Origin of the sequence: Candidatus Methylospira mobilis, from assembly GCF_009498235.1 — a bacterium.
GTDB lineage: Bacteria > Pseudomonadota > Gammaproteobacteria > Methylococcales > Methylococcaceae > Methylospira > Methylospira mobilis.
In genome coordinates, this window is record NZ_CP044205.1 from 3,796,053 (window position 1) to 3,853,360 (window position 57,308).

At 53.7% G+C, this 57,308-nt stretch carries 58 protein-coding genes, 2 tRNA genes and 2 pseudogenes (2 of these 62 cut by a window edge); 32 read left to right on the plus strand and 30 right to left on the minus strand.

Features of this window, described 5'->3' with window-relative positions:
- Both F6R98_RS17265 and murI read left to right on the plus strand, forming a co-directional pair.
- Positions 1–848 carry the 3' portion of an FAD:protein FMN transferase gene (locus F6R98_RS17265; protein ID WP_153250126.1) on the plus strand. 190 nt of this gene lie to the left of the window's left edge, so 848 of the gene's 1,038 nt are visible here — the last part of the coding sequence; the start codon falls outside the window, past its left edge; it ends in the stop codon at positions 846–848.
- Between the two features lie 33 nt (positions 849–881).
- A complete protein-coding gene (gene murI / locus F6R98_RS17270) occupies positions 882–1,715 on the plus strand; it encodes a glutamate racemase (RefSeq protein WP_153250127.1) in 834 nt (277 codons plus the stop codon).
- Between the two features lie 333 nt (positions 1,716–2,048).
- Here murI and F6R98_RS17275 read toward each other — a convergent pair whose 3' ends face one another.
- From F6R98_RS17275 to F6R98_RS17350, 16 genes are all read right to left on the minus strand, one after another.
- Positions 2,049–2,384 carry a hypothetical protein gene (locus F6R98_RS17275; RefSeq protein ID WP_153250128.1) on the minus strand — a complete coding sequence of 112 codons (336 nt, stop codon included), beginning with the start codon at positions 2,382–2,384 and terminating at the stop codon, positions 2,049–2,051.
- A 456-nt stretch (positions 2,385–2,840) separates the two neighbouring features.
- Complete coding sequence (locus F6R98_RS17280) at positions 2,841–3,056, minus strand: hypothetical protein (RefSeq protein WP_153250129.1); 216 nt, start codon at positions 3,054–3,056, stop codon at positions 2,841–2,843.
- Positions 3,057–3,070: 14 nt separating this feature from the next.
- The gene (locus F6R98_RS17285; protein WP_153250130.1) at positions 3,071–3,844 is read right to left on the minus strand and encodes a tetratricopeptide repeat protein; all 774 of its coding nucleotides are present in this window, start codon (positions 3,842–3,844) and stop codon (positions 3,071–3,073) included.
- 59 nt (positions 3,845–3,903) lie between these two features.
- On the minus strand, positions 3,904–4,089 hold the full coding sequence (locus F6R98_RS17290; RefSeq protein WP_153250131.1) for a hypothetical protein: 186 nt from the start codon (positions 4,087–4,089) through the stop codon (positions 3,904–3,906).
- Positions 4,090–4,295: 206 nt separating this feature from the next.
- Entirely contained in the window at positions 4,296–5,357 is a 1,062-nt protein-coding gene (gene mtnA / locus F6R98_RS17295) for an S-methyl-5-thioribose-1-phosphate isomerase (RefSeq protein WP_153250132.1), read from the minus strand.
- A 5-nt stretch (positions 5,358–5,362) separates the two neighbouring features.
- Complete coding sequence (locus tag F6R98_RS17300) at positions 5,363–5,890, minus strand: adenine phosphoribosyltransferase (protein WP_153250133.1); 528 nt, start codon at positions 5,888–5,890, stop codon at positions 5,363–5,365.
- 49 nt (positions 5,891–5,939) lie between these two features.
- Positions 5,940–6,557 (minus strand): class II aldolase/adducin family protein, encoded by a 618-nt coding sequence (locus F6R98_RS17305; protein ID WP_265588109.1) that lies wholly within the window; start codon positions 6,555–6,557, stop codon positions 5,940–5,942.
- Positions 6,558–6,619: 62 nt separating this feature from the next.
- On the minus strand, positions 6,620–7,507 hold the full coding sequence (locus F6R98_RS17310) for an S-methyl-5'-thioadenosine phosphorylase (protein ID WP_153250135.1): 888 nt from the start codon (positions 7,505–7,507) through the stop codon (positions 6,620–6,622).
- Between the two features lie 228 nt (positions 7,508–7,735).
- On the minus strand, positions 7,736–8,650 hold the full coding sequence (locus F6R98_RS17315) for a glycosyltransferase family 2 protein (RefSeq protein WP_153250136.1): 915 nt from the start codon (positions 8,648–8,650) through the stop codon (positions 7,736–7,738).
- 54 nt (positions 8,651–8,704) lie between these two features.
- Positions 8,705–10,027, minus strand: a complete 1,323-nt coding sequence (locus tag F6R98_RS17320) for a hypothetical protein (RefSeq protein WP_153250137.1) — start codon at positions 10,025–10,027, stop codon at positions 8,705–8,707.
- A gap of 181 nt (positions 10,028–10,208) precedes the next feature.
- Positions 10,209–12,029 (minus strand): polysaccharide biosynthesis protein, encoded by a 1,821-nt coding sequence (locus F6R98_RS17325; RefSeq protein ID WP_228124932.1) that lies wholly within the window; start codon positions 12,027–12,029, stop codon positions 10,209–10,211.
- On the minus strand, positions 12,022–13,002 hold the full coding sequence (locus F6R98_RS17330) for an MraY family glycosyltransferase (protein WP_228124933.1): 981 nt from the start codon (positions 13,000–13,002) through the stop codon (positions 12,022–12,024). Before F6R98_RS17330 ends, F6R98_RS17325 begins: the two co-directional genes overlap by 8 nt.
- A 134-nt stretch (positions 13,003–13,136) precedes the next feature.
- Positions 13,137–14,126: a UDP-glucose 4-epimerase family protein gene (locus tag F6R98_RS17335; RefSeq protein ID WP_153250138.1), complete on the minus strand. Its 990-nt coding sequence runs from the start codon at positions 14,124–14,126 to the stop codon at positions 13,137–13,139.
- Positions 14,107–15,246: a glycosyltransferase family 4 protein gene (locus tag F6R98_RS17340; RefSeq protein ID WP_153250139.1), complete on the minus strand. Its 1,140-nt coding sequence runs from the start codon at positions 15,244–15,246 to the stop codon at positions 14,107–14,109. The genes F6R98_RS17335 and F6R98_RS17340 overlap by 20 nt, the downstream gene beginning before the upstream one ends.
- 348 nt (positions 15,247–15,594) lie before the next feature.
- Positions 15,595–17,634: a thioredoxin domain-containing protein gene (locus tag F6R98_RS17345; RefSeq protein ID WP_153250140.1), complete on the minus strand. Its 2,040-nt coding sequence runs from the start codon at positions 17,632–17,634 to the stop codon at positions 15,595–15,597.
- A gap of 254 nt (positions 17,635–17,888) precedes the next feature.
- Positions 17,889–17,964 (minus strand) — tRNA-Phe (locus F6R98_RS17350).
- A 337-nt stretch (positions 17,965–18,301) separates the two neighbouring features.
- On the opposite strand from F6R98_RS17350, the gene F6R98_RS17355 reads away from it, so the two are divergent.
- The gene (locus F6R98_RS17355) at positions 18,302–18,994 is read left to right on the plus strand and encodes a tetratricopeptide repeat protein (protein WP_153250141.1); all 693 of its coding nucleotides are present in this window, start codon (positions 18,302–18,304) and stop codon (positions 18,992–18,994) included.
- A 27-nt stretch (positions 18,995–19,021) separates the two neighbouring features.
- Positions 19,022–19,843 carry an undecaprenyl-diphosphate phosphatase gene (locus F6R98_RS17360; protein ID WP_153250142.1) on the plus strand — a complete coding sequence of 274 codons (822 nt, stop codon included), beginning with the start codon at positions 19,022–19,024 and terminating at the stop codon, positions 19,841–19,843.
- A gap of 8 nt (positions 19,844–19,851) precedes the next feature.
- On the opposite strand, the gene F6R98_RS17365 is transcribed toward F6R98_RS17360, so the two are convergent.
- The 3 genes from F6R98_RS17365 to rluD are packed head-to-tail and all read right to left on the minus strand — an operon-like array spanning position 19,852 to position 22,335.
- Positions 19,852–20,658: a ZIP family metal transporter gene (locus F6R98_RS17365; RefSeq protein WP_153250143.1), complete on the minus strand. Its 807-nt coding sequence runs from the start codon at positions 20,656–20,658 to the stop codon at positions 19,852–19,854.
- A 2-nt stretch (positions 20,659–20,660) separates the two neighbouring features.
- Positions 20,661–21,389: a peptidoglycan editing factor PgeF gene (gene pgeF, locus F6R98_RS17370; protein WP_153250144.1), complete on the minus strand. Its 729-nt coding sequence runs from the start codon at positions 21,387–21,389 to the stop codon at positions 20,661–20,663.
- The gene (gene rluD, locus F6R98_RS17375) at positions 21,382–22,335 is read right to left on the minus strand and encodes a 23S rRNA pseudouridine(1911/1915/1917) synthase RluD (RefSeq protein WP_153250145.1); all 954 of its coding nucleotides are present in this window, start codon (positions 22,333–22,335) and stop codon (positions 21,382–21,384) included. Before rluD ends, pgeF begins: the two co-directional genes overlap by 8 nt.
- A gap of 111 nt (positions 22,336–22,446) precedes the next feature.
- Between rluD and F6R98_RS17380 the strand changes: the two genes are divergently transcribed.
- Positions 22,447–23,331, plus strand: a complete 885-nt coding sequence (locus tag F6R98_RS17380; protein WP_153250146.1) for an outer membrane protein assembly factor BamD — start codon at positions 22,447–22,449, stop codon at positions 23,329–23,331.
- 45 nt (positions 23,332–23,376) lie between these two features.
- Here F6R98_RS17380 and F6R98_RS21715 read toward each other — a convergent pair whose 3' ends face one another.
- The gene (locus F6R98_RS21715) at positions 23,377–23,568 is read right to left on the minus strand and encodes a hypothetical protein (protein ID WP_194270002.1); all 192 of its coding nucleotides are present in this window, start codon (positions 23,566–23,568) and stop codon (positions 23,377–23,379) included.
- A 643-nt stretch (positions 23,569–24,211) separates the two neighbouring features.
- Between F6R98_RS21715 and F6R98_RS17385 the strand changes: the two genes are divergently transcribed.
- The 6 genes from F6R98_RS17385 (at position 24,212) to F6R98_RS17410 (ending at position 30,027) form a co-directional block, all read left to right on the plus strand.
- Entirely contained in the window at positions 24,212–25,153 is a 942-nt protein-coding gene (locus F6R98_RS17385) for an AraC family transcriptional regulator (protein WP_153250147.1), read from the plus strand.
- Positions 25,154–25,383: 230 nt separating this feature from the next.
- Positions 25,384–25,944 carry a carboxymuconolactone decarboxylase family protein gene (locus F6R98_RS17390; protein WP_153250148.1) on the plus strand — a complete coding sequence of 187 codons (561 nt, stop codon included), beginning with the start codon at positions 25,384–25,386 and terminating at the stop codon, positions 25,942–25,944.
- Positions 25,941–27,026: an acyl-CoA dehydrogenase family protein gene (locus F6R98_RS17395; protein ID WP_153250149.1), complete on the plus strand. Its 1,086-nt coding sequence runs from the start codon at positions 25,941–25,943 to the stop codon at positions 27,024–27,026. Before F6R98_RS17390 ends, F6R98_RS17395 begins: the two co-directional genes overlap by 4 nt.
- Entirely contained in the window at positions 27,023–27,826 is an 804-nt protein-coding gene (locus F6R98_RS17400) for an ABC transporter ATP-binding protein (protein WP_153250150.1), read from the plus strand. The genes F6R98_RS17395 and F6R98_RS17400 overlap by 4 nt, the downstream gene beginning before the upstream one ends.
- Positions 27,827–28,033: 207 nt before the next feature.
- Entirely contained in the window at positions 28,034–29,272 is a 1,239-nt protein-coding gene (locus F6R98_RS17405; protein WP_153250151.1) for an ABC transporter substrate-binding protein, read from the plus strand.
- The gene (locus F6R98_RS17410) at positions 29,269–30,027 is read left to right on the plus strand and encodes an ABC transporter permease (RefSeq protein ID WP_153250152.1); all 759 of its coding nucleotides are present in this window, start codon (positions 29,269–29,271) and stop codon (positions 30,025–30,027) included. The genes F6R98_RS17405 and F6R98_RS17410 overlap by 4 nt, the downstream gene beginning before the upstream one ends.
- Positions 30,028–30,046: 19 nt before the next feature.
- Here F6R98_RS17410 and parE read toward each other — a convergent pair whose 3' ends face one another.
- Positions 30,047–31,933 carry a DNA topoisomerase IV subunit B gene (parE, locus tag F6R98_RS17415; protein WP_153250153.1) on the minus strand — a complete coding sequence of 629 codons (1,887 nt, stop codon included), beginning with the start codon at positions 31,931–31,933 and terminating at the stop codon, positions 30,047–30,049.
- A gap of 352 nt (positions 31,934–32,285) precedes the next feature.
- Here parE and F6R98_RS17425 point away from each other — a divergent pair.
- The 7 genes and pseudogenes from F6R98_RS17425 (at position 32,286) to F6R98_RS17455 (ending at position 38,428) form a co-directional block, all read left to right on the plus strand.
- A pseudogene (locus F6R98_RS17425) lies at positions 32,286–33,230 on the plus strand (ABC transporter substrate-binding protein).
- Between the two features lie 4 nt (positions 33,231–33,234).
- Positions 33,235–33,411: a hypothetical protein gene (locus tag F6R98_RS17430; protein WP_153250156.1), complete on the plus strand. Its 177-nt coding sequence runs from the start codon at positions 33,235–33,237 to the stop codon at positions 33,409–33,411.
- Positions 33,412–33,414: 3 nt separating this feature from the next.
- Entirely contained in the window at positions 33,415–34,809 is a 1,395-nt protein-coding gene (locus F6R98_RS17435) for an ATP-binding protein (protein ID WP_153250157.1), read from the plus strand.
- A gap of 61 nt (positions 34,810–34,870) precedes the next feature.
- Positions 34,871–36,027 (plus strand): annotated as a pseudogene (locus F6R98_RS17440) (IS3 family transposase).
- 669 nt (positions 36,028–36,696) lie between these two features.
- Positions 36,697–37,089 (plus strand): hypothetical protein, encoded by a 393-nt coding sequence (locus F6R98_RS17445; protein ID WP_153250158.1) that lies wholly within the window; start codon positions 36,697–36,699, stop codon positions 37,087–37,089.
- A gap of 102 nt (positions 37,090–37,191) precedes the next feature.
- The gene (locus F6R98_RS17450; protein WP_153250159.1) at positions 37,192–37,635 is read left to right on the plus strand and encodes a DUF29 domain-containing protein; all 444 of its coding nucleotides are present in this window, start codon (positions 37,192–37,194) and stop codon (positions 37,633–37,635) included.
- A gap of 223 nt (positions 37,636–37,858) precedes the next feature.
- Complete coding sequence (locus F6R98_RS17455) at positions 37,859–38,428, plus strand: hypothetical protein (protein ID WP_153250160.1); 570 nt, start codon at positions 37,859–37,861, stop codon at positions 38,426–38,428.
- 149 nt (positions 38,429–38,577) lie between these two features.
- Here F6R98_RS17455 and F6R98_RS17460 read toward each other — a convergent pair whose 3' ends face one another.
- The 3 genes from F6R98_RS17460 to F6R98_RS17470 form a co-directional block, all read right to left on the minus strand.
- On the minus strand, positions 38,578–38,901 hold the full coding sequence (locus F6R98_RS17460; protein WP_153250161.1) for a hypothetical protein: 324 nt from the start codon (positions 38,899–38,901) through the stop codon (positions 38,578–38,580).
- Between the two features lie 19 nt (positions 38,902–38,920).
- On the minus strand, positions 38,921–39,454 hold the full coding sequence (locus F6R98_RS17465; protein WP_153250162.1) for a hypothetical protein: 534 nt from the start codon (positions 39,452–39,454) through the stop codon (positions 38,921–38,923).
- 159 nt (positions 39,455–39,613) lie between these two features.
- A complete protein-coding gene (locus tag F6R98_RS17470; protein WP_153250163.1) occupies positions 39,614–39,970 on the minus strand; it encodes a hypothetical protein in 357 nt (118 codons plus the stop codon).
- Positions 39,971–40,160: 190 nt separating this feature from the next.
- On the opposite strand from F6R98_RS17470, the gene F6R98_RS17475 reads away from it, so the two are divergent.
- Both F6R98_RS17475 and F6R98_RS17480 read left to right on the plus strand, forming a co-directional pair.
- Positions 40,161–40,583, plus strand: a complete 423-nt coding sequence (locus F6R98_RS17475) for a tyrosine-type recombinase/integrase (RefSeq protein WP_153250164.1) — start codon at positions 40,161–40,163, stop codon at positions 40,581–40,583.
- 100 nt (positions 40,584–40,683) lie between these two features.
- Entirely contained in the window at positions 40,684–41,007 is a 324-nt protein-coding gene (locus F6R98_RS17480) for a hypothetical protein (RefSeq protein ID WP_153250165.1), read from the plus strand.
- 336 nt (positions 41,008–41,343) lie between these two features.
- Here F6R98_RS17480 and F6R98_RS17485 read toward each other — a convergent pair.
- A tRNA-Ser gene (locus F6R98_RS17485) sits at positions 41,344–41,433 on the minus strand.
- Positions 41,434–41,632: 199 nt separating this feature from the next.
- Here F6R98_RS17485 and F6R98_RS17490 point away from each other — a divergent pair.
- From F6R98_RS17490 to F6R98_RS22555, 11 genes are all read left to right on the plus strand, one after another.
- Positions 41,633–42,396 (plus strand): IS5 family transposase gene (locus F6R98_RS17490; RefSeq protein ID WP_407079321.1). Its coding sequence is split into 2 segments (ribosomal slippage): positions 41,633–41,845 and positions 41,848–42,396, totalling 762 coding nucleotides; the frame shifts between segments, so codons are not numbered across the junction.
- A gap of 160 nt (positions 42,397–42,556) precedes the next feature.
- Positions 42,557–42,745 carry a hypothetical protein gene (locus tag F6R98_RS21720; protein ID WP_194270004.1) on the plus strand — a complete coding sequence of 63 codons (189 nt, stop codon included), beginning with the start codon at positions 42,557–42,559 and terminating at the stop codon, positions 42,743–42,745.
- 469 nt (positions 42,746–43,214) lie between these two features.
- Complete coding sequence (locus F6R98_RS17495) at positions 43,215–44,798, plus strand: glucan biosynthesis protein (protein ID WP_153250166.1); 1,584 nt, start codon at positions 43,215–43,217, stop codon at positions 44,796–44,798.
- Between the two features lie 31 nt (positions 44,799–44,829).
- Entirely contained in the window at positions 44,830–46,032 is a 1,203-nt protein-coding gene (locus F6R98_RS17500) for a beta-ketoacyl-[acyl-carrier-protein] synthase family protein (protein WP_153250167.1), read from the plus strand.
- A complete protein-coding gene (locus F6R98_RS17505; RefSeq protein WP_153250168.1) occupies positions 46,025–46,831 on the plus strand; it encodes a beta-ketoacyl synthase chain length factor in 807 nt (268 codons plus the stop codon). The genes F6R98_RS17500 and F6R98_RS17505 overlap by 8 nt, the downstream gene beginning before the upstream one ends.
- On the plus strand, positions 46,825–47,283 hold the full coding sequence (locus tag F6R98_RS17510; protein ID WP_153250169.1) for a 3-hydroxylacyl-ACP dehydratase: 459 nt from the start codon (positions 46,825–46,827) through the stop codon (positions 47,281–47,283). The genes F6R98_RS17505 and F6R98_RS17510 overlap by 7 nt, the downstream gene beginning before the upstream one ends.
- Before the next feature lies 1 nt (position 47,284).
- Positions 47,285–48,004 (plus strand): 3-oxoacyl-ACP reductase FabG, encoded by a 720-nt coding sequence (fabG, locus tag F6R98_RS17515; protein WP_153250170.1) that lies wholly within the window; start codon positions 47,285–47,287, stop codon positions 48,002–48,004.
- Between the two features lie 128 nt (positions 48,005–48,132).
- Positions 48,133–49,413 carry a cation:proton antiporter gene (locus F6R98_RS17520; RefSeq protein WP_153250171.1) on the plus strand — a complete coding sequence of 427 codons (1,281 nt, stop codon included), beginning with the start codon at positions 48,133–48,135 and terminating at the stop codon, positions 49,411–49,413.
- 174 nt (positions 49,414–49,587) lie between these two features.
- Complete coding sequence (locus tag F6R98_RS17525; RefSeq protein WP_153250172.1) at positions 49,588–49,971, plus strand: hypothetical protein; 384 nt, start codon at positions 49,588–49,590, stop codon at positions 49,969–49,971.
- A 318-nt stretch (positions 49,972–50,289) separates the two neighbouring features.
- Complete coding sequence (locus tag F6R98_RS17535) at positions 50,290–50,937, plus strand: ParB/RepB/Spo0J family partition protein (protein WP_228124934.1); 648 nt, start codon at positions 50,290–50,292, stop codon at positions 50,935–50,937.
- Positions 50,918–51,049, plus strand: coding sequence for a hypothetical protein (locus F6R98_RS22555; protein WP_265588111.1), 132 nt, complete (start codon positions 50,918–50,920; stop codon positions 51,047–51,049). The genes F6R98_RS17535 and F6R98_RS22555 overlap by 20 nt, the downstream gene beginning before the upstream one ends.
- A 279-nt stretch (positions 51,050–51,328) precedes the next feature.
- On the opposite strand, the gene F6R98_RS17540 is transcribed toward F6R98_RS22555, so the two are convergent.
- The 4 genes from F6R98_RS17540 to F6R98_RS17555 form a co-directional block, all read right to left on the minus strand.
- Positions 51,329–53,305: a PP2C family protein-serine/threonine phosphatase gene (locus F6R98_RS17540; protein WP_153250173.1), complete on the minus strand. Its 1,977-nt coding sequence runs from the start codon at positions 53,303–53,305 to the stop codon at positions 51,329–51,331.
- Positions 53,306–53,350: 45 nt separating this feature from the next.
- Positions 53,351–53,683, minus strand: coding sequence for an STAS domain-containing protein (locus F6R98_RS17545; RefSeq protein WP_153250174.1), 333 nt, complete (start codon positions 53,681–53,683; stop codon positions 53,351–53,353).
- A gap of 205 nt (positions 53,684–53,888) precedes the next feature.
- Positions 53,889–55,631: a solute carrier family 23 protein gene (locus F6R98_RS17550; RefSeq protein ID WP_153250175.1), complete on the minus strand. Its 1,743-nt coding sequence runs from the start codon at positions 55,629–55,631 to the stop codon at positions 53,889–53,891.
- 21 nt (positions 55,632–55,652) lie between these two features.
- Entirely contained in the window at positions 55,653–56,363 is a 711-nt protein-coding gene (locus F6R98_RS17555; protein ID WP_153250176.1) for a carbonic anhydrase, read from the minus strand.
- A gap of 134 nt (positions 56,364–56,497) precedes the next feature.
- Here F6R98_RS17555 and F6R98_RS17560 point away from each other — a divergent pair, with 134 nt between their 5' ends.
- Entirely contained in the window at positions 56,498–56,929 is a 432-nt protein-coding gene (locus tag F6R98_RS17560; RefSeq protein WP_153250177.1) for an ATP-binding protein, read from the plus strand.
- 39 nt (positions 56,930–56,968) lie between these two features.
- On the opposite strand, the gene F6R98_RS17565 is transcribed toward F6R98_RS17560, so the two are convergent.
- On the minus strand, positions 56,969–57,308 hold the final stretch of the coding sequence (locus tag F6R98_RS17565) for an Rne/Rng family ribonuclease (RefSeq protein WP_153250178.1). The gene runs 2,276 nt beyond the window's last position; 340 of the gene's 2,616 nt are visible here — the last part of the coding sequence; the start codon falls outside the window, past its right edge; it ends in the stop codon at positions 56,969–56,971.

A 57,308-nucleotide genomic window follows, 5' to 3' on the forward strand; every position in this document is an offset into this window, starting at 1 on the left:
TATTCAGCGATATCGATATCAAACTGTCGAATTACCGCGACGACTCCGAGATTTCGCGCGTGAACCAGCAGAACACCACGCAATGGATAACGGTATCCCCTGAAATTGTCGAGCTGGTAAACATCGCGCAGCAAGTTTACGAACGCTCGGACGGCTGTTACGATCTGACCATCAAACCGCTGTTCGACCTGTGGGGCTTTTCCAAACATCAAAACCGCATCCCCGACGATAATGAAATCAAACAGACGCTGCTGCATGTCGGCATGAACCGTATCGAGATCGATACCGCCAACTTGCGTCTGCGCAAAAAAGATCCTTTGCTGCGCATCGATCTGTCCTCCATAGCACAAGGCTATACGGTGGACGCTTTGTCGCGGTTGCTGGAAGGACAGGGAATACAGAACTATCTGGTCGAAGTCGGCGGCGAAATGAAAGTCAAGGGACGCAAGGCAAACGGCAACGATTGGCGCGTCGCCATCGAGAAGCCGACCCCCTACACCCAGGAAGTCCAGCGCGTGCTCGATATCCATCAGCAGGCCGGAACCGCCATCATGACGGCAGGTACTTATCGGAATTTTTTCGAGGACAAGGGACAAAGCTATTCGCACATCCTTAACCCGAAAACAGGCCGCCCGGTCACGCATCAATTGTTGTCCGTTACCGTACTGCACGACGATCCGACCTGGGCCGACGCATGGGATACGGCGCTGCTGTGCGTAGGCGGCGAACAAGCGCGGAAAATTGCGGAATCCGAGCATTTGAAAGCGCTAATGATCAGCCGCGACGGCGATGCGCTGCAGGAGCATATGAGCAGCGAATTTGCCCATGCCGAGGCCCAGAATCGATAACTATCGTGGATACATGATAACCGAATTAAATCAATGACGAATCATTCTGCCGCTGTTCCAAAAATCGGGGTCTTTGATTCCGGCGTGGGCGGGTTGTCCGTTCTCAAAGCGATTCGTCGCGAGCACCCCATAGTCGATTTTATCTATATCGCAGATTCCGGAAATGCGCCTTACGGAAGCAGACCCGCAGCTTTCATCGAAAGCCGCGCGCACCAGATAGCCGAGCGCCTCGTTGACGCCGGGGCTCAGGTCATTGTAGTTGCATGCAATACAGCGACAGCCGTAGCCGTCGCAAGGCTGCGCTCGCACTTGCCCGTTCCAATTATTGCGATGGAACCGGCCATAAAGCCGGCGGTTGCTCAAACCAAAACCGGCGTCGTCGGCGTGCTGGCCACGGAACGAACGATCGAAAGCGCTAATGTCGCAAGGCTTTGCCGAAAATTTGGACAGGGCGTGAATGTGCTCCTACAGCCTTGTCCTGGTTTAGTGGAATTTGTCGAACGAGGAGAACTCTCATCCGCCCGCACTCGCGAATACCTTCGAATGCTGGTTATTCCCCTCATGGACAAGGGAACCGACACCCTTGTTCTCGGATGCACCCACTATGTCTTTCTGGAATCCGAAATCCGGGACATCGCCGGACCAGCGGTCCAAATAATCGAATCGTCTGCGGCCGTAGCTCGCCAGACCTTGCGGCATATAGGCAGTAAGGACATCGCGTCGGCGCCATATCCGGGCCGGGGGACATTCCTGACCACCGGCTCACCCGACAGCGCCCGGGTAATCTTTTCACAGCTTTGGGGCGCACAGGTTGAAGTCGGAGCATTGGAGAATAGTAATGTCTGGGCGGAGAACCGGCTAAACTGAAGGCAGGGAAAACAAGGGGGCGGTTTTTCTTTTGCTTAGCCGAATCACTTGGTTAATATTGCAAAGGTACGTGCCAGCTTGTCATTTGCCGTTAAAGTAAGCCTACCGCGATAGAATGCGAGTCGGCGCGGATTAATGCAGGCTCATTTGCAGTTAATCCTGACCAAAACGGCGAGAATACAACCTCGACCGTTTTCAATCACGGACCGTTCAGGCTACCTATTGTAGTAGACGTTACTTTAGGGCACACAAGAATTAGCTACGTTAATTTTAGTCAACTATGCTTCGATTTGGACAGTTACACTTGAAAGTACGTGAGTAACAACATGCCATTTATCGGCGTCGGCGAATACGCTCTGTACCGGGCGCTCCCGCCCCCGCACCTGGCGCGACCCCGGCCCCTTGAGCTCCGGCTCCAGCCCCAGCTCTTGGAGTTGCGCCGACGCCCGCAGCTCCGGCTCCGGCCCCTGGCGTTACGCCGGCGCCCGCCGCTCCGGCCCCTGGCGTTGCGCCGACGCCCGGCGCTCCGGCCCCTGGCGCTGCGCCGACGCCCGGCGCCCCGGCTCCTGGCGCTGCGCCGACGCCCGGCGCACCATAATCTTCCGCCCATGATGCTCCCCAGGAGGAGATACATAACACAACGACCGCACAATAATTAAATTTACTCATCTCTACCTCGACTTACAAATTTTAAGGAGCCATAACTGTCCAGCGTGGCCGCTGGAGAGGAAGTGAGGTGAGCAGCCTCAGACGGTCCCCCAGGGACTGACATGAGCGTTGTCAAAGGAAAAGAGATTCAGGGCGGATTAATTTCCAACCCGCTTCAGCGTCCCTCGACAGGCTTACCTCACTTCCGACCGCTTCGGCCATGGCGCGAAAACGGGCGCGGAATAATTATAAGGTATCCAACGCATAGTGTTTATCCGTCGAGAGAAGTAAGCAACCGTCAGGCGACTTACTTCGCCAAACAGCGTATCCGACACTTAATCTAACGAATTTCCGGATAATTATTTATCCACCTTCGCTGATAGCAAACCTGAAAAGAAACATCTCTCTCGTTACATTCGTTTGGCGTCCATGGAAGCCAGGTTCCGTTGACCTTATATGGAAAAATAGAACATCCAATCAACGACGCCCCCAGCCGCCGTAATGCCCCCAATGTCCGCCGCCGCCATAATACCCTCCGTAGCGCCCGTAGTTACTCCCATAGCCGTATCTGCCATAATGAGGATAACCGTAGCCATAACCACCATAATAACCTGGGTACGAAGAACCTCCGGCGCACCCGAGCATTGCCGATGCCGCACCCAGGATAAATGTAATAAGCAACAAACGCTTCATGATGATACCTGTCTTCAGGAACGTGTTTTCGGCTTGCTGGTTTTGACGGGGCGCCATTCTGCCGCGCGCTGCTGTACGGCGGCAATTTGTTCCTTCGTCAACTCGCTTTCCACTTGATCCATTAAACTCAACGAGGCCTCGTTACCCTGTTGCGCCGCAAGCACGAACCATAAATAGGCGGCCTGATGGTCTTCAGGCACGCCGTGTCCACCAAGGTATAGCAGCCCCAAATGATATTGCGCGGCGGGATCGCCGAGCAAGGCTGCCTTGCGAAACCACTCCTCGGCATCGGTGTAGCTCTGCTCAGCGCCTTCGCCATTGAGCGACATCACCCCCAAATGAAACTGTGCGGCTGCATCGCCCTGTCCTGCCGCCAGTCGAAACCAGTACGCCGCCTCGCGATAGTTTCTCGGCACCCCTTCTCCTTTGGTATACATCAGGGCCAGATTCAAACGCGCCTGCATATCGCCCCTGACAGCCGCTTTCTTGTACCATTTGGCAGCTTCGCCGTAATTGACCGGCCCGCCTTCGCCGTTTGCATTCATTAATCCCAGGTTGAACTCGGCAAGGACATTTCCCTGCTCGGCCGCCCGGCGCAACCATTTCGAGGCATTAACGTAGTTCTTCGGAATGCCGTCTCCGTACATATAACGCACGCCTAAATCGGTCTGCGCTCCGGCATCCCCCTGCACCGCGAGCTTCATCACTTCCGCGACCTGATCGGCCCAGGACGGCATGGCGCCAAGCGCCAATGCCATCAGTATCGGCAAGCATAGGGTTTTACGCATAAAAGCTCTCCCGCAATCGCTGTATCCTGTTGTTCATTATAGAATAACACGCTACCTTGCTAATATACGTCACTGCGCCGATACTCCCCATAATAGCCGTGACCGCGATTATAATTGCCGGGGATATTCTGATATTTATCGGCGTTGAGGCGGAAACCTCTATCCAGCTGGTTCATGTTCTGCCCTGCGCATCCCGCCAGCAACAGCATGGCAAAAAAAGACAAGCACGGATAACGTCTGTTCATGGCTGTATCGGCACTCCCAAGTCAGTGATCTTTCGCGTTAAAAGGAAGAATACCCGAATCAGGAAACCGGTACCAGTTTCTTTGATTCATTCAAAGCACCGGCCCTGCACTCCCAGGAAAACGGACGCTCTCTGCCCCCCATGCCTGTCTTCGGTTGAGCGCGGCTTAGGCGGGGCAAATCGCCTGGCGCTTGCAAGCTGTAACCGCTACGGCTCAGACCTGAACAAGGCACTCAGACTCTCGCTGGAAGGATTGTAAATAATGCCGCGCTCGGTAATCAGCGCAGTGACCAGTTCAGCCGGCGTCACATCAAACGCAGGATTACGCACCGAGACTCCCTGGGCTGCCCACTGGTTTTCTCGAAAGCCGAGCACTTCCTCCGGAGCGCGCTCTTCGATGGGTATAGCGCTGCCGTCCGGCACGGTGAGATCTATCGTCGACAACGGACACGCCACATAAAACGGAATGCTATGGCGTTTTGCCAAAACGGCAACCATGTAAGTGCCGATTTTGTTGGCTACGTCGCCATTTGCAGCAACCCGGTCGGTTCCCACCATCACGGCGTCAATTTCGCCCCGGCTCATCATGAATCCCGCCATGTTATCGGTTATCAGCGTGACCGGAATATTCTCCTGCACCATTTCCCAGGCCGTCAAACGCGCGCCTTGCAGGAAAGGCCTCGTTTCATCGGCAATCACCGAAATTTTCTTACCCGCCTCAACCGCTGATCGAAATACGCCCAGCGCCGTACCCCACCCCGCCGTCGCCAAAGCGCCCGCATTGCAATGTGTCAGCACGCGCGCACCATCAGGCAATAATGACGCGCCGAAGGCTCCCATCGCACGGTTAATACGGATGTCTTCCGCCAGCATCTCATGCGCTTCATCCAGCAGGCGAACAGCTACAGCCGCATTGCCCAAACCGGACAGACCCGACCAGACGCGCCGCACACGGTTTAGCGCCCAGAATAAATTGACTGCCGTGGGACGGCTTGCCGCCAACAATTCAATTCCGGTTTCCAGGCCTTGACGAAATTCGTTTTCCGAACTGCCTTGCAGACGTGAGGCTTCAAGCGCCAAGCCATAGGCGGCTGCAACCCCGATTGCGGGCGCGCCGCGCACAACCATGCTGCGTATGCCTTCGGCGACACCCGCTGCCGAGTCGTAGCTCAAGTATTCGAATACTGCCGGAAGGACGCGCTGGTCGATCATGTCCAGCTTACCGTCTCGCCAGCGTAGCGTTTCAACTTTTCTCGCAGTTACCGACATAGCGCCTACTCTCCTTCAAATTCGCACAGTGAAAACACTTTATAGCCTTTTTTCTCCAACCGCTTGCGCCCGCCCAAATCAGGCAAATCGACCACGAATACGCATTCGATAATTTCTCCGCCGATATTAGTGATTAAAGTCGCCGCCGCTTCCGCCGTACCTCCGGTGGCGATAAGATCGTCGACCAGCAGCACGCGTTCTCCCTGCTCAATTGCGTCCGTATGAATTTCGACGCGATCCGTACCGTACTCCAATTCGTAGTCGTGGCCTATGGTTTCCGCCGGCAATTTGCCTCGTTTTCGTATAGGCACAAACCCTACGCCCAGCACATAAGCCAGCGGCGCGCCGAGAATAAAGCCTCGCGATTCGATCCCGGCCACTTTGTCAATCTTCACACCGGTATAGCGATGTACCATTTCGTGTATCGTTACACGCAAACCAACCGGGTCCTTAAGCAGTGTGGTGATGTCGCGAAACATAATCCCTTGTTTAGGATAATGCGGAACGGTACGAATACGTGATTTGATCGGCATGTCAAAATCCTTGTTCAATAGCTCAATATTAAAAAATGGCTTTTATTATTCAGTACTTTGCCCAAAGTCCATAGCCTTTGAACCGTTCCATTACTTCAGACATTTCGTCGTCGGTAAGAAGGTAAGGCTCGCCGGCTTGCAAGGCTCTCAAATACTGCTCGCACAATGTTTCCACTTCCACCGCCACGGCAAGCGCAACGTCCAGATCTCGTCCGAGCACGATCATGCCGTGATTGGCCAGCAAGCATGCCCGGCGGCCATCAAGCGCCTTAAGGGCGACGTCGGAAAGCGCCTGGGTGCCGAATAATGCATAGCGGGCGCAACGGATATTTGCTCCCCCCGCCACGCTGACCATGTAATGAAACGGCGGAAGGTCCTTGCGCAAACAGGAAAGCGTGGTTGCAAACACGGAGTGAGTATGGATTACCGCGCCGACTTCCGGACGATGCTGCAGAATATCGCGATGAAAAAACCATTCACTGGAAGGCGCGCCGCCTCCGATTATGCTGCCGGAAAAGTCCATACTCACCATGCTTTCAGAAGACATCTCATCTATCGTCATGCCTGAGGGCGTAATCAAAAAACCCGATGCATTTCTGACCGAACAATTACCTGAGGTACCCCGGTTCAGTCCCAGATCGCCAAGACGCTTCGTGATGTGCAGCAACTTGCGACGCAGGGACTGATCCGGACTTCCTGGGTCAACCGGGCATCGCTGATGCTTAACCATCAGCCGCCCAATATCCTGCCGGCTACGGCATCAAGACGTTTCAGCAGTTGCGGATCACGCATTTCGTGCGCGGTAATCAATGCGTGTTGCAGCACTGAACGGCAGGTACATTCTTCGGCCCCGTTGTCCGAGCCTAGCTTCGGTGCAATATGCTTGACGAGCGAACAAGCTTTACCGGCATTGTCTATCAGCACTTTCACGATTTGCTCTACCGTCACATCATCGTGATTGGGATGCCAGCAATCGTAGTCCGTCACCATTGCCACGGTCGCATAACATAGCTCCGCCTCGCGCGCCAGCTTTGCTTCCGGCATATTGGTCATGCCGATTACATCGCAATTCCAGGAACGATAGAGCTCGGATTCCGCCAAACTGGAAAACTGCGGCCCTTCCATCACCAGGTAGGTGCCGCCGCGCGCCACATCAATCCCGGCCTCTGTTGCCGCCGCTTCGATATGATCACCCAAGCGCGAGCACACCGGACGCGCCATCGAAACATGCGCCACGCAACCGGTGGTAAAAAAAGTTTTGTCACGGGCAAATGTACGGTCGATGAATTGATCGACTATGACAAACATGCCCGGCTTTAGGTGCTCGCGCAATGAACCCACCGCGCTCACGGATATAACGTCCGTCACGCCGGCGCGCTTCAGTACGTCGATGTTTGCCCGGTAATTGATTTCTGACGGCGGAATTTTGTGACCGCGGCCATGGCGCGGCAGAAATATCATCTGCTGCCCATTCAGCTCCCCAAACAGCAACTCGTCGGAAGGCTCGCCAAAAGGCGAATCCACTTTTACCCAGCGGGTGTAGGTTAAACCGTCTATGTTGTATACACCGCTGCCGCCAATAATGCCGATAATTGATTTTTTACTGCTTTCAGCCATGGTTCACCCCTACATTGTATTTTTCCTGAATTAACAATAACTTCGTGTAAGTGTCTGCACGTTGCCACTATGGAAAAGCTTTCTTTTGTCCCCATGAAGCTCCGCATAATAGCAGTTGAAGACGCATGAACTGTTTTCCACGTCAGTTGCCGGGGCGCACCTGGCCACTCTTGAATCACCAACAAGCAAGAAAACGCCGAAGTCTATTGACTCCGCTCTTTTAGACCCTTATGTTTTTCCGTCAAATCTTCCTGTTTTGCCCAGTAAACCATGCCATACCCCCAAAGTCATCTTATGCCAGTGCGCCATGCGCGGCCTTGCAAACAGCGAATAAAAGATATACTTGAGACACAAGCGCCAGCCATCCACCAGTTTCCAGTTCCACCGTACCCACGGCTCCTTGTATAAAAGCACCGCGTTTCGAAAGTGGTAGTAGTGCCTGAGCGGACTGTGCAGCGGTATTTTGCGGCCCAAAAACTCCAGCGGCTGACTGCCCAGATTATGCCGCATTCCGGCCGCGCATACACCGTAACTCTGCAAACCCTGAGAACTCGCTCGCATGCCCCACTCAATATCAACATAGTCGATAAAAAAGTCGCTACGCATTCCTCCCGTCTTGTCCAATGCCGACATCGGAATCAGGCTGCCGGACGAAATCAAATAATCCACAGCCACGATGTCATCTCCGTGCGCGCAGGCGCAACGCTGCAGATGCAAACCGCTAACCCGTATGAAGGGAGGAGGGTTGTCTTGCCGCTCATCAAGATAGCGCGGTCCCACACAGGCCACGGAATGCCCCATGCCTTCCAGTCGCTCCAGCGCAGCCAACAAGCATGACACCATGTCGTCCGCCGGCTCGCTATCCTGATCGAACAGGGCGATGTGCGACGCACCCAGGCGTCTGGCTTCGGCAATCCCGGTATTATGGGCTGCGGCTATGCCGCAGTTTTCCTGCAGAAAAACCCAATGGAGCGCTTTAGCCGTGGAGGTCTCGGTATCACGCAGCAATGCTGCATTGGCGGAAGCGTTGTCAACGATAATCACCTCACTAACCTGCCTGATCAACTGTGCAAGCAAACGTTCGAGTTCCCGAATTTCAGGATTATAGGTAACGGCAACGGCAACGACATTCAGTTTTTTCATGAATTGCGCCCGAAAGTTATAGCTGGGATGTTCACCGGAATACTTCGCCTGGATCTAAATGGTCCCGGCAACTGCGGGGCGCAACCACTTAACCCACGCCCACAACAGCACCGGCGCCAGAATTAACAAATACGCCACAGCCAGGCCGCTGAGGAAACCCAACGCGCCGAAGGACGCAGCGAGTGCAGAGGCGATAGCTAAAGCCAGTAGGCTGGCGCTGATATTGGCTAACGCAAAAACTTCGCGGCCATACGCCCGAAAATACCCACCAATCGCACTCATGCTCTGCGTCAACAGATAGGTCAGCATCAGCACAGACAACTCCGGAAACGGCAACACTCTCGCAATAAAATAGATCTCGGGCAAGCCATAGACGATTGCCAGCAACGAACCGTAGAGCACCGACATTATCAGCATAAATCGTCCGTACTCGCGAATAAAAAGCTGCCTGGACGCTTCCTGTTTTCCTTCGGAAACCAATCGAGTCATTCGAGGTATGGAGGCGGTAAACCACGACATGCTTATTGCGGAAATAATATTCAATATCAGCATGGACAACCCCAGACGCCCGGCGTCTTTGGGGCCACTCAAATAAAACAGGACCGGAACAGGGCACTGGAGAAAGATATAATTCCCTACTGAAACCAGGGCAACCTGCCGGTGCAGAGGCCAAAGCCGGGTTTTCCATTGAAAACCGTCCTGGCTATTATTGTCGCGGCAAAGCGTCATTAATTTATTAAATCTGGTACGCGACCATAACAGCGTAATAACGGCTACCGATAATGGCATCATGGCCAATGCGTATAAACCATGCCCGCTCACCAGCATGCCCCAGGACAATAACGCCGCAAACGTATAATGAAGTATTCTAATCAGATAGATTTCGGTAACTTTGCCGGCGCCCTCAATGACCGACAGCAGCGGATAAGCCGGCATGCTCAGCGATACGGCTAATACAATCACCAACCATGGCTGTTGCCAGGACACATCAAACTGCCGGTTCGCCAGATGGAAGTACAACCAACCGATAGGCAGCAGCACTAATGCAATCAGCGCCGTGGAGGCGTACCATCGGCGCGCCCATCTCATCATGGCGATAAACTCAGCGCGCTCTGTTACCGGTCGAACCTCTCCGTCCGTGGCAAATCTCAAACCGGCAAACAGGCGAGCTGAAACCTGAACCAGTAATCCGGATAAACCCAGGTCCAGCAAGCTGTAAGCGCTTAACAGACTCCCCATGGTGTAGTAGAAGCCCTGCTCTATCGGGGTTAAATAGACTGCAACCAGCACTGCCGTAATAACGCCCGAGGCGGCCTGACAAATTCGCTGTAAAAACACCACATGACTGGAAAGCATGGCAATAACGTATATACTCAACGTATGCTAAAGGCGAGGGTGCATGGCGGGTATGGAGAAACAGTTTGCGGCAGTCGAAACCCGGAATGGATTTTCGGTTTGGCTTGTGTCTCTCGACAGCCTTGCCTCGCTTCCGGACGCTTCAGTCACAATTCAAAACAGAGCATCGCGAAAGCGAGACATCGTCCCGGAGCGCCCGTTCCTATTGCGGCGACGAATAATTGGGTACCCAGTGCGTCAGGTCGCGCTTAACCCTATCGTCCTCCGGCATGATCGTTTGATTCAGCCACTGAAGCAGTTCATCAAGCCATGCCTGGTCTGCACCTTGTGCGGCAACAATACGCAATTTGGGATGCGGCGTGCGCTCAGTATGTTCGTCATCGGCCAGCAGCTCTTCGAACAGTTTTTCGCCGGAACGCAGGCCGGTAAACTCGATCTTTATATCATTTTCACTGAAACCGGACAGGCAGATCAAATTGCGCGCCAAATCGACGATTTTGATCGGACTGCCCATGTCCAGTACAAATATCTCGCCGCCGTTGCCCATCGCGCCAGCCTGCAATACCAATTGCGCGGCTTCAGGAATCGACATGAAATAACGAATGACTTCAGGGTGAGTCACCGTGATCGGACCGCCGCGGGCAATCTGCTCGCGGAATTTGGGGATAACGCTTCCGGTGCTGCCCAACACATTGCCGAAGCGGACTATTTCGAAACGCGTAACCGTATTTTTCTGTAATACCTGGCAAACCATTTCTGCAAGGCGTTTGCTTGCTCCCATTACACTGGTGGGATTCACCGCCTTGTCCGTCGAAATCAGTACAAATTTCCTGACACCGTAATCGATAGAAGCTCTGGCGACGGCATAGGTGCCGATCACATTATTACGTAATGCCTCCCAGACATTGACCTGCTCCAGCAAAGGCACGTGTTTATATGCCGCTGCATGGAAAACGACCTTGGGCGAAAAGCGCCGCATGATTTGCTCCACCCGCGGGGCACATTTCACATCCCCGACCGCGCAAACGGTTTGTATGCCGGGAAAACCGCTAAGAAACTCCTGTTCCAGTTTATAAATGGCATACTCGTTCGCCTCAAAAAATATCAGCAGGCTGGGTTCGAAGGCGGCGATTTGCCGGCAAAGCTCGGAACCGATGGAGCCGCCTGCCCCGGTTACCATTACAACCGAACCTCCCAGCAATTCGTGCAGCCCCTGGATATCCAGGCACACTGCCTCCCGGCCCAGCAGATCGTCCAATTCGATTCTGCATATCTGCGAAATGGAAACCTTCCCGGATAATAATTGATCGAATCCCGGCACGGTCAGTACCGACAGGCCGGCATCCGTCGCGAGCTCGACGGCGCGGCGTCTCTCGCTTGCAGTTGCGGAGGGCATCGCGATGATCGCCTGCCTGACATCGAATCGCCGTGCATAATTCGCTACTTCATTAAGCGATCCCACTACGGTAACGCCGGAAAGGTTGCGACCCTTTTTTTGTGTATCGTCATCCAGCAAACCGACCACCTGCCATGCGGGATTTACCACCAGATCCCGCAACAGCAGAGATGCGCCTGCGCCGGCGCCCATCACGATAACTCGGCTGCGTTCCGGTGCGGCAACGGTTATCAAATGACCGTCCTTGAACGAACGATAGAGGAAGCGGCTGCCTCCCATCATGCAAACCAATAAAATCGGCGACAATACCAGGACGGCGCGGGGCGTATCCGCCATCCGGTGAGTCATATTGAGAACGGCGATCACGCATAATGAGGCCAGACCGACTGCCAGAAGTATGCGTTTCAAATCGGGAAGACTGGCAAACCGCCACATTCCCCTATAAAGTCCGTACAGGCAGAAAGCGGTCGTATCCAACAGCAGTACGATCCAGAGCTCTCTCAACATACCCTGCATGTAAAATGCAGGGATATCGAAGTTAAAGCGCAGCAGATAAGCCAAAAACCATGCCACTGCAGCGGCAGCGACATCGTGCAACAGCACGATAAGTGAGCGGGAGTTAATCACTGGCGACTCCAAGACCAAGCTTGCTCCATGCCCTGTCTATTTTTATCGCAATCAACGCATAAAAAAACAGCCACGCCACAGTCACGGCTAACTGCAAACCGGAGGAAGACTTCAACAACAGCATTGCGGACAGACCGCAGGCCAGCATCAAGGCGTACTCCGCCAACGCAATAACGCGATGCCCGAACCCCAGAAGTATCAAGCGCTGAAAATAATGCTCACGATGCGCCTGCCAGAGTTTTTGACCTCGCAACAGCCGTTTGATCAGGGTTATGCTTGCATCGACGATAAAAGGGGAAAACACCAGCACCGGAAAAGCCAGAGGCCATAAACTGTTTTCCCATCCGATCAGACCCAGGCCCGCAGCGAGAAAACCGAGAGGAATCGATCCGGTATCGCCCATAAAAATCCGCGCCGGATCAAAGTTGAACAACAGGAATCCACCTGCCGCGGCCGCCACGCTTCCGGTAGCCGTAACAAACGCATAAGCTCCCGCCTGCCATGCCGCCAAGGCATAAAAGCTGAAACCAAACAGCGCCATGCCGCCTGCAAGGCCATCGGCGCCATCCATGAAGTTAAACAGATTCGTCATCCACACCAGCGCCAGCACCGCGAATACCGCCCCTTCGATACCGCCCGGCAAGTTAGGCTGTGATCCTGTTATCAGCAAGGACGCCGCTACGATTTGCAGGCTGAAACGCAGCCAAACAGGAAGTCCTCGCGCATCATCAAGCAGGGACAAAGCGCTTAACATCAGCGCCAGTCCCAACGTCGACATAAGCGCCGCGGGCCACGATAGCGCCCAGCCGCAGGCTACGCCCAGCATAATGCCAACGCCGCCGGTGCGTGGCGTGGGTCGATGGTGCAGCGAGCGATGGTTCGGATGATCCAGAGGCAAACAACGCACCATGCGCAGCATGGAGGCGATAACCAGTACGGAAACTAAAATTGACGCAGAAAAAGAAATAAGCATGATACCCTTGGGAAGCGCTGATTGTATGCTTTTGCTGAAAAACTGGAACGCGAGATATTGATACTATTAAAATCGCATTGAATGACCGCGAATAAACCGGTGTTTCCCTGGTTATTATGTATATCGATTATTCTCTATACCCGCTGATACCAGTCGGCTGTTTCAGCCAGACCTTGATCCAGGGTATTTGGCGGACTCCACTGTAATAATCGCCGAATTTTCGAACTGTCAACGTAAAGAGAACCCAGCAATCGTTCCACCTCTGCGCTATGGCGGGTCATGCGTCCCGCCAGTCGCAGCGCATACATGGGTAAAGGCCATAACCGTTCGCGACGACCGAAGGCTTTGGCCATGCGTCGGACAAGATCAGTTGTCGAAATATCCTCACCGTCGCTGAGCAGAAAAGTCTGCCCAGCAGCGCCCGGATGCTCCATACAAGCCCGAATGGCGCTGGTTAAATTGCCGACAAATAAAAAGCTGCGCCGGTTTTTTACCGACCCCAGCGGCAGCGGCAACCCTCGCCGGGCAACACCCAACAAACTCAGGAAATTTGCCCGCACTCCCGGACCGTAAATCAGCGGAGGACGCAATATGACAATATCCATATCGGTTCTATCGCCAATGTCGCGCAACCCTTGCTCGGCCTCCCACTTTGAAATCGCGTAAGGGTCCTGGGGCTGCGGCTTATCGTCTTCGCTAAACGGCCTGTCCGAAACTTCGCCGTTTACCTTGACGCTGCTCAAAAACACGAAGCGAGCAATCCCCGCCTCCGCAGCCAGATTCGCCAGATTGAGCGTACCGGCGGTGTTGGTCGAACGGAAAACAGCCAGCGGATCGTGCGCCGTTTCCCGCATGATATGCGCCCGCCCGGCCAGGTGAACCACATACTTGCACCCCTCCATGGCTTTTTTCCAACTGGAACATTCATTAATATCGCCGACCTGAACCGCATCCGGTCCCAACCCGGCGACACGTTCCGGTTTGCGCAACGCCGGCCTTACGCTATAGCCCGCCTCTTTAAGCTGACGGCACAAAGCCGTGCCAACGAAACCGTTCGCGCCGGTAATCAAAACATGTCCGTCGCTACCACCAGCGACAAAAGCATCATCGCCCTTCGCGTTCATGCAGCACCTCCCGGTAAAGGTCGACATAGCCGGCAGCCATTTTAGCCGCGGTAAACAGTTCACGATATCGCGCTTCGGCCTGACGCCCCATTTCAGCGGCGGTTTCCGGATGATCCAAAAGAAACTGCATGGCGTTTCGAAAAACAGCCGGATCGTTCGGGGGGACAACCAGCCCCGTTTTGTTGTGAACGTTAATATAGCTGGTTCCGGTACCGATATCAGTGGAGATCATCGGTTTTCCGAACATGGCGCCTTCCAGCAGCGACACGCCAAAAGCCTCCGAGCGCAGATGCGACGGGAACACAAAAGCGTAACTAAGCATCAGCAAGGCTATTTTGTCGTCATCCGACAAAGCGCCAACGAAATGAACGTTGTGCAGTCCAAACTGCGCCGCCTGCGCCTTCAATTCTGTTTCGACCGGCCCTGAACCCACAATAACGACCGGTAGATTCGTACCCCGAACGGCCTCCAGTAGAATGTGCAAGCCCTTGTAATAGCGTATCATCCCGACAAAAAGAAAAAAACGGTGACCAACACGGCTCCGCGTCCAAGCCCGCCATTTCTCCAGCGTATCAGCCAAGGGTTCCTGATAGGACGCCTTATCCAGGCCTATCGGAATTACGGTAGTCTTGTCATGGTATTGCTGCAGCGTGTCGCTACTGGCACAGTAATTGGCGGAAGTGGCAACAATGCGATCCACGCTGCCCAAGAAAAGCTCTTTGAGCGGCCGGTAAATTTTGAGCAGCCGTTTTTGGCGAATAATATCGGAGTGATAGGTAACTACCGTCGGCTTTTTAACCCTAGTCACAAAATGAACGATATCCATGAACGGCCACGGGTAGTGAAGGTGGACGACATCCGCCTCCCGCGCCAATTGCGCGAAACGAAAAAAAGCGGAAGCCGAAAACCCTGTCGAGGCGATTTGGAAATCAAGCGGCGTACGATAAACAAGGTGGTTATCGATTTTCAGCGTCGCGGTATCGTCTTTTTTGGCGGTCAAGGTGAGAACAGCGGTTTCAACGCCAAACACAGCAGAACCCCGGGCAATTTGGTAAATTACCTGCTCTACTCCTCCCACCGTATCAGGAAAGTAGGTTCTGTAAAAATGCAAAATCTTCACTAAGTGATACCCAAGACAAAAGTTTCGTGTTTATTTCAGTACCTTATTCCTTATCGAGATACAAGAAAAAACACCCTCCCCGCGACATGAATCTTCTCGAAGGCGCTCAAGGGTTACATGTACCCGGCGAACGCCACTCCAGCCATTGGCATCCGAGTACGAAACCGGCTTCCGTCTCCGCTTAATTCAGATAAAAACCGCGAGCAGCAAAGTATGGGGACAGATCCGTTTCATATTCCTCTATTTTGCCTTGTCTGACCGTTTTCAGCAAATCGGGTAAACGGCTGCCTTACAAAGGCGATTGACATTGAATTTTATTCGCAGTGCTCAGCGCAATGTGTGCGGGTTTTATTTTCGCAGCAAATCGGCTAACTCCTGCAAGTCGGTAAGCGGGGCAAGACATTCCGTACCCCGGCAGACATAAGCGACAGTTCTGCCGACTCCGTTGCGGTTTTTCAGTTGCTCAGGAAGAGCTGTTTCATCGTCAGGTATCGCAATACATATCCGGTTGGCTCGGTATTCCTTATCTATTCGAGCCATCCATCCATCAATATCCTCTCGATACGGGCTTCGAATAATAATTGTTTCGGGCGGATATAACCACAATCCCAACGCCGTCATCATCCCCGCATAGCGGTCCGGCGCGTTGGCCGCATCTTCCGGCAAGGCTTTCAGCGTACGCTCCGCCGCCGCCAGATAACGCGGCTCGCCCAGCACATGGCCCAACTTAAGCAATGTGCTTGCCGCTGCCGCATTTCCTGAAATCATGGCTTCGTCGATCAACGATTTCGAGCGGACAATCACACGCTCATGGTTATGAGAGGTAAAATAAAAACCTCCCGCCTCTTTGTCTTCGAATGCTTCCAGCAGCTTGTCGGCAAGCGCGATCAGCCACTCGAAACGTACGCTTGACCAATGCGCTTGAACCAGCTCAAGCCCCGCCTCAATCAAAAACGCGTAATCGTCCAAATAAGCTTCGAACCGTGAAACACCTGCGGTCGAGGAAGCATATAAAAGCCCGTCCCGAACCAAAGCGGTATGTATAAAATCGAACGCGCGCTCGGCCGATTCGATGTAGTCCCGGCGTCGGCATACTCGACCGGCGACCGCCATTCCGCCGATCATCAGCGCATTCCATGCCGTCAGGATTTTGTTATCCAGACCCGGACGCGTTCGCTGCTCCCTGTAGTGCTGCAAAATCTGCCGGGCCTGAACCAGCGTTTCTTCGGCAGTCTGCAAACTCATGGCGCATGATGCGGCCGCCTTTTCCAGGGGCATGCTTACCCTGAGATGCCAGTGTTCTTCGAAGTTAGGCGTCTGATCCAGTCCGTAATAAGCGGCGCACAAACGATAAGCTTCGTCACTCAACAATTTGCGAGGTTCGGCGCGGTTCCACCGGTAAAACAAACCCTCAATGCCCTCCGAATCCGCATCCAGACTGGAGTAGTACCCGCCGTCCGGAGACTGCATTTCAGTCATCACCCAGGCAGCCGTTTCATGTACAACTCGGTAATATTTTTCGCCGATCTGCCCCTGGGCCGCGCGCGTGTATAGCGATAACAGCGCGCCGTTGTCGTAAAGCATTTTCTCGAAATGCGGTATATTCCACTCGGCATCCACCGTGTAACGATAGAACCCTCCGCCAAGATGGTCGTATATGCCGCCATCCGCCATGCCGTCCAAGGTTTTTCGAATGGCCGTTGCGAGCGCCCTATCCTGCGCTCCTCCCGCCAACCACTGCCCCAGCAAAAAGTCTATCAGAGAAACATGAGGAAACTTCGGCGCACCGCCAAAACCTCCGTTTATGGCGTCGAAATATTCGAGCGCTGCGCTTCTGGTTCGAACCAGAAGCGCAGCCTGCAACATTCCCGTTGTTATCGGTTGCTCTTCCCGGTTCAAGGCATGCATCAATGCATCGTCATTACGCACCAGATCATCACGGTGAGCCCGAAAATGGTCGGCCACCTGCGGCAGCAAATCATAAAATCCAGGCAAGCCATAGCGCGCTTGCGGTGGAAAATAAGTCCCGCAGAAAAAAGGCAGCAGAGTCCCGGGATTTAGAAACAGTGTTAATGGCCACCCTCCCGGCCTTCGCGACAGCAATTGGTGAGCCTTCTGATAAACCTTATCCAGATCGGGCCGCTCTTCTCTGTCTACCTTGATATTGACGAACAGCTCGTTCATTCGTTGAGCAACTGTTACATCTTCAAACGATTCATGCGCCATCACATGGCACCAGTGGCAAGCGGCGTAGCCTATCGAGAGAAGAATCGGCCTGTCCTGGTCTTTGGCCAGATGCAAAGCCTCGCTGCCCCACGGGAACCAGTCGACCGGGTTGTCAGCGTGTTGTCGCAGGTAAGGGCTTGTTTCTCTGGAAAGTCTGTTCATATTTTTCAGGGGCGGCAGATGGTGAATTGTAGCCTATAAAAAGCATCTCACAATATTTATAAGCCAAATATGCGCACATTTCTGCCAAATCTGTTTTTTACCGACGCGTACGGCAAGGAAGCGGCGCGGGGCTGTCCGGGGCAAAAAGTCAGCGGCATGCCAAATGAGACAGCGTTTCCCGTTTACCATGGAGCTACCTTGACTTTATAACAGGCATAAAAAAGCCTCGCAATTCCAGCGAGGCTCCGACTTCATGGTGCCCAGGGGCGGAATCGAACCACCGACACGGGGATTTTCAGTCCCCTGCTCTACCGACTGAGCTACCTGGGCAATTATCTGTTGAGCAAAACATTAAACAGCAAACAACAATCCCTGTCAAGCATTAATCGCAGACTTTCCGCTTGGCAGTACAAATGCGCACCGAATCAGGTAGACTGGAATGAAAATCCGGGATCGTTATCCGGATGCGAGCTGGCTTTTCCGCAAGAACAGCGCTGTTAATGAAGCGTTATTTCAGCTAATGCTTGCGGAGCAGCAAATTATAATAATATGATTTTAAAACCCATGTAAGTTTAAGAGTCATCCCCCTCGCTGTCGTGACCTGTCGCGTCCATCTCTTGTGATTAGGGGTACGAGAGCCCCGAAGTCGGCGTTTAGGAGGTATATTATGCTGAACCGTGAGTTTCAAATAAAAATTGCTATCTTGTCGATGCTGGCTTTTTTGGCGGGAGGCTGCGCACCCAAAGCCGTCAAGAAAGTCGACGCGCCGGCACCGGTCGTCGTTTTGGATAAACAAAATCTCGCCGACGGGCTCAAAGCCTATGAAAACGGCGACTACCAGAATGCCATGTCATTGCTCAAGCCATTGGCTGAACAAGGCGCGCCCGAGGCGCAAAACCAGTTGGGAGAGATGTATCAACTGGGCAAGGGCGTTGCCCAGGACGATAAGCTGGCGGTGGAATGGTTTACCAAGTCCGCGCAAAAAGGTTACGCCGAAGCGCAGAGCCATTTGGGATTCATGTATTTCGAAGGTAGGGGCATACGCCACGATAATCATCTGGCCATAGAGTGGTATCAGAAAGCGGCGGATCAAGGATTGGCAAGCGCGCAGAATCATCTCGGATTTATGTATTCGGAAGGGCTGGGCGTAAAAAAGGATAGCCGCATGGCGGTAGAATGGTACCGGAAGGCGGCGGATCAAGGCCTTGCCAGCGCTCAATACCACTTGGGCTATATGTACGGCAAGGGGCTGGGCGTAAAGAAGGACAGAGAAATGGCCTTGTACTGGTACCGTAAAGCCGCAGAGCAGGGACACGATCTTGCGGTTCTTGCCGTAAGGCGTTTCTCAAAAGCGCGATAGTTGTCGATACTTAAAGTTTTTAAAATTATGGATATAGCAGTTTGGTTGCAAGCGTTAATACTGGGCGTCATTGAGGGGTTGACGGAGTTTTTACCGGTGTCCAGCACCGGTCACCTTATTCTGGCCGGCGATCTGTTGGGTTTCAACGATGACAAGGGCAAGCTGTTCGAAGTTGTCATTCAGTCCGGCGCGATACTGGCGGTTTGCTGGGAGTATCGCGCTAAAATTCTGAGCGTTGTCGGCGGGTTGCACCATGACCCTTCTGCCCGGCGCTTCGTGTTGAATCTTTTCGTGGCGTTTTTGCCATTCGCTTTGCTGGGTTTTTTGTTTGGAAAAACGGTGAAGCTTTATTTGTTCAACCCATTAACGGTGGCGCTGGCGTTTATTGTCGGCGGACTGGTCATTCTATGGGTAGAGCGCCGTGAGCATGTGGTGCGTATCGAATCGGTCGACGATCTGAACTGGAAAGATGCGCTGAAATTGGGATGTATGCAAACACTGGCTATGATTCCTGGAACTTCTCGTTCAGGCGCAACCATAATCGGCGGCCTTTTTTTCGGTCTGTCGCGCAAAGCAGCCACCGAATTCTCGTTTTTTCTCGCTATCCCGACACTGTTCGCAGCAACCGCCTATGAGCTTTACAAAGCGCGCGATCTGCTGGCCTTAGACGATTTGGCTCATTTCTCAATCGGCTTTATTGCCGCGTTCTTTAGCGCTTTCATTGCGGTCAGAGGCCTGATCCGCTATGTAGCCCATCACGACTTTTCCGCTTTCGCGTGGTACCGGATCGTGTTCGGTATCGCGGTACTGACCACGGCTTATACCGGGCTGGTTTCCTGGTCGGCGTAACTACCGGCTTATTTTCCTTCCAATCCGGCAACAAAGTGCTGAACCAATGCTATAAGCGATATCCCTGCCAGTATCAGCAACATCTGCTGCAGGGTCGAGCGTGCATGGGTTTTCTTATGCAGCGTCGGAATCAGATCCGCGACGGCGACATAAATAAAGCTCGATGCCGCTACGGCCAGAAAGTAAGGTAAGGCGTCATGGATATGCGCCAGACTGAAATAGGCGAGCACGCCTCCGGCGAGAGTCCCCAGACTGGAAAGCAGGTTATAAAAAAGCGCCTTGCCGCGTGAATAACCGCTTTGCAGCAGGATAATAAAATCCCCCAGCTCCTGCGGTATCTCGTGCGCGGTAACCGCCAGACTGGTGACGATGCCGAGCTGTATATCGGTTAAAAACGCTGCCGCAATCAGCACCCCGTCGACGAAATTGTGGATAGCGTCGCCGAACACTATAAGCGTTCCGGCAGGCTGATGGCCATGCGTGCGCCGGTCTTCGTGCGCGTGAATATGCGCCTCGCAATCCTGAGCATGGCAATGACGCCAAAGCAGCAATTTTTCCAGCAGAAAAAAAACGAGTATGCCCGCCAGCAGCGTGACCAGCAGCGATTTGGTCTGCTGCTCTCCCGCCTGTTCGAACATGTGCGGCAGCAGGTCCAGGAAAGCGACACCAAGCAGCGCTCCGAGCGCAAAGCTGATGCCGTGCGGAAGCAGACGTTCGTGATGCTTATCGGGCACCAGCAGAAAAACCGAGGCGGCAATAATGCTGAGTACGCCTCCCAGCACAGTGAAAATGGTAATCCAGGTCAGCAGGTGCATATTTATTCAATCCAGATCAGTGTCGCCATGCGTCCGGTTTGACCGTCTCGCCGGAATGAAAAAAAATGCTCGGGTTCTGAGAATGTGCAGCGCTCGCCGCCGTAGACGGAGCCAACCCCCGCGCTGAGCAGCGCGACGCGGGCCAGCATGTAGATATCCGCATACCATTTACTTTGAGTTTTATGCCGCTTGAAAGCGGCATCCGCCACTTCGCCCAATTGGGTTATAAAAGCCGCGCGCACCTCATCTCCAACCTCGAATGCACCCGCGCCGATGGCTGGACCAAGCCAGGCGACAAGATCGCCGCCGCCCAAATCGTGAGCCGCCGCCTCTATGATGCCGGATGCCAATCCGCGCCAGCCCGCATGGATAGCGGCTACCCGCGTGCCTTTGCGATCACAGAGCAAAACCGGCAGACAGTCGGCGGTCATCACCGCGCAGACTACGCCGGACGAAGAGGTAAAGGAAGCATCCGCATACCAGGTTTCCGCATTATCGGCCCTGACCACAACGCTGCCGTGATGCTGATCCAGCCATAGCGGCTGCGCCGGAAGCTCGAACATGGCTGTCAGCCGTTCGCGGTTTTTTAGAACGCTGACCGCTTCATCGCCGACATGCAGCCCCAGATTGAGCGATGCAAAACGTCCCTTGCTTACTCCCCCGCTGCGCAATGTGCTGACCGCGCGCACATTAGGCGGGGCCGGCCAACGAGGAATGATCCAGTCACTCATCAACGGCCTCGCTTCTCAAGATGCTCAGCAGACGCTGCATATCATCAGGCAACTCACTCCTCCATTCCAGCCATTCGCCGCTTGCAGGATGCTCGAAACCGAGAGTTTCCGCGTGCAGCGCCTGCCGCCGGAAAGCGCGAAGCGCGGTTATCAGTTCGCTGCCCGCACCCGCCGGGAGCTTCAATCTCCCGCCATATACCGGATCGCCGAGCAAGGAATGATGAATATGCGCCATATGCACGCGGATTTGATGGGTACGCCCGGTCTCCAGCTTGATGCGCAGCAAGGTATGCCCCGGCAGGCGCTCGGCTATCCGGTAATGGGTAATCGCATCCTTCCCGTCCCTGCGCACGCTGTAGCGCTTGCGATCGGTCGGGTGCCGCCCCAGCGGTTCGTCTATGGTCGCGCCCGCCGTCAGATAGCCCTGCGCTATCGCCAGATATTCGCGCCGGGTTTCGCGCGCCTGAAGTTGATCGACCAGTGATTTGTGGGCTTGCAAGGTTTTGGCAACCATCAGCAATCCGCTGGTATCCTTGTCGATCCGGTGGACGATGCCCGAGCGCGGCAGGTTTTTCAACGCGGGTGCATGATGAAGCAACGCGTTTTGCAGCGTGCCGTCGGGATGTCCCGCCGCCGGATGCACCACCAGCCCGGCCGGTTTATCAACAACGAGAACTTCGTTGTCCTCATACATGATGGCAAGCGGGATATCCTGGCCTTCGCAATCTGTTTCCGGAGAAAGTTCGGCCGTAAGCTCCACCTGCTCCCCTCCCATCGTTTTGTAGCGTACCGGCACGATCCGGCCGTTCACAAGGACGCGGCCGTTGCGCACCCAGGTTTGAAGCCGGCTGCGCGAATATTCCTGGAATAGTTCGCTCAGCGCTTGATCCAGCCGCAAACCGGCCAGTTCGGGTGGTACGGTTGCTTGTTGTCGTTGTTCCGGCACGCGTTGCTCTGCTCTTGTGTGATAACAATATGTAAATGAAAACTGTTGGCGCGTTTGAATTCGCGTTATACTCAGCCTAGGAGTCTGTCAGAAGATACTACGTCGCCCATTATGTTTCCTCTCCATATATTTATAAAGTCTTTCGCCATTTCAAGATTGCTGTTGATCGCGCTGCTGGCGCTATCTTCCAGCGGTTGCTCCTGGTTCGACACCGACAAGGCCAATGCGGAAGCAGCCGCCAAGGAAGAAAAGGAAGACGATGAACGCGCCGGTTGGACCGTCGATCAATATTACGACGAAGCCAAGGAAGAGCTTATGGCGAAAAACTACGAAAAAGCCATCAAGCTTTATGAAAAGCTGGAGGCGCGCTTCCCGTTCGGGGTTTATTCCCTGCAGTCCCAGCTGGATATAGCCTTTGCTTATTACAAGCACGGCGAACCGGATTCGGCAATCGCCGCTGCCGATCGCTTCATCAAAATGAACCCGAGCCACCCCAATGTCGATTATGCCCATTACTTGAGAGCGCTGGTTAACTATAACCGCGGCATCACTTTCCTGGACCGCTTTATGCCGACCGACTCATCGCAGCGCGACCCCGGCTCGGCAAGGGACGCGCTCAAGGATTTTGACGATCTACTGGTTCGCTTTCCGCACAGCCCTTATGCGGAAGACAGTAAATTGCGCATAGCGGCATTGCGCAACAACCTGGCCATGTATGAAATTAACGTGGCCGATTTTTACATGCGCAGAGGCGCTTATCTGGCTGCGGCGCGGCGCGGGGTGGAAGTCGTACAGAAATACCAGCGCACCCAGGCTGTGCCGAAAGCGCTTAAAATGATGGAACAAGCTTATCGCACGCTGGAAATGAACGACCTGGCGGATGACGCAGCGCGCGTCTATGCACTCAACTACAGCGGCAATACGCTGGCTGAACGCGAAATGCAGGAACTGACTCCCGCCGAGCAGGTGTGGGATTTCATCGGGTTTGACCGTTGATGCCAGCGCCCGATGAACGGGCGCATCAATGACACTTTGCGTAGCTCATACCTTTAGCGCCTGACTTTTTCCTTGACCATGACCACTCGCGGCCACAGGGAAAACCTCTGCTACCGCATTCTCGGCTTTGAAACCGAGAAAAAACAGGTCTGTACCAGGGCCGGGCAGGTGTGGCGAAGTGGCGAATACGCCGAAAACCGCGCTCCGGTACAATCGGCTATCAGAGGTTCTAGTCACCAAAACCTAAATCCGTTTGAGCAGGGAACCTGCCTGTCACATTTCGATGCATGCTTAGAGATTGTCTAAGGAAGCGCTGATTTAATCGGTTTTTGCGCGGATTTTCATGGCAACCGCTTGATTTTACGTGCCCGTAATCAGCAATTTTTGAATTAATCAATGTTTCCCTAACTGAACCTTTCTTCTCCCGCCCTCCAGGCATTATATCCCTCCACAGCAATGGCACGCTTGCGTGGCCCTTTTCCCCGATTATTTTAAGCGCTCCCGAACAGTGCGCAACGCAAAACGTCTTCAACATAGCCGCACAATAAGCTCATAGTCCTGAAGTTTATATTTTTTCCAGCAGCAATGCGAAAAAATACTTTCAATATCATATTCGATCACTGAATAAAATCCGGGAGTATCCCCCGGACACGCCCGTTATTTCTTTTTGAGCTTAATAAATAACAATTCATTCTTTATTGCAAATAATCACCGCTTGCTATGCTACATAATACCTAGTTTTTTCTATGGCGGCGCTACGTCGCTGATCGAAAAAGTTTAGGTGTCGCAGATATAAAACAACTTTTTTCGCACCTTACCGGAAGGATTCGTACTGCAGATCACTTCCGGTAAAAATCACTTTTGTCATCCCGAGCACGTTATGAACCTAGAAACGGACCGACTGCTGAACTGGCTGGTCGGCAATCTTGATCTGGAAACCAGCGTTTTTCACGTAGGCCAGTACTGCGGTCCATGGCACGCTTCAACGTCCGGACGAATGCAGGCAAGCTTTCATATTGTGCTGCGCGGACATTGTTTTCTGCATATGGAAAGATGCGAACCGATAGCATTGGGATCTCGCGAGGCAGTTTTTCTTTTGCGCGATTTACCGCACTCGCTCACTCCGGATTCCGCACCGGGTGCGCTTTTCGCACCGATTCCGATGCAGCCTATGCAACCCGTTCATCCCGATGGCGCCAGTCTGGCTTGCGGTTTTTTTTCTTTGCGCGGGCTGGCCGGCAAGCTGCTGGCGGAATCATTTCCGGATTATCTCATTCTGCGCACGGACTCGGATGCGCTACGCGCAATCGTCCCGTTGTTCGATCTGATTCTTGCCGAAGCCGATCGCGATATGAAGACGCCATCGCCGTTGATCGAACGGCTTACCGAGCTGCTTTTCTTTTATCTGGTGCGCGACATGACCCGGCGCAAGGATATCGTAGCCGGTCTTTGGACCGTCGCCAGCCGCCCTCAGTTCGCGCCTCTCGTCGACCAGTTGTTGCGCGATCCTGCCCGTAGCTGGTCGGTGGAGGACATGGCGCGCATGACGCATATGTCGCGCGCCAGTTTCTTCAAGCATTTCGTCGATAGCTGCGGACTTCCTCCAGCCCAGTTTCTACTGTTGCTGCGCATGAACATCGCCGCGCGTCGGTTACGCAACGGCGAGACGGTTACCCTGGCGGCGGAACGCGTCGGCTATCAATCTCCCGCCGCTTTTACCCGTGCGTTCACAAAAATAATCGGCGAACCGCCAGGCGCTTATCAACGCGCGCGCAGGGTAAAACGGATGGATGGCAGTATGCCGGTCCGGTATAACCAATAAGCTTGAATGAAAAGCGTTGAGAAAAATTCATTTAAACGGTCTTAATCATAAAAGCGAATCAGTCCGTCGATTTTACCTATCTGCAATCAGCAAATTTTGGGTTCATCAGTGGCGCCGCCCTATCTTATCAATAGACGATAGAGCAAGAAACAGCGACGCTTGCCGATAGTGCGGCGCCTCGCCAACAGGAATAATGGACGCACGATTTTTTACTGCGGATGAAATACCCCATGCCCAGATTACCTCTACAAACAGCCGAAACCGCCCCGGACGCCAGCAAGCTTTTTATCGAGCGCGCCATTGCCGCCAACGGCTTCCTGCCCAACCTGATTGCCGTACTGGCGAATACGCCGGCAGCGGTGGAAGCTTATTTCACTGTCGGCGAAATCAACAACCGCGCCAGTCTGACCCTGGCCGAACGTGAGGTTATACAGATTACCGCCGCAGCTCTGCATGGATGCGAGTTCTGCGTTGCGGGTCATTCCGCAATCGCTCTTAAAAAGGCCGGTTTCGACAGGAAAAGCGTGATCGCTTTGCAGCAGCGCGGAGTTACCGGAAATCCGCGTTTCGACGCTCTCGTGGACTTCACTCGATCGATAATAATCAGTCGAGGAGCCGTAGACGATGGTGAATTAACCGCTTTTATCGAGGCCGGTTTTTCTTCGGATCAAGCGTTGGAGGTCATACTCGGCATCAGCCTGGCGACGTTATGCAACTTCGCCAACAATTTGGCGAAGAATGAAATCAATATGCAACTGCAGCCTTTCCGTCCCGGCGCGCTACAAGCATGAATGCGCCGGCTGAAAACTTGGACGGGGATATCGGCTGGTTTTCCAGACATGCGGCATCCCTGGACTCAAGCGCAAACGATGCCGATGCGGTGCTCGGGCAGCTAGCTTCGATAGGATTATTTGAAATCGGCGTGCCTCGGGTCCTAGGCGGTAGCGGCGGCACTACCGGCGACGCGTTGGAGGCGATCGCCAACGTGGCCGAGCACTCGCTGACCGCTGCTTTTGTATTCTGGGGACATCGTACTTTCATTGAATATCTGTTGCAGACTCCAAACGAGATTTTGCGCGAAAGTTGGCTGCCTTTATTGCTGCAAGGCCGCTTTGCCGGCGCTACCGGTTTGTCCAACGCGATGAAATTTCTGTCCGGTATAGAAGCACTTCAAGTCAGCGCCAGCCCGCGTGGCGCAGACTGGCGTTTGAACGGCCGTCTTCCCTGGGTAACCAATCTGCGTAAAGCCGGTTTCATCGTAGCTGCCGCGGCGGCGAGGGATAACAAGGCTGCGCCGGCCATCGTCGCAATCACCAACGACATGAGCGGCGTGACGCGCAGCGAAGATCTCAACCTGATTGCGCTGCGAGGCGGCAATACTGCGGCGATCACAATAGACAACGCCATTATCGGCTCGGAGCAAATTTTGCACGAAAATGCGCGTGAATTTTGTCCGCTTGTGCGCCCGGCATTTCTTGGACTGCAAATCGGTCTGTCGATTGGACTGGGACGAATTGCATTGCGCAAGGCGCGCGAACATAGTCATGGCGCGCACAGCATCCTGCTGCCGCGGGTTGACGCATTATCTGCCGAGCTTGAGGGTATTGCTGGCAATATACATGAGGGGTTGGCCGGAAACCGGTTCATTGATGAACCGTCAGCGCTGTTCCGTATCCGCATCCGTCTGGCCGAGATCGTACAGACGGCATTAGGACTGGAACTCGATGCCGTCGGCGGCCGCGCCTATTTACACGACCAGAGCGGCGGTTTCGAGCGCCGCTGGCGCGAAGGGGCTTTCATTCCGGTCATCACGCCCAGCCTTACCCAATTGCAGGGCGAACTGGCCAGACACACAGCGTGCCATCGGCAATGAACTCTCGACTGTTACCTGACGAAGCAGCGCTTCCTGTAGTTCTAGGCGCGGAGAATTTGTCGTTCGCCTACGCGCAGTCCGAACCGGCTTTTCAACGGATTTCCCTGCACGTTCAGCGCAGGGAAATCGTCTGTCTGCTGGGCGGCAGCGGCTGCGGAAAATCCACTTTGCTGCGCGTGCTTTCCGGACTCGTTGCGCCGACCGAGGGTAGCGTACTTTTCCTCGGTCGCCCGTTGCAACACCCGCACCCGCGTAGCGCACTATTGTTTCAGCAGGCCAGCCTACTGCCCTGGCTGAATGTATTCGACAACACCGGTTTCGGGCTGGACTTCAAACATCAACCGGAAATCAGCGCGGAGGCGCGCAATGAACGCGTCAGTTCAGCGCTAACCGCAGTCGGCTTGGAGCGGCATGAAGCATGGCCGGCCCAGCTCTCCGGAGGCATGGCGCAACGCGTCGCGCTGGCGCGCGCATTGGCGCGCGAACCGGAGCTGTTGTTTGCCGACGAGCCGTTCTCGGCGCTTGATGCGATCACCCGCGCGCAAATGCAATCGCTGCTGGTGGATGTGGTGCATCGCTGGCATGCCGCTGTGCTGCTGGTCACGCACGATATCGACGAGGCTATTCTGGTTGCCGACCGCATTTTGTTGATGGGCGGACGTCCCGGCCGTCTGTGCTGCGAATGGACGGTCGATATCCCCTATCCTCGCGAAAATTTTCCTGAACGGATCGCCAAGTTGCGCTTGCAAATACGGGCCGCACTGCATGAAAGCGCAGTGTCGTTTGCCAAAGCGAATTGAATAAGGATTCGGCGGGCAATAATGCCCTGATCGATACGTCGGAATGCTGCCCGGCGGTGGATGCACCGACGCTTATCCGCTCCACTACAGGCTGACGTCATCAAAGCAGGGGTGTAAATGTAGCGCCACATCCGCCAAGTTTCCTGGATACACAGGGAAGAAATTTATAGCCAAATACACAAGATATGCCGAGGTAATACAAACGCGATGAAAAAAAACACAAGCTCTCAACTCCATGTCTGCGCCAGCCCGGATTGCCGCTGCGGAATGACGCGGCGAGATTTTTTGCGTTTATCCGCATTGGCAAGCGCTACGCTGGCCGCGCCGCTGCTTAGGATAGGCGATGCGACGGCGCAAAGTTTCAAGGGTGACGATGTGCCGGTGAAAATCGGCTATCTCCCGATCACCGACGCAGCACCTTTACTGGTAGCGCATGCGCGCAAACTGTTCGAAACCGAAGGGTTGCATACTGAAACGCCCCGAATGTTCCGTAGCTGGGCGCAGGTCGTCGAAGCTTTCGTCTCCGGTCAAGTCAATGTGATCCATCTGCTTTCACCGGCAACGCTATGGGTACGTTACGGCGCAAAGTTTCCCGCTAAGGTTGTGGCCTGGAATCACATGAACGGTTCCGCGCTAACTGTCGCGCCCCATATCAGGGCCGTTTCCGACCTTGCCGGTCAGACCGTCGCCGTACCCTTCTGGTATTCCATCCATAACGTCCTGTTGCAGAAACTGCTAACCGCTGACGGACTGGTTGCAGTAACCAGGGTGCGCGGCAGCGCTCTGGCGGCCAATGAGGTGAACGTGGTGGTGTTGCCGCCTGCGGAAATGACATCGGCGCTGGCGGGAAAAAGCATTGCCGGCTTCATCGTTGCCGATCCGTTCAACGCAGCTGCTGAAACCAACGGCATCGGCAAGGTACTGCGCTTCTCCGGCGATGTATGGAAAGACCACGCCTGCTGCGTTACTTTCCTTGCCGAGCGAGATATCAGCGAGCGCCCCGAGTGGGCGCAACGCGTCACATCAGCCATCGTCAAAGCGCAACTTTGGACGCGCAACAATCGACCTGATACGGCCAGACTGCTATCCGCCAACGCCGACAACCATTACACCCCTCATCCGCTCGAAGCACTGAACAAGGTATTTTCCGCTACGGATTATGCACGCTATGAAGCCTCCGGCGTGATCCACAACAAAGACTGGCTCCAGCAACGGATCGACTTTCAGCCTTATCCCTTTCCGTCCTACACAGAGGAACTGGTGCGTAGCCTGCTTATCACGCGCATGGAAGGCGACAACCAGTTTCTCGCCTCGCTCGACCCGGCTTTTGTGGCCAAGGATCTGATAGATGACAGCTTCGTGCGAGCAGCGATTCGCTCGGTTGGCGGTCCGAAGGTCTTCGGTTTGTCCGCTGATTTGCAGCGCCGCGAATTCATCGCGGTATGAGGGTCATCAGCGCACGCATTTTCTTGCCGCTGACAGGCCTGGGCTTTGCGGCCCTGTTGTGGACGGCGGGTAGCCTGGCAATGGCAAACATAACGCCTATTGCAACGCATTTCGCTCCGCTCGCGGCCGCGCATGCGCTCGGTGTTTTGCTGGGTAGCGCGTTATTTTGGGAGCATATCGCGGTGAGCCTGCAGCGCGTCGGCGTCGGGTTGCTATTTTCTCTAGCAATAGGCGTGCCAATTGGGATACTAACCGGCATGTCGCGCGCGTTCGCGCAAGCCAGTACGCCATTATTTCAATTCCTGCGCATGATTTCGCCTCTGTCGTGGATGCCGATTGCGGTAATGGTGCTGGGCGTAGGCGATGCTCCCGTGTATTTTCTGCTCGCCTTCGCCGCAGTATGGCCGATACTGCTGAATACCGCCGCAGGGGTGGCTCAGCTGGATCGCAACTGGCTACTACTGGCGCGCAGTCTGTCGGCCACGCGTTGCGAGACAATTTGCCGGGTCATTGTTCCCGGTATCACCGCATCCATTCTAAGCGGGACAAGGCTTGCAATCGGGATTATCTGGATCGTTCTGGTGCCTGCCGAAATGCTCGGCGTTTCCGCCGGTCTCGGTTATTTTATCCTTGACGCGCGCGACCGTCTGGCTTATTCGGAACTGATGGCGGCAATTCTCGTCATCGGCTGTTTGGGTTTTTTTCTGGATCATCTCGCACGCCGGCTGCATCGTTGCTGGATACACCAAAGGTAATTTTCCGACCTGTTCAGAGTCAAACCTCAGCCAAATCCCCTTTCTCTTCCAGCCAGGCTTTGCGGTCGGGCGCGCGCTTTTTGGCGAGCAGCAAGTCCAGATATTGATCGGTATTGTCTCCCTCGCTGAGCGTCAGTTGCACCAGCCGCCGGGTATCCGGATTCATGCTGGTTTCCCGAAGCTGCGAAGGGTTCATTTCGCCCAGCCCCTTGAAGCGCTGCACGTTGATCTTGCCCTTGATTTTTTCTGCTTCGATGCGATCGAGAATGCCGGTTTTTTCGGCTTCGTCGAGCGCGTAATACACCTGCTTGCCGATATCGACGCGATAAAGCGGCGGCATCGCCACAAACACATGGCCGGCGGCAACCAGCGGACGAAAATGACGCACAAACAGCGCGCACAGCAAGGTGGCGATGTGGTTGCCGTCGGAATCGGCGTCGGCCAGGATGCAAACCTTGCCGTAACGCAGGTTCTGCAGTTGCGGAACGCCGGGGTCTACCGCCAGCGCCAGCGCGATATCGTGCACTTCCTGCGACGCCAACACCTGTTCCGACTCCACCTCCCAGGTGTTCAGGATCTTGCCGCGCAACGGCATGATGGCCTGGAACTCGCGATCCCTGGCCTGCTTGGCGGAGCCGCCGGCAGAGTCGCCTTCCACCAGGAACAGCTCGGTCAGGCTGGTGTCCTGTGAAGAGCAGTCGGCCAGTTTTCCGGGCAGCGCCGGGCCGCTGGTCACCCTTTTGCGCACCACCTGACGGCTGGCTTTGAGGCGTTTTTGCGCGCTTTCTATCACCCAGGCGGCAACGTTTTCGCCAACGGACGGATGCTGGTTCAGATACAAACTGAATGCGTCCTTGACCACGCCGGAAACAAAGGCCGCGCATTCGCGCGAACTCAGACGCTCCTTGGTTTGCCCGGAAAACTGCGGTTCGCGCAGTTTCACCGACAGCACGAACTGGCATTTTTCCCATACGTCCTCGGGAGCGAGCTTGATGCCGCGCGGCAACAGGTTTCGAAAATCGCAAAATTCGCGCATCGCTTCCGTCAGCCCGGTGCGCAGACCGTTGACGTGGGTGCCGCCTTGCGGGGTCGGAACCAGGTTGACGTAGCTCTCGTTGATGGATTCGCGCAGGCCATCGGCCCAAACCACCGCCCAGTCCGCCGCTTCGCCGCGCGCGGTCATGCTGCCGGTAAACGGTTCCGGCGGCAGGCACTCCAGGTCGCCGACCTGATCCAGCAGATATTGCGGCAAGCCGTTTTCATAACGCCATACCGTCTCTTCGCCGCTTGCTTCCTCTTGCAGCGTGATGCTCAATCCCGGACATAACACCGCTTTTGCGCGCAGCAGATGCTTCAGCCTTGAAACCGAAATACGCGCCGAATCGAAATAACGCGGTTCCGGCCAGAAACGCACCACACTGCCGCTGTCGCGTGCACGCGCGGTACCGGTTTCGGTCAATTCGGACTGCTTTTCGCCTTGCGCGAAATGCATCGCGTAGGTTTTCCCGCCACGGCGGATTTCCACTTCCAGGCGTGCCGACAGCGCGTTGACCACCGAAACGCCGACACCGTGCAGTCCGCCGGAAAATTCGTAGTTTTTATGGGAAAACTTGCCGCCGGCGTGCAGCCGCGTCAGAATCAGCTCGACGCCGGTAACGCCGTGTTCCGGATGGATATCGACCGGCATGCCTCGGCCGTCGTCGCTGACCTGCACACCGCCGTCCGCCAATAGTTGGACGTGTATGTTTTTGGCGTATCCCGCCAGCGCCTCGTCCACGCTGTTGTCGATAACCTCCTGCGCCAGATGGTTGGGGCGCGAGGTGTCGGTATACATGCCGGGACGCTTGCGCACCGGGTCCAGGCCGCTCAATACTTCGATGGCGGCGGCGTTGTAGGCTTCTGTCATTTGGTCGTGTTTATGCCTGTATTTTGAATGATTCGACTTCCCGGTAGCGGCGCGGACAGCGCCGCTACCGGGCATATGATACACAAGGAGGGATATGCGCTCACGCCTTCGTGTATGAGGTAAACAATGCACAGAAAGCTGTTCCCCATTGACAGGATTACACTTTTTCGAATAGAGCCCAAAGCCGATGCTCGTTACAGGCGTGGTATCCCAAGATGACCTGCGAAGTTTTATTGTTTTCAATAACCCGAGAACGATTTTTACCTGTGCGGATTTCGTACACGATAACGAGGGTCTACAGGAGCATCTCATGTGGAAAATATTTGTCAATATACTGTTCACCGCAATGCTCATGACTTATCAGGCGATATCGGCCACAAACGCAGAACCGCCAACCAAAATTACTTTCTCCTATACTTTTCAGCAGCAATCCACCCTCGCTCATGTCGCAGTGGCAAAAGGGTACTTTGTCGAGGAAGGACTTGATGTTCAGCCGCTGCTGCATACCTATGGAAAGGCCGTCCTGCAGCCGGTCCTCGACCATAAGGCCGACTTTGCGACAGCCGGAGAAACGCCGGTCATGTTCAATTTACTCAAGGGGGAAAAAATTTTCGTGGTCGCCAACATTGATTAAAGCACCACGAACCATGCAGTCGTAGCGAGAAAGGACGCGGGCATCCAGACACAGGGCGACTTGAAAGGAAAACGCATAGGAACGACCCCCGGCACCACGGGAGATTTTTTTCTGGACTCGCTGTTAACCGCAAACGGCCTTACCCGCAACGATATAAAGCCCGTTGCCCTGGCTCCCGAAGAAATGCTGGATGCCATCATGGCGAAAAAAATTGACGCGGCCAACACCTGGAACTACCCATTGACGCAAATCATCCGGACGCTTGGGCCGGAAGGGACGGCTTTTTTCGACGGAGAAACTTATACCGAGTTATTCAATGTTGTCGCACAGCAGGATTTCGTCCGCAATAACCCCGAAACGGTCAAGCCTGTACTGCGCGCCTTGATCAAGGCGGAGACCTTCGTTTCACAACATCCGGACAAAGCACAGACTATCATGTCCGTTGCAACGAATGTGGATAAAAACCTCATTCGCAGCGTTTGGAGCGCCTTCGATTATCGCGTCGTGCTTGATCAAACGCTGCTGATAACGCTGGAAGATGAAACGAGATGGGCAATAAAAAACAGGCTGACTGACCGGACGGTCATGCCCGACTACCTGAATTTCATTTATTTATACGGACTTATGGCGGTCAAACCGGAAGCAGTCAAACTGGATCATTAGATTCATGCGCATCATTGCTCGTCTCCAGATCATTTCAACCGTCACGATGACCGCCCTGGCGGCACTGGCGCTTGTACTCGCCTGGGCCTTCATCAAATTCAAGAGCGCAAAAAACGAATACATTCTTGCCAACACAATCGCGGCCAATTTCTTCGAACGCACATCCATCAGGGACCAGTAATTTTTGTATCGTGAAGACCGCTCGCGCACATTATGGGACAAAAACATCGAAGCCGCCGATCGCTTGTTCATTGAAGCCGAGAGGCAATATCATCGCCGGGAAGACAGGAAAATTCTGGGCGAACTGCGCAGAAATATCGCAGAAAGCCGAAATATTTTCTATCGCATAGTCAACAATACCGATGTATTGAAAACAGCCGGAGACAACCGCCCTGTTTATGAAGAACTCGACAAAAGGCTCTCCAGTCAACTGCTGCTGAAGTCCATCATATTCCGCGATACCGTCATGGCCCGGCAAAATACGAGCGCGCGGCGTGTTGAGCAGGCTTACAGACTGCTGACCATCCTTATCGGTCCGTTTGCCGTCACACTGGCTTTTACCACCAGCATAACGTCGATGCGTCTCGGCAGGCTCATTCACAAGCACCTGGAGCCGCTGCACGACGGCGCAAGAATTATTGCCGCCGGCGATCTCGATTTCCGCATCGAGTCCGGCGGCTGCGACGAGTTCGCCGAACTGGCGCGCTCCATCAACAATATGACCGAAAGGTTGCAGAAGTTCACCAGACGGCTCGAAGCGGAAATCACCGAGCGCAAACCGATGGAAGCAGAACTCAGGCGCTATAAAGACCATCTCGAAGAAAAAGTCCAGCAACGCACGGCAGACCTTGTTTTGGCCCGCAATGCCGCCGAAGCGGCGAATCAGGCCAAAAGCGTATTTCTTGCCGATATGAGCCACGAACTTCGCACGCCGCTGAATGCCATACTCGGTTTCTCCGGCATGATGCGGCGAACGGCGCAAATGCCCGACAACCAGAGCGCGAACCTTAACATTATTATTCGTAGCGGCGAGTATCTGTTAAACCTGATCAACGACGTACTCGAAATGGCAAAGATCGAGGCCGGGCGAGTGCAGCTGGAAGACGCACCCTTCGATTTGGGGAACATGGTGCGTGACGTTACGGAAATGATGCAGGTACGGGCCACGGAAAAGCATATACGCTTACTCGTTGAGCAGACTTCGGCGTTTCCACGCTACGTGGTCGGCGACGAAGCCCGTATGCGCCAGGTACTGATCAATCTCGTCGGAAATGCCATCAAATTCACCGAACACGGTGGTGTGACCGTACGCCTGGGCACCGGAAACAACGCCGTCTCACACCTGCTGATCGAAGTCGAGGACACGGGTTCTGGCATCGAGCGGGAAGATCGGCAACGCATATTCGAACCGTTCGTGCAACTGGGCGAACAGGGAATGAACAAGGGAACCGGACTTGGGTTGACCATCACCCGCCAATTTGTGCAGATGATGAACGGCAACCTTACGCTGGAAAGTACGCCGGGCAAGGGATCGCTGTTTCGGATCGTTTTGCCGCTGAGACAAGCCAGGGCGGTATGAAGTGGCTACACTAAACCGGACACACAGATAAACTACCTCGAAAAGGGAGAGTGTGTCAGAAATGAGTCAAGAAAAACCGAAAACCTATACAGCAGAATTTAAGGCCTCGGCAGTTAAGCTGGCGAATGAGTCGGACAAACCGGCTGCGCAGACGGCGAAAGAGTTGGGTATTAATCCGAATACGCTTTATACCTGGATTCATCAATACAGCCGGCCTCAGGCGAACGATAAGGCAGTCCGAACCGACGAGCATTTGTACGGGGAGCTAAAGCGCCTAAAGCTGGAAAACAGCCGCTTGAAGGAGGAGCGTGATTTATTAAAAAAGGCGGCAGCGTACTTTGCCAAGGAACAACGGTGAAGTACGCCTGGATCAAACAACACCGCGATGAATTTTCAGCGAAAGCGATGTGCCGTTTTATGAAGGTTTCCCGTAGCGCTTATTATGCGTGGCTACAGGGTCCTGTGTCGGTCACAGAAAAGTCTGACGCTAAGCTGTCGGATAAAATCTGCACGTTATTTAAAAAAAGCCGCGGGAGCTACGGCACACGACGGCTGAAAATAGAATTGGGAAAGAGGGATATCCATCTGAGCCGCCGAAGAATTGGGCGCTTGATGCGACAAGCCGATTTACGCTGTAAGACCCGGCGCCGCTTCAAGGCGACCACAAATTCGCAGCATAACCTGCCGGTTGCAGCCAATCTTCTGGGTCGCCAGTTTAGCGTCCAGCGGCCCAACCAAGCTTACGTGGGTGATATTACCTATATTTCGACGCAAGAAGGCTGGCTGTACTTAGCGGTGGTAATCGACTTATATTCTCGCCAAGTCGTAGGCTGGTCTATGGCTGAACATATGCGCACTGCGTTGGCCAACGATGCCTTTTTGATGGCGGTTTGGAAGCGTAAGCCGGAAAAAGGCCTGATCTGGCATACCGACCGCGGCAGTCAATACGCGTAGGAAAGTCATCGGATGTTATTGAAGCAACACGGTGTTCGGCAAAGTATGAGCCGTAAGGGGAATTGCTGGGACAATGCCGTTGCGGAAAGTTTTTTTCATACGCTCAAAACAGAGCTGATTTATCAGGAAAACTACAAAACTCGGGAGCAAGCCAAGCAGAGTATATTTGAATATATTGAAGTCTTTTATAACCGGGAGCGGCTTCATTCGGCCAACGAGTATATGTCGCCAGTGGACTACGAATTGCAGTTTAAAACTGCTTAACTTTGTGTTCGGAAAAGTGTTGACACATCAGCTATGAGTGGAGCGTAGAAGAGGACATCCAGTTTCTGAAAGAAATCGCGGAAGCTTACGTCCGCCTACACGGCAAGATACTTCCTTACCCGGATGCCGCCGGAACTTGCCGACTCATCAAACATGCCATAGAGTCTATTGAGAACTGCTTAGCTAAGGGTATCAACGATAAAGGGCTGCTATACGGCGAGGACTTCATTATCTGCATACTACCAACAGCCCGTTGGGCTAAAGACAGCGACATCAGCAGACTTGGAGCTACACCACGGCGTGAGGGTTTGAACGGGGTGACAGATGAATTGTCCTGGTTGCATCAGCGTCTGGTAGCCATAGCTCAACGAAATTATGTTGCGATACCTGACAGGTGTAGGTAAACCCGCAATTTAAGCAAGGAGGCCGGACGAAACGCTGGCCTTTTCTTTGGTCTGCTGGTTGACTGGCCCGGCACCAGCGGCGCAAACTTTGCGCTGCCTGGAAGCATCAAGGCCGGGTGTCGGAACCGTAGCTGAAGAGCATCACAAAAAAGCGGTATAGACCGCGCTTGACGGTCGGGCCTCCGAGCGGGGTGCGCTGGCAAGGGAACCGCGCCGCACTCGCTCAGGTCACAGGCAGTGTGCAGCAGGCGAGGTGACACGCGCCGTGCGCCGGAGAGCCTCAACACTCCTGGAATCGGCAGCCAAGCCGGTCATAGGCCGGTTATCCGATGCCGCGCAGACAAGCAGACGCCGCGACCGGCCAACTAACCGGCGCGGTGTCCGCGTTTGGCTGGAAATGGGCGCTGGTTGCGGTGGCGCTACGGCGGGTTGTATTTTGGGCGTGCTGGCGGTAACGTGGGCTACAACCGCCCATATGCGCGATCAGGTCGCGACCTTAAGCGCCGAGGTTGCGACATTGCAGGCGCAGGCCGAAGACTGGGAGAAACGCGCCGGACGGGCGAAACTCACTACCTGCGACGAAAAAAAGCGCTTGTGTGTCCAGGTAGACACCAAGCAGCCTTTTGAAGGCGGGTACTACATCATCAAGGGGTATTGATGAAAGATAAATACTTATCCGCCTTCCGGCGCTTGCCAGAAGCGCACGGCCAAAACAGGTTACACATTGAACGATAGCCGCAACCAAGCAGGAGCCAACATTATGAGCACAGTCCTGGCAAACTACAACGGCGACGTGATCGCCTGGGCAAACGAACAGGCGCAATTACTGCGCGCCGGTCAGTTTTCACAACTGGACATTGAGCACATTGCAGACGAAATTGAAGACGTGGGCAGAAGCGAACAAAGAGAACTGGCAAGCCGCATGACTGTGTTAATAGCGCATTTGCTGAAATGGCGATATCAGCCAGAGCGCAAAGGAAATAGCTGGAGGCTGACAACAGAAGCACAACGAGAAGATACGGCCTACGTACTAAAAAAAATGCCTAGCCTGAAACAAAATTTAAATGACGACCAATGGCTAAGCATCATATGGAAGAAAGCAAAAGCACAAGCCATTGCAGAAACAGGACTTGAAAACTTACCTGATGACTACCCGTGGACGATGGATCAGATTCTAAATCCTGATTTCTGGCCGGAGGCTTGACCAGTCACGCTGAATGCGCCGCCGTGTGCCGTTCTGTCTCATGTTTGGTTGTGAAAGATCGCTGCACACCGCGCCACGCCTGGGCCGCCCATTTTAACATGAGACAAAATGGCTCATTTTGTCCACTCGCCTCACTCGCCGTTACACGCCAACGGATTTTTGTGTAAAAATCGAGGGGCATTTACCCGTCACTTTCCATATCCATATCACGTCCGGAAAAATCATGACTGTTGAACCTATTGTCATTAAGCTCGCCGAAAACTCCAAAGACTGGAGCGACTACCTTACTCTTGTTGCAAACCTGCTTGTCCCAATAATCACGGCTTTTTTGGGATATTGGATACTTCGCATCACAAAGAAGATTGAGCACTCCCAGTGGCGCAATCAGAAACTGATCGAGAAGCGTATCGCCGTATATGATGATGTTGCGCCAAAAATTAATGATATCTATTGCTACTGTATGCGGGTAGGCAAATGGAAGAACGTATCACCCAAAGAAGTCATTACCTGGAAGCGAGATGTCGACAAGAAGATTCACACATATCGCCCATACTTTTCTCAATTATTTTTCACTAGATTTATGGAGCTTATGGATACGTGTTTTTCTACATTCCAGGGGCATGGAATTGATGCGAAATTAAAAACACCATTATGGGAACACAAAAACGCACATGATAATTGCGAAAATGAATGGGATAACTGTTTCTACGAAACACCATCAGAAGAAGATGAGATAAGTGCTAAATATATCGCCTTTCAGCAGCAAATATCAGCAGAATTATATGTTGATTAGAAATAGAATAAAATTTCTCAACTATTTATTGACGGCATGCGAACAGAAAATATTGGGCATTTCGGCACGATCTGTTTTACGATTAGACAGTCCGGATCAATTCGTCCAATCTGTACTATATGTGGCGCCTCAGCAAACCGCCTTTGCTATTATTCTTGACTGTTAGTGATACCCGACAATTCAATTTTAATTTCATTAAGAAATTTTATTGGAATTTTTTTAGCAAAATCCGATAAAGAACCAATCCTTATTATTTTATTTTCAATATCATTGTTTTTATTATAAAAAGCAAATCTATATTCGTTCTGATAAGAGTAGATATTTCTCTTTCTAAAAACAGGTTCAATGCCTTTGAAGCTGCCATAAAATGTTTCAGGCTCATAAGTGTGTCCGCCTAACCATCGTGGAAATATACTCTTGTACTGCCAGCAACTCCCTTCAGGGCTGGAAAGCGAGCTAAAATAATCTTCCACGTCTGTTAGTCTTGAGCACTTAGTATTTAACAAGTCCATCACGAAATTCATATGCATTATCAGAAAAATTTTTCCTTATTTTTTCCATAAATACAGGAACATTAGTCACCATCACAGCAAAATTACCCATTCCAAAGCTTTTTTCATTAACTTTTGTCTGTTCAGCAAAGCTTTTGTTTATTCTTTCAATGGCGGATTTACGCTCTTCATCTGTCGAATAGTCTTCTTTAAAATCTTCGACCTTTATTGCATACATACAAAATAAATTGATCGGATCATAAGCAGTGTTCTGTGTAATAACAGGGCCAGCTAATTCTTCTATTGGGGTGGTTTTCTCTATTCCATTTTTGTCGCGATAAGTGATAGCTAGCTTTATTTGATCAGGTTGATGCCAATCCGTTACCCCTTCATATTCATCACGTCTATGTTCATCACCTTCATTCTTGAACTCACCCAATGTTCGACAAAACATTTCCCCATAATTCAGGAAAGCATCTGCATGTGCTTCGTTGTCGTATATTTTTATCATTGCATAAACAATGTGGTCCGTCATGTTTGTCTGTGTCGTATAAATAGTTTAATAGGCAATTTGTGTACTAATGCGGTGAAGGAACATTATATACCGTTGTACATCATCCACATTGTTAGAATAATAGAAATTTCGGCACGAAGTATCTAATCGGAAAATATGAGACAGATCGTGCCGTTTTGTCTAATGTAAGTCAACGACTTTTACCCCTGTTACTGCTATTTCATTGTTATGTAATAGCTTTGCAAATACAGGTATTAATTTTGTTGTATTTTTAATATAATTGCGATTCCATAACTCCTGTAGTTTATTTTTTGCGGAATCGTTAATATACATATCCATTGATTTACCAATTAAAACCATTGCTACCTCATGATCATTTGCCGATACTGCGAAAATGTAATCATCATTATCATCTCTCAATGACGCCTTGAATTCTTCCGTTAGTTCTTCAAGTTCATATTTGTATAGTTCGTACTGAAACCCATTATCATGAATAAGTGAGTTTTCTAACGATTTACTTATCTCTTTTAATGTCATTTTTGTAAAACTCTGAATAGTAAGATTGCACACTATAACTAGTTTAATGATGTTCTATATGATGTGCAAAATAATGGTTATGGTGTAGTCGATAGATTGGACAAAATGAGCCATTTTGTCCCATGTTAAAATGCACGGCTCAGGCGCGGCGCGGGTTGTAGCGCCTTTTTTTTGCAAAACATGAGGCAAAATGAACGACGAGCGAAAACACCTCACCGGGCGCGAGATCGAAAAGCTGCTGGCGGCGGTCAAGGGCACGCGAAACGAAGCGCGCGACCGCTGCCTGTTGGTGATGCTGTTCCGGCATGGGCTGCGCGTGTCGGAAGCCCTGGCGCTGAAACTGAACGCGGTCGATTTGGACGAGCACACTCTGCATGTGACGCGGCTGAAGAATGGCCTCTCGACTACCCACCCGCTGCGGCGGCGAGCTGGGTTGTTGCGCGCCCGGCTGACCCCTCAGGGTGGTTTCCGCCGGGGTGGTGTCATGGTTCGGCACGCTGGGCGATGCAGACACCGAGCGGCGCTTGAAGCTGTTACAGGAAGCGTACCCAGACCGGAGCGCCCTGTAATGGCAAAGCCGGATAGGCTTCAGATTGAGGCCAGTGACACGTGACACGACAAAAGCCTATCCGGCACCGGGTAGGCTTTTTCGTTTCCAGTGCACTTATTAGTCATGATATTATTGTTTCCAGTTACTAAAAAGGAATGATACCATGACAGACTTAAACGCACTGGAAACGGAAACAACACAAGCACCAGCACCTGAGCCATTAAACGAACTGGAAACAAAAGGCAGGGGCAGACCGCGCAAGTATCAGACCGACAACCAGCGCATGCAGGCCTACCGGTCTAACCAGAAGCGGGAGGGCAAACGTGTGGAACTATGCCTAGACTTCACCACGCACCGGCATATCAAAACGCTGGCGGATACATGGGGCTTGAGCCTGTCCGATGTGGTAGCACGACTGGTAAAGGAACTGGAAACGAAATACGAAGACATCCTTTACCCTGAAAACAGCACTGGACGGGATGGGTAATACTTTCGTAACCGGAAACGTAATAACTGTGGTTTTGAAACAGGAAAAAATTGGCCGCAACACCTACCGCTGTAAAACCCTTGCTCATTCAGAAAACCATGACCGGGGTTGTGGTAGCCTATGGCCGATGGAGTCGGCCATAGGCGGCTAGTGTCACAAAGCATGAACCGCGCCAGTTTTGTGCTGGTATTTTTGTGTACAACAGTATCGAACAAGATACCCCACCGACGCAGCACATGCAATGTATATGCCATGTATCGATGATGGGTTAAAAGATGGGTAATATCGGATTTAGCCATTATTTTTATAATGCAAACAATGACTTACGATAACCAATGGCGGAGAGGGTGAGATTCGAACTCACGGACGGGATCAACCGTCGACGGTTTTCAAGACCGTTGCATTAAACCGCTCTGCCACCTCTCCTGATTTATCCTATTAATTATATCTCAATAATATGCCGTGTACCAGTGTATGCGAGAACTTCAGTGTCCCGGTTTAAAAAATTGCCGGGTTACCGGCCTGGAAGATGAGCTACCGGTAAAACTGATCCCCCTCAGAAGCTGTTCACGATTTTTCCTGAAAAGTCGTAAAATAGCAGAATGAGAAAAAATACCCGAGCGATATCAGTAAAGAAGCCTTTGAGCAAATCCAACCGATCCTGGAAAGCGTGCGCAAACGAACGAAACCGCGTACGGTCGATCGGTACGAAACCTGCTGCGCCGTATTGTACTTGTTGAAGACCGGCTGTCAGTGGCGAATGCCGCCCAGCGGCTTTCCGAAATGGCGCACGGTCCATTCATACTTTGCCAAATGGAGCGAACCTGATTCGGAAGGCATAAGCGCTCTGAGCGGGCTTTAAAAAATCAGGTTGGCGAGGCCCGCATGAAACAGGGGCGCAACGCCTCGACAAGCTTTTTGATCGTCGATGCGCAGAGCGTCAGGAACACGGATAGCGCGCGGCATAAAAGCTACGGCGCGGGCAAAAAAGTTTCCGGCATCAAGCGGCATAGTGCCGTGGACACGCAGGGTCTGCCGCATGCGATAGCGGTCAGCACGGCGGAAGTAACCGATCGCCAGGGAGCGCTGGCGGCCTTCGATCGATGTTTCTCGAGTCTTCAGCAGGTGCGTAGCGGATTGGTGGATGGCGGTTACAGCAGACAACCGTTTGCCCGGGCGGTTAAAGAAAAACCGGGGGCAACCGTGCAGGCAGCCAGGCGTAACGAGCTACATACCTTTGCGGTGATACCTCAACGCCGGATGGTTGAACGTTCTTTCGCCTGGTTGGAAAAATGCCGGCGTTTATGGAAAAACTGCGAGCGCGAGCTCAATACCGGCTTGCAGTTTATCCATCTGGCCTTCCTGGCGTTATTACTGAAAAGATTATGAGCAGCTTCTCATAAAAAGCGATAGCGGGAAGACTGGATAAACATGGAGGAGCCGGTAAAAATCAAGGCGCGGACAAGACGCGATAACCGGCCATGGCATGAGCGAGGTGTTCGGGTATATGATATACGCTAGTGGATGAACCATGGCGAAGGAGAAGACGATGCCCACCGTAACTGCAACGCTGAAAGCGGGCGGGAAATTGATCGCCATCCTGTTGTGCGGCGGCATTCTTGTTTGGGGGTGGTGGCATACTGTGTTGGCCGTGTTTTCGTTAAAGACCGAACTAAGCAGTTGTGTTACATTAAGAACATCTTTAACTATTTGTGAAAACAGGCTGGATAGAAAATAGCGGCCAGGGCGCTCGATAAGCGTGTCTGTCTAACTATCGTGGAAATATGCGCTTGTGTCGCCAGCAACACGCTTCAGGGCTGGAAAACGAGCCAAAGTGTCTTCCACGTCGGTTAGTCTTGAACGCTTACATAGAAGTTCATGGCATATCCGTAAGCCAGGCATAAAGTGCGGTTTGCGATTTTTTCGGGCAGGCAGCTCAAACCGGAACGCTATCGTAAAAACTTCGCCGCTCCATATCCAATTCCGAGCCGCCCCGGCATGGGCGTTTTCGTTACCCAAAACTTAAGATAGAATATGTTCGTGGCGCAAGCAATCCGAACATTTCAGCCGTTTTTGCGATATGCTGCTTACCCGGGGATACGGGCATTGCCGTCAAACTACCGGTCATGCAGCACGGAACGCCCCATCTGTTTTAAAATGCCGTCCCAGAACGATGAATGGACCAATAATCCTGGAATAACTAGCCCATGTCCCGCCGTATCAGCCGTCGCAGTTTTTTGCGCACCAGCGCAGCCTTGAGTCTCGGAACTCCGTTATTAAGCCATCTGCTGCCTGCCTGGGCGGGCCAGCCGCCGGTTAACTTCGGTTCGTCCAAGCCGTTCAGCCATGAGGCATTGATCGAACGCGCGCGCGCGATGTCCGCCGGCGCCTATGTGCCGCCGCCGCAGCCGATGCCGGACGTGGTGCAAAAAATAGACTACGAGGCCTGGGGCGACATACGCTACAACACCGATCACGCCTTGTTTGCCGACGGCCCATCGGTTTACCCGGTGACGTTTTTCCATTTGGGCATGTTTTTCCAGAAGTCGATCAAGATGCATGCGGTCGAGGCCGGAAAGTCTCGCGAAATTCTGTACAGCAACAGTTATTTCAATATGTCACGCGACAATGTCGCGCACAAGCTTACAGACAAATCAGCCGGCTTCGCTGGTTTCCGCCTGCAGGAGTCGCGCAATCATTCCGATTGGCGCACCCAGGACTGGATCGCGTTTCTGGGCGCCTCCTATTTCCGCGGCATCGGCGCGCTCAATCAATATGGACTATCGGCACGCGGCATCATTATCGACGCCGCCGAACCGACGCCGGAAGAGTTCCCCTATTTCACCGAGTTCTATATTCAGGGCGCGGCGAAGGAAAGCGATCCGGTCATCGTTTATGCATTGCTGGACGGTGCGAGCGTAACCGGAGCCTACCGCTTCACGATCCGGCGCACGGAAGGCATCGTCCAGGAAGTCGAGGCGGCGGTTTTTCTGCGTCAGAACGTGAAACGCCTCGGATTCGCGCCGCTCACGTCCATGTATTGGTTCAGCGACACCGCCAAACGCCGCATCGAAGACTGGCGCCCGGAAGTGCACGATTCGGACGGTCTGGCGATATGGTCCGGTAACGGCGAGCGCATCTGGCGTCCGTTGATCAACCAGCCTTTTGCTGTGACCTCCAGCTTTGTCGACAGCAATCCCAAGGGATTCGGCCTGCTGCAGCGCGACCGCGATTTCGAGCATTATCTTGACGGCGTCAATTACGAACGCCGGCCCAGTCTTTGGGTGGAACCGCTGGATTCATGGGGCAACGGCGCGATTCAGCTTATCGAATTGCCCACAGACGACGAAATACACGACAACATAGGCGCTTACTGGCGGCCCGAAGGCGACGCTGCCGCGGGTGCTTCGTATAAACTGCATTACCGCCTGCACTGGCTGGCCGACGAACCCTACACAGCCAATGTGGCACGCTGCGTCGCCACGCGCATCGGCCGCGGCGGGCAGCCCGGAAAGCCGCGCCCGCAAGGCGTGTATAAATTCGAAGTGGAGTTTGCCGGCCCGCGTCTCGACCCGCTTTGGGGTGACAGCGTCAAGGCGGCTCCGGTTATCACCGCCTCGCGCGGACGCGTGGAAGGCGCGTTCCTCGAACCGGTTCCCGGCACGCGCCGCTGGCGCGTGTTGTTCGATCTGATCCCGGAAAGCGCCGATGCAACCGAGTTGCGTCTGTTTATCCAGGGCAACGGCGAAGCGCTGACGGAAACCTGGCTCTATCAATTCCGTCAGCAGTGATGACGCCTGCTTTCAACATGATCCCGGCAGTGTGAAGCCCCTTTACTTCAGCCATTTTACGGCGGTCAGTTGTGCCGGCGTCGGCCTGCAGCAGACATTACTGGCTTTGCTGAACGGACAGAATGGACTGTCGTCGCCATCCCGTTTTCTGCCGGCCGGGCTCGATAGCTGGATCGGTGAAGTTCCGGGCGTTGACGACATCGTGCTGCCTGCGGGGCTGAATGAATTCAACTGCCGTAACAACCGTCTGGCCGAACTGGGGTTACGCCAGGACCGGTTCGAAGAAGCGGTAGATATGCTCAGGATACGTTATGGCGCGCAACGAATCGGCGTTTTTCTCGGCACCAGCACTTCAGGCATATTGCAAACGGAACTGGCGTACCGCCGTCGCGACCCGCTGAGCGGCGCATTGCCGGCCGATTTTGTTTATCACGGCACGCACAATTCCTTTTCCCTTTCCGCTTATGTCCGCGCACGCCTGGGGTTGAGCGGCCCCGCCTGCGTCGTTTCCACCGCCTGTTCATCCAGCGCCAAGGTCTTTGCTTCCGCGCAACGCATGATAGCAAGCGGAATGATAGATGCCGCAGTAGTCGGCGGCGTCGACTCATTGTGCCTGACCACGCTGCATGGTTTCAACTCTCTCGAACTACTCTCTCCCGAACCCTGCCGCCCTTTTGATCCGCAGCGCTCCGGTATCTCGATAGGCGAAGCCGCCGTATTCGGACTGCTGACGCGCGCCGGCGATGAGCCGCTCTCCCATGCGGACGCTGTAAAACTGCTGGGCGCTGGCGAATCCAGCGATGCCTACCACATGTCGTCGCCACATCCGGACGGACGCGGAGCGCGTCTGGCGATGGAAGCCGCGCTGAACAGCGCGGGACTGACGGCCGCTGAAATCGATTACATCAACCTGCACGGAACCGCGACCTTGAGCAACGACGCCGCCGAAGGCAAAGCCGTGTACTCGTTATTCGGCGGCGCGACGCCTTGCAGCTCCACCAAGGGCATGACCGGCCACACCCTCGGCGCGGCGGGCGCGCTCGAAGCGGTTGTGTGCGCGCTGGCGTTACGGCATGGCGTTATGCCCGGCAGCCCCAATACGCGGAAGGCGCTGTCCGATCCGCCGCTGAACTATCTGTTGACAAGCCGGAAACAGCCGTTTTTACGGGCGCTAAGCAATTCATTCGGTTTTGGCGGCTCGAACTGTTGCCTTATTTTCAGTGCTCATGACTAGGGAAAGCGCTTTGAAGGTCTGGATTTCGGGAGTAGGCCTGCTCGGCCCCGGTTTGCCGAGTTGGCGCGAAAGCCGGAACGTTCTGAACGGCATGCAGGCTTATCTCCCAGGCGCCGCCAGCCTGCCCAGCCCCATGCAGCTTCCTCAGGCTGAGCGCAGGCGCAGCAGCACGCCGGTCAAACTGGCTCTAGCCGTCTGCCAGGAAGCCATGGATGCATCGCAACTGGCCGCAACGGAGCTCGCCAGCGTGTTCTGCTCGTCCAGCGGCGATAGCCATAATTGCCATGCCATATGCGAGGCGCTGGCATCCGACGACAGCCGCATTTCGCCAACGCGCTTTCATAATTCGGTCAACAATGCCGCGGCAGGCTACTGGAGCATAGCAACGCACTCCATGCGCGCGTCCACCCTGCTGTGCGCCTACGACGCCAGTTTCGGCGCCGCTCTGCTGGAGGCGGCGGCACAAGCAGCCGTGGACGGAAACGACGTGCTGCTGACCGTCTACGACACGGAATACCCCGAGCCCCTGAAAGCAAAGCGCCCGCATCAAATCACCCTGGGGATTGCGCTGATATTGAGTCCCCGGCCACTGGCCAACAGCCTGGCGGCGGCGACCATACAATTCACCGATGAAGCTCCGTCATCGCTGGCGGATGTGGAGCTGGAAAACCTGCGAAGGCACACGCCCTCTGCACGCGGGCTACCGCTGCTCGAAGCGCTGGCCTGTCGTAAACCCGGCCGGGTTGTCCTGGATTACCTCGATTCGTTGCGTATCTGCGTCGAAGTGACGCCATGCTAGATCGAAGCTGGATTATCGAGCATATTCCACATCAGGGCGCAATGTGCCTGCTTGAAAAAGTAGAAAGCTGGGACCTCGACCATGTGCGCTGCCGCACAGCCCGTCACCGCGACAGCAATAACCCGATGCGCACCTCCGGACGCCTCGGCGCCGCCGGCGGCATTGAATTCGCGGCTCAAGCCATGGCGCTGCACGGCGCGTTGATGACAACGATGCAGAATGCCCCGACAGTCTCAGCGCCCCCAAAAGCCGGCCTGCTGGTCAGCGTGCGCAATGTGCAATTCAACGTAACCCGGCTGGATGATATCGAGGACGATCTGCTGGTTGAAGCGACACGCGTCAGCGGCGACGGCCGTAACGTCATTTATGATTTTAAACTGTGCGACGTTGCGCGATTACTGATAACAGGCCGGGCCGCCGTTATTCTGGATGCGGAGTTGATCGGAAAATAGTATGAAAAAGGCACTGGTAACCGGCGGCAGCGGCGCTATCGGCAGCGCAATCGCCGCGCATCTGGCCGCGGAAGGGCTGCATGTTTTTGTGCAGGCCCATCGCGGCATCGACAAGGCGCAGGAAACCGTCGCGCGCATCAGGGAGACGGGCGGGTCCGCTGAAATACTGGTTTTCGATGTTACCGACGCCGAAGCCGCGCGCGAATTGCTGGAAAAATCATGCGAAAGCCAACCGGTACAGCTATTGGTGAACTGCGCCGGTATTCATGACGATGCCGTGTTTCCGGGCATGCGCCCCGAACAATGGCATCGCGTCATCAATGTATCGCTGCACGGTTTTTTTAACGTCAGCCAGCCGCTGATCATGCCGATGATCCGCAGCCGCTGGGGACGCATCGTCAATATAAGTTCCGTTGCGGCAATCATGGGCAACCGTGGTCAGGTCAATTATGCGGCGGCCAAGGCCGCTCTGCACGGAGCAACCAAATCGCTGGCGCTGGAAGTGGCCTCGCGCGGCATTACCGTCAATGCCGTCGCGCCAGGCATCATAGAAAGCGATATGATTACCGGCAGTTTCGATGCGGAAAGCATTAACCGGCTGGTGCCGATGAAACGGGCGGGAAAACCGCAGGAAGTAGCCGACCTGGTCGGCTTTTTATGCTCGGAACGCGCCGCCTATATCACCGGGCAGATATTATCGATTAATGGGGGAATGGCTTGAACGGGGCGGACGACGATAATTTCCAGTATTCAACATGCCGGTGTTTCAACCCCACTGATTTTATACCTGTCGTTCCCGCCGGGTAAGACAAACTCCGAACATCAATTTCCAGGAAACTGCATAAAACCATGACCAGCACTCTTACGGCTTCCGTCGGCGTTCATAAAACCGAAGCGCTGCTTTTTTTCACTCTGCTGCAACTTTCCGCGATTGTACTGGCCGGACGCGTGGGCGGCGCGCTGGCGTTACGCTTCGGTCAAGCACTGGCGGTTGGCGAAATCATCGTCGGCATCCTGCTGGGGCCTTCGCTGCTCGGCTTCGTCAGCCCCGATCTGTTCGCTTTTCTATTCAAATCGGCGCCGCCTGAACCGATACAAATCCTGTCGCAACTGGGACTGATACTGCTGATGTTTCAAATCGGCCTGGAATTCGACTTTTCCCATCTCGCGGCACCGCAGCACCGCAAGTCCGTATTCGCCATAGCCGCCGCCAGCCTGATACTGCCGTTCGGTCTCGGGCTGGCATTCGGGTACTACACTGCCCCGATACTGTCCCCCGACGCCGACCGGATAGCTTCCGCCCTGTTTGTCGCCACCGCGTTCTCCATCACCGCGCTACCGATCCTTGGCCGTATCCTGATGGACTTCAAACTGACGAGGGAACCCTTGGGCGTCATTGCCATCAGCGCCGCCGCGATCAACGATGTCGTCGGCTGGCTGTTGCTGGCGCTGATCACCGAGCTGACGCTGACCCACTTCCAACCAGCGTCCTTCGGCATCAAAATCGCCTGGGTCATAGGATTTTTTCTGTTCATGTGTTTTGCGGTCAGACCAGTCGCCGGCCATTGGCTGGGCAAATCCTCATTGCAACGCGGAGAACTCTCGAACAATGTCTTCGGCGGCGTACTGATAGCGGTTTTTCTGTCGGCAATGGCAACCTACAAACTGGGCATATTCGCGATTTTCGGCGGCTTCATCATGGGCGTGATTCTGCATGATCAGGCGACGCTGATCAGAGCGTGGCGCGAGCGCATGGGGCAATTCGTGCTGGTTTTTTTCCTGCCCATCTTCTTCACCTACAGCGGCCTCAGAACCGATATCGGCGGCCTGCAAAACGCCGAGCAATGGGACTGGTGCGTGCTGCTGATCGTACTGGCGACGCTGGGTAAATTCGGCGGCGCTTATCTCGCTGCGCGCTTTTGCGGACTGGATAACCGGCAAGCCAAGATCATCGGCATCCTGATGAACACGCGCGGATTGATGGAGCTGATTATCATCAATGTCGGACTGGATCTGGGCGTCATTTCCCGCAATCTGTTCACGATGCTGGTGATTATGGCGATAGTCAGCACAGTGATTACCACGCCGGGTTTGCGGGCGTGGCTGCCGGGACACCAAAAAAACTGGTAACTATCCAGTACAAGCGCTGAAAACCTGCCCAGAGCAGCCGCAATAAAGGCATAGCTGAATAGTTACAAAGCTCATCCCCATAACCATGACGGCATGTCAATGTCGGATTGCTGAATTGCTCCCTCTGTGGCGCATAACATGCTCCATACGCGTTTTTGTGTATGGAGTTTTTTTATGGGGAACCGTCACTGCGCAGCGTGCAAGCAGATTTTTCAACCCCGCCCTCAATCACCTCGTCAATCTTACTGCTCATCTCCCGGCTGCCAGCGGCAGCGCAAAGGACTGTGGCATAAAAACAGTCTAAAGACTGACCCTGCTTACCGCGACAACCAAAAGCGAGCGCAGCAGGCCTGGAAAAAACGCCACCCCGGTTATGATCGTCAATACCGCAAAGACAACCCGGAGTATGCGGAACGCAATCGAACTTTACAAGAACTTTACAAAGGGAGCGGAGTCGGCGAAAAAGCAGCGCCATTGCAAAAATGGACGCATCAATCCCACTCAATTCGCTGGCTTCGGGGATTTATCGGCTTAGTTGAAAGTCAGATTCGACGCTAGTCTGGCGCCCGATATCAGCCTCGGCGAACATAACAGTATCGAATTCGAAAGTTACCGCTTCAACACGCTGGACTATTTATACGGGATGTCCGAGAGAACGCATATCAGGAGGGCTGCATGAGTAAAGAACATCGCCCCGGCACTATCCAGATGATCCCCCTTAACCGGATTGAGATACTCAACCCGCGCGATCGCAACGACAGAATATTCGAGGAAATCGTTTGCCGATGAAAATTTTACGACCTTACTACCCGCCGAAGGTTTGGAAACGCTTCCGGCAAATCTGGCCGAACGACTTTGGACTGGAGGACTCCAACAATGCCTCATTTGCCACTCGGTTTCGTACCCGAACCATTGACTATCCCGCTCGATCAGATATTGCCCACGCGCAAAACACCTCAAGGAGCCATCTATACCCGAAAACTGAAACAGATTCGCTCTTCCATCGTTGCGGTCGGGTTGATTGAACCGCTCACTATCGGTAACGCCGACAAAGCGACCGGGCAACACTTCTTATTGGATGGACACATCAGGTTGCTTGTGCTGCGCGATCTCGATTATCGAGACGCGCCTTGCTTTATTGCCACCGACGATGAAGCCTACACTTACAACAACCGTATCAATCGATTTTCGACGATACAGGAACATCATATGATTCAACGTGGCGTTTCAAGGGATCGGCTCGCGGCAGCCCTCAACATGGATGTCAGTTATGTCCCCAAAAAAATTAATCTGTTGGACGGATTGTGCAAAGAAGCCGCAGAAGTTTTAAAAGATCAGCAGTTTTCCACCCGCCTCAGCCAGATCCTGCGCAAAATGAAACCGCTTCGGCAAATGGAATGCGTCGAACTCATGGTGTCGGCTAACAACCTTTCCGTAGCTTACGCTCAGGCGCTATTGATGCCTACACCAGTAAAGTTACTGGTTGAATCCAGCAAAGCAAAAAATGAATGGCGTCACGCCTGAACAAATAGTCAAGATGGAACGGGAAATGACCAACTTGCAAGGGCAATACAAATTGGTCGAACAATCCTATCGCGATGACATTCTGAGCCTGGTTCTCGCCAAAGGCTATTGATCCAAACTAATCAAAAACGAACAAGTGGTACACTTCCTTCGTATTCATCGGCCTGATATGTTGGTCGCGTTCGAAAACATCATCCAGACAATATCGCTGGATACGTAAACACAACCGTTTTCCAGCCGGGATATAACTTCCCGAATTGAACCTCACACCCTGTTCCCCTAAGCCCTTCGGCTGCGCTCGGGGTAAATCGCTTAGCAGGGCCTTATTGAAGGGCCGTTCATGATTCGACAGGCTCACCCACAAACGGGGAAGTTGTTTTTGACCATGGCCCTAAAAGGAACCGGCAAAAAAAGACCTGGCAAGCGCGATAGAGGTCAGGTCGTCCGACTGCGGCGCATTACCTTCGAAATTTTTCACCGTATCGACAAGGTATTGAATGATTGCTCCGGGACTACGGTCGGCAACCGCGATCAGCGCGGTTGCCAGCGCCGCATCGCCAAACCCCCGCCCTTGCTCATTAAACGCTTCGGTAATACCGTCGCTATACAGGAACACGCGATCGCCTGGCGCTATGTGGACCCGATGTTCGCCAAACTCGGCGTCATCCACCACACCCAACGCCATTCCAGCGGTTCTGGGTAATTTTTCCGGCTGTTTCGTTGCGCCGAACAGGTAGGGCGGCAAATGCCCGCCATTGGCATAGGTAAACCAGCCGCTGCGCGCATCCAGTACGCCGTAAAACACGGTAACGAAAAGGCTCTTCGGATTGGAAGCATAAATACGCCGGTTTGCTTCGCTCAACACTTGCGCCGGAGACTCCAGCGTTTCGGCCACTGTCCGAATGGCGGTCCGGCAGATCGCCATAAAAAACGAAGAAGCAACGCCTTTATCGGCCACATCGGCAATCAATATCCCTACCCGGCCATTACCCAACTCGATATAATCATAAAAATCGCCGGCCAGCTGCTTGGCGGGCAGCATGATGGCGCTGGCGGTATATCCGGGTATATTCGGAAAATGGGCCGGTAATATGGCCTGCTGCAAGGAATGAGCTACATCCAGTTCGTTTTCTATGGTCTGCTGCGCAAACTCGAGCAGCCGGTTTTTTTCCTCGAGTTCCACCGTGCGCTGCACAACGGTTTCCTCCAGTTCCTGCTTCTGGCCCTGCACCTTGCGCGCCATTTCCTGAAAAACCCGCGCCAGCACGCCCAGCGCATCCATGCGTCTGGCGACCGGGTCCAGCAGCGCCATATTCAGATTTCCATCCTGCAACGCATGCGCCGCATCGGTGACAACCAGCAGGGGAGCCGTAATGCTGTTGGTATAATGAGTCAACATCAAAACGGCGCAGAACATCACAACCAGCACAATGACCGCGGTCATGATCAATTCCCGCACCAGCGCTTCATGCAGGGTTTCAGTCGGGATATGCAGCAGCGTGGCGCCGACCAAACTCCCTTGCGCAGCGTCCGGATCGCCTGTTTCCTTATGGATAGGGGCGGCTACGGTAATCCTGTCGCCTTCAATATCGCTGATTATTTGATTGTTGCGCATCGCAGAATTCAAGTTCGCTTTGTCGATAACGCTCAACTCCGCGGATTTTTTACCCGCTCCGGCAAAATGCAAAACGGCGAGATCCTGATTAACCACCCACACTCTTTCGACGCCGGAATCCTTGACGATACGGTTGATATATTCCTGGGTCCCCAGCGTCCGTTTCATCGTGTCGATCACTTTGCCATCGAGACCGACTTGAACGATGCGCGGCTTGTCGATACCGGAAACGCCGACATATTTGTAAATCTTGCCATCCATATCGCGTCTGAGCACATCCTGAACCACCACCCCCGAGCGGCTATTCAATAAAGACCAGAACTCCGACGCCTGCGGTTGCTTCGACGCCTCGGGACGAAATTGAAAACCGCCGGACGGCTCGGAATGAAGATACACTTTGCCTTTGGGGTCGGTAACCCCGATTTCACCCAGATCGTCAGAACCCACCATGGCGTCCAGATGACGATTGATTTCTTTTGGACTCAACCCGGCTTTTTCGGCAACCGCCACGAAGTGACTGACGATACGCGCAGAAGTCACCATATCCTGAGACAGCAGAGATTCCGCCTCGGTTTCCACGGTTTCCCCCATATCGGCTGTTCTGGCAATAATGCCGGCCAGCGTCTTACCGTCGTCCTCGGCCTGATCCAGAATGGCGCGCTGGGTGTTGTAGGCGAGACTCACCGCAGTTGCAACGATACTAAGCGCCAGCAGGGCGGAAACGATCAGCAACAGACGCGTTTTCAGCTTCATGTCAACCTGTCTTCGAATGCTGGACCACTACCCGCTTTTTGTGGTTCAAGAAGCCAGCGCCTCTTCGATAGTAGGGAAGATTTCAAACAATTTGGTAAAACCGCTGATTTCGAATACATCCTGCACCGGCTCCTGTAAGCCGCTCAAACGTATACGTCCGTTCAGCGATTTGGTTTTTTTGGCCGCCATTAAAAATATTCTCAACCCGGCGCTGCTGATGTAGGCAATTCCCGAACAGTCCAGCACCACGTCGGCCTGATTCGCATCTATCAGGATCAATAGCTGCGACTCAAGCTCTTTCGAGCCAGATGAATCGACGCGGCCGGTCAATGTAGCAACCAGTACCGGCCCTTTGTTATAAGAAGTAACTTCCAGCATGATCAAATTCTCGTTTAAAAATAAATGAAAAAGAGTAAGAGATTTTTCAAAAACGCAAAAGGAGAGGAAGTGAAGTAAGTCTATGGCTGTCAGAAAACCATCAGTGACCATGAAAGGGCCTGACGGGCCTCCATGGACGGATTTACGGAATGCTTCGACAAAACTTCGTCCCCATACAAAAGCGGGTATTGAATAGTTACAAAAGTTAATCCTTGAAAGTCAGACTCAATTCGGCCATACCCATGGTTTCCTGCCGTACGTGCACCCTGTCGGCAAGCTTCTGGATCAGGTATCCGGCCATCCTCATAACCGCGCTTTCATCCTCCAGCAACTGTTCCTGGGTAGGAGGACGAGTAACCAAAGGCACCAGACCGCCACGGTATCGCAACACCACGGTAAAACTGAACTCATCGTATTGGGTTTCCATACTAATCGTACCAGAAACTCCCGGCTCCGACTCAACCAAATCGTGATCGATCAAGGTTTCGAATGCCTGCCAGGTAGCGTGCTCGGCGCGACGGACAACCTCGTGGCGGGCGCCCCAGGCCTTACCCTGCTGTTCGAGAAAATCGACGATATCATCCAGCGACGATTGGTCAACGGCAAAGGTTTTGCGCAACCGCGTCTTGGCGCCCAGCCGGAAAACCAGCGACAGCAAAGTGGCGCAAGTAGTGGCCATCGCAACATTGGACAGCGTAACAGCCTGAAAAACAGGGGGCAGCGTAAGATAATAGTACTGTTTAAGCGGCTCGTGGCTGATCCCTACAATAATGGATACCCCGACTGAGATGATTTTGCGGTTATCCAGCATTCGGGATGTAATCATCTGCATGCCCGCCATTGCTGTAAACACGGATAAAAAAACCACGGCCGCGGCCGTTACCGGCAGCGGTATCAAAAACCATATCGCGGTCAGCTTGGGTACAAATGCGAAACATATCATCAACGCGCCCAGCCACCATGCAATATACCGAGAGGTGCATCCCGTCGCGGCGGCCAGACTGACCGCGCCGCCGCTGGAGGTCAACGGCATCGCATTGACCAGCGCGCCCAGCAAATTGGTAAAGCCTTCGGCGCGCACGCCTTTGCAAACCGACAGCATATCGGGCCGCTTCCAGTTGGCGTCGTTGAAGCGCTGGGCTACCGCGATTGCTCCGAAACCGTGCAGCGAAAGCGCAAGCCCCACGATCATGAAAGAAGGTATCAACGATATATCCAGCCGCCAACCGAACACCGGCACCTCGGGAATACGCAGCAACGGTACGTTTTCGAGCTGGCGCACTGCGACGTCCAAGGGAAGATCGCCGAGAAAATAAGCCAGTACGGCCCCGAGCAGGAGCCCGGAAAAAGCCGAAAACAGGCGCAGCCAGCCGGACGACCAGACGCTGATGGAAATCATCGCCGCCAGAGTCATGGTGATCAGCACACCGGAGTGCTTCAAACTGGCGAACTGATCCAACGAGCCGTCTTCATGCGAAGCAATCAGTTCGAGACCGCGCGAACCCAAACTCAATCCCATCATAATCACGGCAACGCCGGCAACTTCCACCGTAAAAACGCTTTCCAGCCGCTTGAACGCCTCACCCAGAAAAATCTGGGTCGCACCCACCACTGCCAGCATGCCGAAAGCCAGCTCGAACCCCCCGGAAGCGATCGCTACCGTCATAACGGAAAAGGTGGCCGGCGTTACCTGCAAGGGACAGAAGTAACCGGAACCGAGACCGAAACGGCCGAACGCCTGCACGATGACACCCACCCCGGAAACAATCAGCGTAGTCGCCATCAAATTATAGAAATCGTGTATTCCCAGGTTTTTTTCGTGACTGAACAGACGTATGACGCCCATGTAAACACCGAGAAAAGCCAATTGCTGTAATGAAATAAACAGCGCGTGATGATAGGGCGGCTTGCTATCCAGCCAATGGATAATCGAATCGGGTTTGCGCATTTTTCAATCCGGCTTGTTACTTTAGGTAGCGGGCATGAAATCGCCCGTTTCCGGGTCGGTCGCCCACAAATCGCCGGTCTCCAGATCGAACCACCAGCCGTGCAGATCGAGCTTGCCATCTTCCACGGCCTGCTTGAGCCAGGGATAAGTCAGCAGATTTTGAAGCGAGCCGCGTATAGCCGCCCTCTCTACCAGATAAGGATAATCCTTGAGCTGCTCCAGGGAGATCTGCTTGGTTTCTCCCGCGCCTTTGGACGGCGTTATAAACAAACGGCAAGCTTCTTCGGCAATGGAAACCCACTGGCCAATGAAATCGCTTTCCATCTCTGCCCCGGATACGGCATCCAACAGCGCCTTGATTCCGCCACAATGCGCGTGTCCCATGATAATGATATGTTCGACCTTCAAATGCCGTACCGCATATTCAATCGCTGCGCCCACGCCGTGTTGCGCATCATCGCGGCAATAGGGCGGCACAAGATTGGCGACGTTGCGCACCATGAACAAATCGCCGGGACCTGCGTCCACCAGCAAAGCCGGATCGACCCTTGAATCGCTGCAGGCAATCATTAATGCCTTGGGATGCTGCCCATAATCGAGCAGTCGGCGCATGGTTTCAGGCTTTTCGGTATAATAACGCTCCCTGAATTTGAGCATCGCATCCTGAAAATGTGCCAACGAATCCGCACATGTCGCACCGGAATGTGTATTATCTTTAACAGGCGTGTTCATAGTCGGCAGTTTATAGTTGTATACTGTTTACGGGTATATGGAGGTTTGTTTCTGACGGCTGACCAATCTACCCTACATCGGCAGCGCGCGCAATCGCCATTGCTGCTCCTTGTAACCGGACATACGCCTGACTCATGTTTGAATGTACCATCGCTGCCAGCCCCGACCAACTTGACAGTCTGATCGAGTCCTTTGAGCAGTTTTGCGAGACCAAAGGCTTGCAAGGCGCTGTCGTCATGCAAATGCTGATGGTGCTGGAAGAAATAGCAAGTAACTCGATTAAGTATGGTTACCCGGACGGACGCACCGACGGCAGAATCGCCGTGCGTGCGGAAATATTAAAAAACAATTTGACGCTCACTGTCACCGACGATGCCTCTGCGTTCAATCCCACGCAGTTTGCAAAGCCCGATACCGCATCAGGCATCGAAGAACGTAAAATCGGCGGCCTTGGGCTTTACCTGATAAGCCAGTTAACCGACTCGATGTTCTACCAAAGGCATAACGAACAAAACATATTGCAAATCAATAAAAAAATCGTACAAACCCCAAACTCGGGGGTTTGAGGCTTGTACAGATCTTCGGGCGCTTTACCTCGCGCTGGACTATTCCTCTGCGACAGGAACGATATTAGCGGCGACCTCCTGAGCCGGCGACTCGCCCGACGGGGTCTCCGTTGCCTCTCCTTCGCCTTGCGGACGGTGATTATCGCGACGGCGATCGCGGCGACCACGCCCTCCACGGCGACGCGCAGCCGGACGCACGGGGGAAGATTCAACACCATCTTCCTGCTGATCCTGAACTACGCGCTCATCCGCGCCGCCATCGGTAAAAGTAACCTGCTCGGCTTCGAAAAATTCGACGTGAACCCGCTCGGCCGCAACAACGCCTGAAGTTGGGACCTCACCTTCAGGCTCCACCCAATCGATATAATTTTCCGATACC

Excerpts from the sequence above, each read along its gene's own strand:
- fabG (WP_153250170.1), top strand. The coding sequence starts at position 47,285 with ATGAAAAAGGCACTGGTAACCGGCGGCAGCGGCGCTATCGGCAGCGCA.
- F6R98_RS17455 (WP_153250160.1), top strand. The coding sequence starts at position 37,859 with ATGACTGTTGAACCTATTGTCATTAAGCTCGCCGAAAACTCCAAAGAC.
- mtnA (WP_153250132.1), bottom strand. The coding sequence starts at position 5,357 with ATGTCGGTAACTGCGAGAAAAGTTGAAACGCTACGCTGGCGAGACGGT.
- F6R98_RS17520 (WP_153250171.1), top strand. The coding sequence starts at position 48,133 with ATGACCAGCACTCTTACGGCTTCCGTCGGCGTTCATAAAACCGAAGCG.
- F6R98_RS17400 (WP_153250150.1), top strand. The coding sequence starts at position 27,023 with ATGAACTCTCGACTGTTACCTGACGAAGCAGCGCTTCCTGTAGTTCTA.
- F6R98_RS17510 (WP_153250169.1), top strand. The coding sequence starts at position 46,825 with ATGCTAGATCGAAGCTGGATTATCGAGCATATTCCACATCAGGGCGCA.
- F6R98_RS17480 (WP_153250165.1), top strand. The coding sequence starts at position 40,684 with ATGACAGACTTAAACGCACTGGAAACGGAAACAACACAAGCACCAGCA.
- F6R98_RS17450 (WP_153250159.1), top strand. The coding sequence starts at position 37,192 with ATGAGCACAGTCCTGGCAAACTACAACGGCGACGTGATCGCCTGGGCA.
- F6R98_RS17365 (WP_153250143.1), bottom strand. The coding sequence starts at position 20,658 with ATGCACCTGCTGACCTGGATTACCATTTTCACTGTGCTGGGAGGCGTA.
- parE (WP_153250153.1), bottom strand. The coding sequence starts at position 31,933 with ATGACAGAAGCCTACAACGCCGCCGCCATCGAAGTATTGAGCGGCCTG.
- F6R98_RS17535 (WP_228124934.1), top strand. The coding sequence starts at position 50,290 with ATGCCTCATTTGCCACTCGGTTTCGTACCCGAACCATTGACTATCCCG.
- F6R98_RS17465 (WP_153250162.1), bottom strand. The coding sequence starts at position 39,454 with ATGACGGACCACATTGTTTATGCAATGATAAAAATATACGACAACGAA.
- F6R98_RS17380 (WP_153250146.1), top strand. The coding sequence starts at position 22,447 with ATGTTTCCTCTCCATATATTTATAAAGTCTTTCGCCATTTCAAGATTG.
- F6R98_RS17395 (WP_153250149.1), top strand. The coding sequence starts at position 25,941 with ATGAATGCGCCGGCTGAAAACTTGGACGGGGATATCGGCTGGTTTTCC.
- F6R98_RS17345 (WP_153250140.1), bottom strand. The coding sequence starts at position 17,634 with ATGAACAGACTTTCCAGAGAAACAAGCCCTTACCTGCGACAACACGCT.
- F6R98_RS17330 (WP_228124933.1), bottom strand. The coding sequence starts at position 13,002 with ATGCTTATTTCTTTTTCTGCGTCAATTTTAGTTTCCGTACTGGTTATC.
- F6R98_RS17385 (WP_153250147.1), top strand. The coding sequence starts at position 24,212 with ATGAACCTAGAAACGGACCGACTGCTGAACTGGCTGGTCGGCAATCTT.
- F6R98_RS17310 (WP_153250135.1), bottom strand. The coding sequence starts at position 7,507 with ATGGCTGAAAGCAGTAAAAAATCAATTATCGGCATTATTGGCGGCAGC.
- F6R98_RS17275 (WP_153250128.1), bottom strand. The coding sequence starts at position 2,384 with ATGAGTAAATTTAATTATTGTGCGGTCGTTGTGTTATGTATCTCCTCC.
- F6R98_RS17540 (WP_153250173.1), bottom strand. The coding sequence starts at position 53,305 with ATGAAGCTGAAAACGCGTCTGTTGCTGATCGTTTCCGCCCTGCTGGCG.
- F6R98_RS17405 (WP_153250151.1), top strand. The coding sequence starts at position 28,034 with ATGAAAAAAAACACAAGCTCTCAACTCCATGTCTGCGCCAGCCCGGAT.
- F6R98_RS17315 (WP_153250136.1), bottom strand. The coding sequence starts at position 8,650 with ATGAAAAAACTGAATGTCGTTGCCGTTGCCGTTACCTATAATCCTGAA.
- F6R98_RS17280 (WP_153250129.1), bottom strand. The coding sequence starts at position 3,056 with ATGAAGCGTTTGTTGCTTATTACATTTATCCTGGGTGCGGCATCGGCA.
- murI (WP_153250127.1), top strand. The coding sequence starts at position 882 with ATGACGAATCATTCTGCCGCTGTTCCAAAAATCGGGGTCTTTGATTCC.
- F6R98_RS21720 (WP_194270004.1), top strand. The coding sequence starts at position 42,557 with ATGCCCACCGTAACTGCAACGCTGAAAGCGGGCGGGAAATTGATCGCC.
- F6R98_RS17550 (WP_153250175.1), bottom strand. The coding sequence starts at position 55,631 with ATGCGCAAACCCGATTCGATTATCCATTGGCTGGATAGCAAGCCGCCC.
- F6R98_RS17525 (WP_153250172.1), top strand. The coding sequence starts at position 49,588 with ATGGGGAACCGTCACTGCGCAGCGTGCAAGCAGATTTTTCAACCCCGC.
- F6R98_RS17335 (WP_153250138.1), bottom strand. The coding sequence starts at position 14,126 with ATGAACGCGAAGGGCGATGATGCTTTTGTCGCTGGTGGTAGCGACGGA.
- F6R98_RS17505 (WP_153250168.1), top strand. The coding sequence starts at position 46,025 with ATGACTAGGGAAAGCGCTTTGAAGGTCTGGATTTCGGGAGTAGGCCTG.
- F6R98_RS22555 (WP_265588111.1), top strand. The coding sequence starts at position 50,918 with ATGAATGGCGTCACGCCTGAACAAATAGTCAAGATGGAACGGGAAATG.
- F6R98_RS17410 (WP_153250152.1), top strand. The coding sequence starts at position 29,269 with ATGAGGGTCATCAGCGCACGCATTTTCTTGCCGCTGACAGGCCTGGGC.
- F6R98_RS17555 (WP_153250176.1), bottom strand. The coding sequence starts at position 56,363 with ATGAACACGCCTGTTAAAGATAATACACATTCCGGTGCGACATGTGCG.
- F6R98_RS17390 (WP_153250148.1), top strand. The coding sequence starts at position 25,384 with ATGCCCAGATTACCTCTACAAACAGCCGAAACCGCCCCGGACGCCAGC.
- F6R98_RS17285 (WP_153250130.1), bottom strand. The coding sequence starts at position 3,844 with ATGCGTAAAACCCTATGCTTGCCGATACTGATGGCATTGGCGCTTGGC.
- F6R98_RS17545 (WP_153250174.1), bottom strand. The coding sequence starts at position 53,683 with ATGCTGGAAGTTACTTCTTATAACAAAGGGCCGGTACTGGTTGCTACA.
- F6R98_RS17560 (WP_153250177.1), top strand. The coding sequence starts at position 56,498 with ATGTTTGAATGTACCATCGCTGCCAGCCCCGACCAACTTGACAGTCTG.
- F6R98_RS17430 (WP_153250156.1), top strand. The coding sequence starts at position 33,235 with ATGCGCATCATTGCTCGTCTCCAGATCATTTCAACCGTCACGATGACC.
- F6R98_RS17355 (WP_153250141.1), top strand. The coding sequence starts at position 18,302 with ATGCTGAACCGTGAGTTTCAAATAAAAATTGCTATCTTGTCGATGCTG.
- F6R98_RS17300 (WP_153250133.1), bottom strand. The coding sequence starts at position 5,890 with ATGCCGATCAAATCACGTATTCGTACCGTTCCGCATTATCCTAAACAA.
- F6R98_RS17290 (WP_153250131.1), bottom strand. The coding sequence starts at position 4,089 with ATGAACAGACGTTATCCGTGCTTGTCTTTTTTTGCCATGCTGTTGCTG.
- F6R98_RS17495 (WP_153250166.1), top strand. The coding sequence starts at position 43,215 with ATGTCCCGCCGTATCAGCCGTCGCAGTTTTTTGCGCACCAGCGCAGCC.
- pgeF (WP_153250144.1), bottom strand. The coding sequence starts at position 21,389 with ATGAGTGACTGGATCATTCCTCGTTGGCCGGCCCCGCCTAATGTGCGC.
- F6R98_RS17360 (WP_153250142.1), top strand. The coding sequence starts at position 19,022 with ATGGATATAGCAGTTTGGTTGCAAGCGTTAATACTGGGCGTCATTGAG.
- F6R98_RS17475 (WP_153250164.1), top strand. The coding sequence starts at position 40,161 with ATGAACGACGAGCGAAAACACCTCACCGGGCGCGAGATCGAAAAGCTG.
- F6R98_RS17470 (WP_153250163.1), bottom strand. The coding sequence starts at position 39,970 with ATGACATTAAAAGAGATAAGTAAATCGTTAGAAAACTCACTTATTCAT.